59 protein-coding genes and 1 tRNA gene (2 of these 60 running past the window's edge) are annotated in these 55422 nt (G+C 70.4%); 26 read left to right on the top strand and 34 right to left on the bottom strand.

The window, feature by feature from the left end; all coding sequences use genetic code 11:
- A protein-coding gene (locus H036_RS0108190; RefSeq protein WP_017934301.1) for a glutamine amidotransferase-related protein crosses the window boundary here: on the top strand, positions 1-292 show its 3' portion. The gene continues 404 nt to the left of window position 1, outside the view; only the last 292 of its 696 coding nucleotides appear in the window; the start codon falls outside the window, past its left edge; its stop codon occupies positions 290-292.
- Here H036_RS0108190 and H036_RS0108185 read toward each other — a convergent pair.
- The 4 genes from H036_RS0108185 to H036_RS0108170 all read right to left on the bottom strand — a co-directional run bounded on the left by H036_RS0108185 (position 267) and on the right by H036_RS0108170 (position 2182).
- Positions 267-953, bottom strand: coding sequence for an enoyl-CoA hydratase-related protein (locus H036_RS0108185; RefSeq protein WP_017934300.1), 687 nt, complete (start codon positions 951-953; stop codon positions 267-269). The two genes, H036_RS0108190 and H036_RS0108185, sit on opposite strands and share 26 nt — an antisense overlap.
- A gap of 179 nt (positions 954-1132) precedes the next feature.
- Positions 1133-1222, bottom strand: a tRNA-Ser gene (locus H036_RS0108180).
- Positions 1223-1235: 13 nt separating this feature from the next.
- A complete protein-coding gene (locus tag H036_RS0108175; RefSeq protein ID WP_036487884.1) occupies positions 1236-1670 on the bottom strand; it encodes a nucleoside deaminase in 435 nt (144 codons plus the stop codon).
- Between the two features lie 26 nt (positions 1671-1696).
- Entirely contained in the window at positions 1697-2182 is a 486-nt protein-coding gene (locus tag H036_RS0108170) for a tRNA adenosine deaminase-associated protein (protein ID WP_017934298.1), read from the bottom strand.
- Positions 2183-2297: 115 nt separating this feature from the next.
- On the opposite strand from H036_RS0108170, the gene upp reads away from it, so the two are divergent.
- Complete coding sequence (gene upp, locus H036_RS0108165) at positions 2298-2939, top strand: uracil phosphoribosyltransferase (RefSeq protein WP_026145886.1); 642 nt, start codon at positions 2298-2300, stop codon at positions 2937-2939.
- 4 nt (positions 2940-2943) lie between these two features.
- On the opposite strand, the gene thpR is transcribed toward upp, so the two are convergent.
- The 5 genes from thpR to H036_RS0108140 form a co-directional block, all read right to left on the bottom strand.
- A complete protein-coding gene (gene thpR / locus H036_RS0108160) occupies positions 2944-3516 on the bottom strand; it encodes an RNA 2',3'-cyclic phosphodiesterase (protein WP_017934296.1) in 573 nt (190 codons plus the stop codon).
- Between the two features lie 2 nt (positions 3517-3518).
- On the bottom strand, positions 3519-4232 hold the full coding sequence (locus tag H036_RS0108155) for a VIT1/CCC1 transporter family protein (protein ID WP_017934295.1): 714 nt from the start codon (positions 4230-4232) through the stop codon (positions 3519-3521).
- 145 nt (positions 4233-4377) lie between these two features.
- Complete coding sequence (locus H036_RS0108150; protein ID WP_017934294.1) at positions 4378-5517, bottom strand: acyl-CoA dehydrogenase family protein; 1140 nt, start codon at positions 5515-5517, stop codon at positions 4378-4380.
- Between the two features lie 136 nt (positions 5518-5653).
- Positions 5654-8299, bottom strand: coding sequence for an amidase family protein (locus H036_RS22195; RefSeq protein WP_017934293.1), 2646 nt, complete (start codon positions 8297-8299; stop codon positions 5654-5656).
- Between the two features lie 183 nt (positions 8300-8482).
- Complete coding sequence (locus H036_RS0108140; RefSeq protein WP_017934292.1) at positions 8483-9040, bottom strand: TetR/AcrR family transcriptional regulator; 558 nt, start codon at positions 9038-9040, stop codon at positions 8483-8485.
- Between the two features lie 81 nt (positions 9041-9121).
- Here H036_RS0108140 and H036_RS0108135 point away from each other — a divergent pair, with 81 nt between their 5' ends.
- On the top strand, positions 9122-10027 hold the full coding sequence (locus H036_RS0108135; RefSeq protein ID WP_017934291.1) for an SDR family oxidoreductase: 906 nt from the start codon (positions 9122-9124) through the stop codon (positions 10025-10027).
- Positions 10028-10042: 15 nt separating this feature from the next.
- Here H036_RS0108135 and H036_RS0108130 read toward each other — a convergent pair whose 3' ends face one another.
- Positions 10043-11998 (bottom strand): subtype A tannase, encoded by a 1956-nt coding sequence (locus H036_RS0108130; protein ID WP_017934290.1) that lies wholly within the window; start codon positions 11996-11998, stop codon positions 10043-10045.
- Positions 11999-12085: 87 nt separating this feature from the next.
- Between H036_RS0108130 and H036_RS25315 the strand changes: the two genes are divergently transcribed.
- Positions 12086-12226 carry a hypothetical protein gene (locus H036_RS25315; protein ID WP_157417185.1) on the top strand — a complete coding sequence of 47 codons (141 nt, stop codon included), beginning with the start codon at positions 12086-12088 and terminating at the stop codon, positions 12224-12226.
- A complete protein-coding gene (locus H036_RS0108120) occupies positions 12211-12831 on the top strand; it encodes a DedA family protein (protein ID WP_017934288.1) in 621 nt (206 codons plus the stop codon). The genes H036_RS25315 and H036_RS0108120 overlap by 16 nt, the downstream gene beginning before the upstream one ends.
- A gap of 64 nt (positions 12832-12895) precedes the next feature.
- Here the strand turns inward: H036_RS0108120 and H036_RS0108115 are convergent, their stop codons facing one another.
- The gene (locus tag H036_RS0108115; RefSeq protein ID WP_017934287.1) at positions 12896-14047 is read right to left on the bottom strand and encodes an alpha/beta hydrolase family protein; all 1152 of its coding nucleotides are present in this window, start codon (positions 14045-14047) and stop codon (positions 12896-12898) included.
- 84 nt (positions 14048-14131) lie between these two features.
- Entirely contained in the window at positions 14132-14515 is a 384-nt protein-coding gene (locus H036_RS22190; protein ID WP_017934286.1) for a YciI family protein, read from the bottom strand.
- A gap of 293 nt (positions 14516-14808) precedes the next feature.
- Between H036_RS22190 and H036_RS0108105 the strand changes: the two genes are divergently transcribed.
- Positions 14809-16380: a hypothetical protein gene (locus H036_RS0108105; protein ID WP_017934285.1), complete on the top strand. Its 1572-nt coding sequence runs from the start codon at positions 14809-14811 to the stop codon at positions 16378-16380.
- Between the two features lie 76 nt (positions 16381-16456).
- Here H036_RS0108105 and H036_RS0108100 read toward each other — a convergent pair whose 3' ends face one another.
- Complete coding sequence (locus H036_RS0108100) at positions 16457-16867, bottom strand: DUF4186 domain-containing protein (protein ID WP_017934284.1); 411 nt, start codon at positions 16865-16867, stop codon at positions 16457-16459.
- A gap of 376 nt (positions 16868-17243) precedes the next feature.
- Here H036_RS0108100 and H036_RS0108095 point away from each other — a divergent pair, with 376 nt between their 5' ends.
- Positions 17244-17744 (top strand): hypothetical protein, encoded by a 501-nt coding sequence (locus H036_RS0108095; protein WP_017934283.1) that lies wholly within the window; start codon positions 17244-17246, stop codon positions 17742-17744.
- A gap of 307 nt (positions 17745-18051) precedes the next feature.
- The gene (locus H036_RS22185) at positions 18052-18270 is read left to right on the top strand and encodes a ribosomal protein L7/L12 (protein ID WP_017934282.1); all 219 of its coding nucleotides are present in this window, start codon (positions 18052-18054) and stop codon (positions 18268-18270) included.
- A 56-nt stretch (positions 18271-18326) separates the two neighbouring features.
- Here the strand turns inward: H036_RS22185 and H036_RS24305 are convergent, their stop codons facing one another.
- On the bottom strand, positions 18327-18815 hold the full coding sequence (locus H036_RS24305; protein WP_017934281.1) for a WapI family immunity protein: 489 nt from the start codon (positions 18813-18815) through the stop codon (positions 18327-18329).
- 61 nt (positions 18816-18876) lie between these two features.
- On the opposite strand from H036_RS24305, the gene H036_RS0108080 reads away from it, so the two are divergent.
- Complete coding sequence (locus H036_RS0108080; protein WP_017934280.1) at positions 18877-19455, top strand: hypothetical protein; 579 nt, start codon at positions 18877-18879, stop codon at positions 19453-19455.
- A gap of 22 nt (positions 19456-19477) precedes the next feature.
- Here H036_RS0108080 and cls read toward each other — a convergent pair whose 3' ends face one another.
- Positions 19478-20950 carry a cardiolipin synthase gene (gene cls / locus H036_RS0108075; RefSeq protein ID WP_017934279.1) on the bottom strand — a complete coding sequence of 491 codons (1473 nt, stop codon included), beginning with the start codon at positions 20948-20950 and terminating at the stop codon, positions 19478-19480.
- A 142-nt stretch (positions 20951-21092) separates the two neighbouring features.
- On the opposite strand from cls, the gene H036_RS0108070 reads away from it, so the two are divergent.
- The 3 genes from H036_RS0108070 (at position 21093) to H036_RS0108060 (ending at position 23759) form a co-directional block, all read left to right on the top strand.
- Positions 21093-21950 (top strand): TIGR03620 family F420-dependent LLM class oxidoreductase, encoded by an 858-nt coding sequence (locus H036_RS0108070; RefSeq protein WP_017934278.1) that lies wholly within the window; start codon positions 21093-21095, stop codon positions 21948-21950.
- A gap of 237 nt (positions 21951-22187) precedes the next feature.
- The gene (locus tag H036_RS0108065; protein ID WP_017934277.1) at positions 22188-22547 is read left to right on the top strand and encodes a LiaF domain-containing protein; all 360 of its coding nucleotides are present in this window, start codon (positions 22188-22190) and stop codon (positions 22545-22547) included.
- A gap of 150 nt (positions 22548-22697) precedes the next feature.
- Positions 22698-23759 (top strand): hypothetical protein, encoded by a 1062-nt coding sequence (locus H036_RS0108060; protein WP_017934276.1) that lies wholly within the window; start codon positions 22698-22700, stop codon positions 23757-23759.
- A gap of 54 nt (positions 23760-23813) precedes the next feature.
- Here the strand turns inward: H036_RS0108060 and H036_RS24300 are convergent, their stop codons facing one another.
- A complete protein-coding gene (locus H036_RS24300) occupies positions 23814-24449 on the bottom strand; it encodes an ANTAR domain-containing protein (RefSeq protein ID WP_017934275.1) in 636 nt (211 codons plus the stop codon).
- A 237-nt stretch (positions 24450-24686) separates the two neighbouring features.
- Between H036_RS24300 and H036_RS22170 the strand changes: the two genes are divergently transcribed.
- A complete protein-coding gene (locus H036_RS22170; protein WP_017934274.1) occupies positions 24687-25004 on the top strand; it encodes a LysE family translocator in 318 nt (105 codons plus the stop codon).
- A gap of 1388 nt (positions 25005-26392) precedes the next feature.
- Here the strand turns inward: H036_RS22170 and H036_RS25310 are convergent.
- On the bottom strand, positions 26393-26551 hold the full coding sequence (locus H036_RS25310) for a hypothetical protein (protein WP_157417183.1): 159 nt from the start codon (positions 26549-26551) through the stop codon (positions 26393-26395).
- An 18-nt stretch (positions 26552-26569) separates the two neighbouring features.
- Here H036_RS25310 and H036_RS0108035 point away from each other — a divergent pair, with 18 nt between their 5' ends.
- From H036_RS0108035 to H036_RS0108025, 3 genes are all read left to right on the top strand, one after another.
- Complete coding sequence (locus H036_RS0108035) at positions 26570-27289, top strand: GAF and ANTAR domain-containing protein (protein ID WP_026145882.1); 720 nt, start codon at positions 26570-26572, stop codon at positions 27287-27289.
- A gap of 141 nt (positions 27290-27430) precedes the next feature.
- A complete protein-coding gene (locus H036_RS0108030; RefSeq protein WP_017934270.1) occupies positions 27431-27769 on the top strand; it encodes an STAS domain-containing protein in 339 nt (112 codons plus the stop codon).
- Positions 27770-27826: 57 nt separating this feature from the next.
- The gene (locus H036_RS0108025; protein ID WP_017934269.1) at positions 27827-28183 is read left to right on the top strand and encodes a VOC family protein; all 357 of its coding nucleotides are present in this window, start codon (positions 27827-27829) and stop codon (positions 28181-28183) included.
- A 35-nt stretch (positions 28184-28218) separates the two neighbouring features.
- On the opposite strand, the gene H036_RS0108020 is transcribed toward H036_RS0108025, so the two are convergent.
- Positions 28219-28683 (bottom strand): hypothetical protein, encoded by a 465-nt coding sequence (locus H036_RS0108020; RefSeq protein WP_026145881.1) that lies wholly within the window; start codon positions 28681-28683, stop codon positions 28219-28221.
- Positions 28684-28799: 116 nt separating this feature from the next.
- Here H036_RS0108020 and H036_RS0108015 point away from each other — a divergent pair, with 116 nt between their 5' ends.
- Positions 28800-29249, top strand: a complete 450-nt coding sequence (locus H036_RS0108015; RefSeq protein ID WP_017934267.1) for a MarR family winged helix-turn-helix transcriptional regulator — start codon at positions 28800-28802, stop codon at positions 29247-29249.
- Between the two features lie 72 nt (positions 29250-29321).
- Positions 29322-29450 (top strand): hypothetical protein, encoded by a 129-nt coding sequence (locus H036_RS26060; RefSeq protein ID WP_017934266.1) that lies wholly within the window; start codon positions 29322-29324, stop codon positions 29448-29450.
- Between the two features lie 280 nt (positions 29451-29730).
- On the opposite strand, the gene H036_RS0108005 is transcribed toward H036_RS26060, so the two are convergent.
- Positions 29731-31149 (bottom strand): FAD-binding oxidoreductase, encoded by a 1419-nt coding sequence (locus tag H036_RS0108005; protein ID WP_017934265.1) that lies wholly within the window; start codon positions 31147-31149, stop codon positions 29731-29733.
- A 161-nt stretch (positions 31150-31310) separates the two neighbouring features.
- Between H036_RS0108005 and H036_RS0108000 the strand changes: the two genes are divergently transcribed.
- Positions 31311-34673, top strand: a complete 3363-nt coding sequence (locus tag H036_RS0108000) for an AfsR/SARP family transcriptional regulator (protein ID WP_198289928.1) — start codon at positions 31311-31313, stop codon at positions 34671-34673.
- Positions 34674-34724: 51 nt separating this feature from the next.
- On the opposite strand, the gene H036_RS22165 is transcribed toward H036_RS0108000, so the two are convergent.
- A complete protein-coding gene (locus H036_RS22165; RefSeq protein WP_017934263.1) occupies positions 34725-35936 on the bottom strand; it encodes an MFS transporter in 1212 nt (403 codons plus the stop codon).
- A 49-nt stretch (positions 35937-35985) separates the two neighbouring features.
- Complete coding sequence (locus H036_RS0107990; RefSeq protein ID WP_017934262.1) at positions 35986-36183, bottom strand: hypothetical protein; 198 nt, start codon at positions 36181-36183, stop codon at positions 35986-35988.
- A gap of 116 nt (positions 36184-36299) precedes the next feature.
- Between H036_RS0107990 and arr the strand changes: the two genes are divergently transcribed.
- A complete protein-coding gene (gene arr, locus H036_RS0107985; RefSeq protein WP_017934261.1) occupies positions 36300-36734 on the top strand; it encodes an NAD(+)--rifampin ADP-ribosyltransferase in 435 nt (144 codons plus the stop codon).
- Positions 36735-36761: 27 nt separating this feature from the next.
- Here arr and H036_RS26055 read toward each other — a convergent pair whose 3' ends face one another.
- From H036_RS26055 to H036_RS0107925, 12 genes are all read right to left on the bottom strand, one after another.
- Complete coding sequence (locus H036_RS26055; RefSeq protein WP_269745920.1) at positions 36762-37130, bottom strand: zinc-binding dehydrogenase; 369 nt, start codon at positions 37128-37130, stop codon at positions 36762-36764.
- Between the two features lie 128 nt (positions 37131-37258).
- Positions 37259-38164, bottom strand: a complete 906-nt coding sequence (locus tag H036_RS0107975; RefSeq protein WP_017934259.1) for a fumarylacetoacetate hydrolase family protein — start codon at positions 38162-38164, stop codon at positions 37259-37261.
- A gap of 34 nt (positions 38165-38198) precedes the next feature.
- On the bottom strand, positions 38199-38960 hold the full coding sequence (locus tag H036_RS0107970) for an SDR family NAD(P)-dependent oxidoreductase (protein ID WP_017934258.1): 762 nt from the start codon (positions 38958-38960) through the stop codon (positions 38199-38201).
- A gap of 68 nt (positions 38961-39028) precedes the next feature.
- Complete coding sequence (locus H036_RS0107965) at positions 39029-39979, bottom strand: VOC family protein (RefSeq protein WP_017934257.1); 951 nt, start codon at positions 39977-39979, stop codon at positions 39029-39031.
- Between the two features lie 33 nt (positions 39980-40012).
- The gene (locus H036_RS0107960; protein ID WP_051068636.1) at positions 40013-40810 is read right to left on the bottom strand and encodes an SDR family NAD(P)-dependent oxidoreductase; all 798 of its coding nucleotides are present in this window, start codon (positions 40808-40810) and stop codon (positions 40013-40015) included.
- Positions 40807-41241, bottom strand: coding sequence for a VOC family protein (locus H036_RS0107955; protein ID WP_036487801.1), 435 nt, complete (start codon positions 41239-41241; stop codon positions 40807-40809). Before H036_RS0107955 ends, H036_RS0107960 begins: the two co-directional genes overlap by 4 nt.
- A gap of 2 nt (positions 41242-41243) precedes the next feature.
- Positions 41244-42665 (bottom strand): aldehyde dehydrogenase family protein, encoded by a 1422-nt coding sequence (locus H036_RS0107950; RefSeq protein ID WP_017934254.1) that lies wholly within the window; start codon positions 42663-42665, stop codon positions 41244-41246.
- Entirely contained in the window at positions 42662-43669 is a 1008-nt protein-coding gene (locus H036_RS0107945; RefSeq protein ID WP_026145880.1) for a fumarylacetoacetate hydrolase family protein, read from the bottom strand. Before H036_RS0107945 ends, H036_RS0107950 begins: the two co-directional genes overlap by 4 nt.
- 6 nt (positions 43670-43675) lie before the next feature.
- The gene (locus H036_RS0107940; protein ID WP_017934252.1) at positions 43676-43966 is read right to left on the bottom strand and encodes a putative quinol monooxygenase; all 291 of its coding nucleotides are present in this window, start codon (positions 43964-43966) and stop codon (positions 43676-43678) included.
- 138 nt (positions 43967-44104) lie between these two features.
- Positions 44105-45163 carry an ABC transporter permease gene (locus tag H036_RS22160; protein ID WP_017934251.1) on the bottom strand — a complete coding sequence of 353 codons (1059 nt, stop codon included), beginning with the start codon at positions 45161-45163 and terminating at the stop codon, positions 44105-44107.
- Positions 45160-46788 carry a sugar ABC transporter ATP-binding protein gene (locus H036_RS22155; RefSeq protein ID WP_198289927.1) on the bottom strand — a complete coding sequence of 543 codons (1629 nt, stop codon included), beginning with the start codon at positions 46786-46788 and terminating at the stop codon, positions 45160-45162. Before H036_RS22155 ends, H036_RS22160 begins: the two co-directional genes overlap by 4 nt.
- Before the next feature lie 2 nt (positions 46789-46790).
- Positions 46791-48008: a sugar ABC transporter substrate-binding protein gene (locus H036_RS0107925; protein ID WP_017934249.1), complete on the bottom strand. Its 1218-nt coding sequence runs from the start codon at positions 48006-48008 to the stop codon at positions 46791-46793.
- Positions 48009-48243: 235 nt separating this feature from the next.
- Here H036_RS0107925 and H036_RS0107920 point away from each other — a divergent pair, with 235 nt between their 5' ends.
- Positions 48244-49380 carry an FAD-dependent monooxygenase gene (locus H036_RS0107920; RefSeq protein ID WP_017934248.1) on the top strand — a complete coding sequence of 379 codons (1137 nt, stop codon included), beginning with the start codon at positions 48244-48246 and terminating at the stop codon, positions 49378-49380.
- Positions 49377-50774, top strand: a complete 1398-nt coding sequence (locus H036_RS0107915; protein ID WP_017934247.1) for an FAD-binding oxidoreductase — start codon at positions 49377-49379, stop codon at positions 50772-50774. The genes H036_RS0107920 and H036_RS0107915 overlap by 4 nt, the downstream gene beginning before the upstream one ends.
- Before the next feature lie 333 nt (positions 50775-51107).
- Here the strand turns inward: H036_RS0107915 and H036_RS22150 are convergent, their stop codons facing one another.
- Complete coding sequence (locus H036_RS22150; protein ID WP_017934246.1) at positions 51108-52025, bottom strand: LysR family transcriptional regulator; 918 nt, start codon at positions 52023-52025, stop codon at positions 51108-51110.
- 49 nt (positions 52026-52074) lie between these two features.
- On the opposite strand from H036_RS22150, the gene H036_RS22145 reads away from it, so the two are divergent.
- From H036_RS22145 to H036_RS0107890, 4 genes are all read left to right on the top strand, one after another.
- A complete protein-coding gene (locus H036_RS22145) occupies positions 52075-53031 on the top strand; it encodes a LysR family transcriptional regulator (protein WP_157417181.1) in 957 nt (318 codons plus the stop codon).
- A gap of 118 nt (positions 53032-53149) precedes the next feature.
- Complete coding sequence (locus tag H036_RS0107900) at positions 53150-54085, top strand: MBL fold metallo-hydrolase (RefSeq protein WP_017934244.1); 936 nt, start codon at positions 53150-53152, stop codon at positions 54083-54085.
- Positions 54082-54639 (top strand): cupin domain-containing protein, encoded by a 558-nt coding sequence (locus H036_RS0107895; protein WP_017934243.1) that lies wholly within the window; start codon positions 54082-54084, stop codon positions 54637-54639. The genes H036_RS0107900 and H036_RS0107895 overlap by 4 nt, the downstream gene beginning before the upstream one ends.
- Before the next feature lies 1 nt (position 54640).
- Positions 54641-55422, top strand: the 5' portion of a protein-coding gene (locus H036_RS0107890) for an SDR family NAD(P)-dependent oxidoreductase (RefSeq protein WP_017934242.1). 7 nt of this gene lie beyond the right edge of the window; 782 of the gene's 789 nt are visible here — the first part of the coding sequence; the start codon lies at positions 54641-54643; the stop codon falls past the right edge of the window.

Genomic DNA, 55422 nt, shown 5'->3' with positions numbered 1-55422 from the left:
CTCCCGGTTCGCCGGCTGGGTCGGCACCGAGTTCGCCGGGATGCACTACTGCAACTACGCCCCGACGGCAGCGAGCATCGCCGCGTTGGAGACCGCGGGCGTGGTGGTCGGTGCGAGAGGCGAGGAGGGCGAGGCGGAGGTGCTGGAGTTCCCGGACCACCCGTTCTACGTCGTCAGCATGTTCCAGCCGCACATCGGCGCCTCGGCGGGCGCACCGATCCATCCGCTGATCCGCGCCTTCGCCGGCGCGGTCAGCGCCGACGGAATCAGCGCGGGGTCGCCAGCTCGCTGAGCGCGTCCTCGTAGAGCCGGGTCTTGATCGTCGCCAGCGTCGTACCGGCCTTCGAGGTGTTCGCCCGCGCCAGCTCGATCGCCGCGGGCAGGACCTCCAGCTCGGGTACGGCGTGGTCCACGATGCCGGCGCCGTGGGCGTCGGCGCCGCCGTACCGGCGACCGGTGAGCATCGCCTCATGGGCTGTCTGCGGGGTGAGTCGGGCGGTGATCAGTGCGTTCATGCCGTGTGTGAACGGCATGTCGATGTCGATCTCCGGCAGGCACCAGAAACCGCGATCCGCGCGCATCACCCGGAAGTCATGCGACAGCGTCAGCATCGCCCCGGCAGCGAACGCGTGCCCCTGGATCGCCACGACGGTGATGACCGGCAGCGCCAGGAGCCGGGCGAAGAGTCGCTCCGCGTCGGCGATGTAGGCGTCGTGCTGCTCCGCGTGGGCGCCGAGCCAGTCCAGGTCGAGACCGTTGGAGAAGAACTTCCCGGTCGCGGTGGTGACCAGCGCACGCTGCCCCTCGGCCGCCTCGACCTCGGCCAGTGCGGCATCGACGGCACCGACCCAGTCGGGATGGAACCGGTTCTCGCCGTCGCCGAGGTTGAGTACGAACACCTCGCCGTCCCGGTCGAGACGAGGTGCGGATCCGGCCTGCGGTGCTGTGGTCACGGGGCGTCCTTCTGAAGGTCTTCACGGCTTGACGGCACCGTATCTCGACGGCGTACGCCGCGGGCGGGTCAGAGCTGCGCGATCCGTCCGCCGGACACCGAGCCGGGATCGCTCCGAAAGGGGCAAGACCCGGACCCACAACTGCGGATCCGGGTCTTGCGGATGTCTCACGACATCGCTGGCGGTGGCGGTGGGATTTGAACCCACGGTGGGTTTGACCCCACACATCATTTCGAGTGATGCACCTTCGGCCGCTCGGACACGCCACCGGGAGGAACGTTACTAGAGCCGATGCCCGGCGAAGAAATCGGCCAGCATCGCGGCACTCTCGTCCGCGCAGACGCCCGCGACGACCTCCGGACGGTGGTTGAGGCGGCGGTCGCGGACGACGTCCCAGAGCGAGCCGACCGCGCCGGCCTTGTCGTCGTACGCACCGAAGACGAGGGTCCGGATCCGGGCCAGCACGAGCGCGCCGGCGCACATCGTGCAGGGCTCGAGGGTGACCACCAGCGAGCAGCCGTCCAGCCGCCACTCGCCCCGGGTCCGCGCCGCCTCGCGCAGCGCCACCACCTCGGCGTGGCCGGTGGGGTCGGCGTCGGCCTCGCGGACGTTGCGACCGCGGCCGATGACCTCACCCTCGGGTGAGAGCACGACCGCCCCGATCGGTACGTCGCCGGTCGCCAGCGCAGCGCGCGCCTCCTCCAGGGCGGTCGCCATCGGCGCCGCCCAGCGGTCGAGCGGCCTCACGCCGAGGTCAGGCCGACGGCGTCGTCGAAGATCTTGCCGAAACCGACCTTGCGGGCGATCTCGGAGACCATCTCGTCGGGGTAGAGGTCGAAGTCGTCGAGCAGGATGCCCATGTCCATCGCGCTCATCCCCATGTCGGACAGGATCGCGAGGTCGCCGGCGGGCTCCTGGTCGTCGTCCTCCTCCGGCAGCGGCAGGCCGAGATGGTCGACGGCCGAGCCGGCCAGCTCCCACTCGTCGGCGGCGGTGACGTCGGAGAGCAGGACGCGCGTCGTCGCCCCGGCGACGCGGACCATGACGAAGAAGTCCTCATCGATGCCGATCACTCCGAGCGCGCCGCCGTCACCGGGGAAGCGCCGCAACGCGTGGCTCAGGGTGTCGAGGTCGGCGAGGACGTCGTGCGCAAGCTCCTGCGCGGTCCACACACCCTCTTCGCGATAGACCGCGAGGGCGAAGTCGACGCCATCCACCTGATCGGACATGACATCCAGAGTGACAGAGGGAGGACCCGGGGCCAACCCCTTTGGGCACTGTTCACCGGCCTCTCTTCCCGGGCTCTCGTCGCAGGCCCGATTCACGTAGGGTGCGGCCATGGCCATGCAGACCCTCGTGGTGGACCACCCGCTCGTCGCTCACAAGCTCACGCACCTGCGCGACCAGCGCACCGACTCCCCGACGTTCCGGTCGCTGGCCGACGAGCTGGTCACGCTGCTCGCCTACGAGGCCACCCGGGAGGTCCGGGTCTGCCCGGTCAGCATCCAGACGCCCGTCAGCCCGACCGAGGGCGTGGAGCTTGCCAGCCCGCGGCCCCTCGTCGTACCCATCCTGCGGGCGGGTCTCGGCATGCTCGACGGGATGATGCGCCTGCTCCCCACCGCCGAGGTCGGCTTCCTGGGCATGGTGCGCAACGAGGAGACACTGCAGGCCACGACGTACGCCGAAAGGCTGCCGGCGGACCTGTCCGGGCGTCAGTGCTACGTCCTGGACCCGATGCTGGCCACCGGCGGGACGCTCGCGGCGGCCATCGACTTCCTGGTCCAGCGCGGCGCCGACGACATCACCTGCATCTGCCTGCTCGTCGCGCCCGAGGGCGTCGCGAAGCTCGAGGAGGCCACCTCGCACATCGAGGTGCCGATCCACGTCGTGACGGCGGCGATGGACGAGCGGCTCAACGAGAAGGGCTACATCGTCCCCGGCCTGGGTGACGCCGGGGACCGGCTCTACGGCGTGGCCGGCTGAGCCGTCACGCCTTCCCCAGCGGCAGCTCCGCAAGCACCTCGTACCGAGGCCGCCCGCGCGTGCCCTCGCCGAGGTGCGAGGCCACCAGCGAGATCTGTGAGGCCGTCCAGGTCGGCCCCCGATAGGCGTCCAGCAGACGCACCCAGTTGCTGACCTCGCCGGGCACACCCAGTCGCGCCAGCGTCACATGCGGCCGGAAGCGTCCTCCGTCGACCTCGATCCCGCTGCGGGCCGCGGCCGCCCGGGCGCCGGTGGCCAGCCTGCCCAGCTCGGTGGCGCCGTCCTCCGATGCCGTCGACAGGCCCGCCCAGATCACCTTCGCGCGGCCGGCGTTCGGGAAGGCACCTCCGCCGGCGATCGCCGCCTCGAACGGGGTACGCCGAGCGGCGGCCCGGGCCAAGCGCTCGAGCAGGTCATCGAGCCGCCACGGCTCCACATCGGCCAGGAAGGCCAGGGTCAGGTGGAGCTGGTCGCGCTGCACCCAGCGGAAGGGAGCGGCTGCGCGGCGTACGTCCAAGAAGGCGTCCAGGTCCTCGACCGCCTCCTCCGGCGGGATCAGCGCTACGAACAGGCGCATCGTCACACCTGGGTGCCCAGCAGGCTCCCGATGAGATAGGTGACGCCCATCGCGAACGCACCGCCGAGGACGTTGCGGATCATCGCGCGGCGGGTGTTGGCGAAGCCGAGCTTGGCACTGGTGAAGCCGGTGAGAGCGAGCGCGATGAGGACGGCGCCGACGGTGACGTAGAACCGCTCCGGCGAGGGCAGCAGGATGGTGAGCATCGGCAGCAGGGCGCCCGTGGTGAAGGCGACCATCGATGCGAACGCCGCCGACCACGGGTTGGTGACGTCGTCGAGGTCGATGCCGAACTCGAGGTAGGAGTGCACCCGCAGCGCGTTCCACTCGGTCAGCTCCTGGGCCGCCGCCTCCGCCGTCTCCGGGGTCATGCCGCGGTCCTGGAGCATCTGGGTCAGGTCCTGCAGCTCCTCCTCGGGCATGCGCTTGAGGTCGCGCCGCTCCGCCTCGACCAGCGCCAGCTCGGCGTCGCGCTGGGTGGAGACCGAGACGTACTCGCCCGCCGCCATCGACAAGGCCCCCGCCACCAGGGCCGCGATGCCAGCGATCAGGATCGGGCTGCGCTCGTCGCTGGCGGCGGCTACGCCCATCACGATGCCCGCCACCGACACGATGCCGTCGTTGGCCCCCAGGACGCCCGCCCGGAGCCAGTTGAGCCTGTTGCTCAGGCCCTCGGATCCGGAGTGCTCATGCCGCACGTTCGCCAAGTCCACCATGCCCCTATCGTCCCGTGTGGGGACAACGTGTCGCAACGAAGGCCAGGCTGTGCTCAGCAGGCCGACGGTGGGGCCGCGCGCCCCGTACGACGACAGCGCCCCGACCCGCAACCGCGGGCCAGGGCGCTGGCGAAGCTCAGGACGATCAGAGACCGAGATCGCGGCCGATGATCTCCTTCATGATCTCGTTCGAGCCGGCCCAGATCTTCGTGACCCGGGCATCGCGCCAGGCGCGGGCCACGCGGTACTCGTTCATGAAGCCGTAGCCGCCGTGGAGCTGGACGCAGTGGTCGAGGATCTCGGACTGGGCCTGCGAGGACCAGTACTTGGCCTTGGACGCCTCCACCGCACTCAGCTCGCCCTTGGCGTGCGCGGCGACGCACTTGTCGACGTACGCCTCGGCGACCTCGATCTGGGTGAACAGCTCGGCGAGCAGGAACTTGTTGTGCTGGAAGTTGCCGATCGCCTGACCGAACGCGTGCCGCTCCTTGGCGTAGGCCAGCGTCTCGATGAGGATCTGCTTGGCGTGCGCGACGTTCGCGATCGAGCAGGAGAGCCGCTCCTGGGCGAGCTTCTGCATCATGTGGATGAAGCCCATGTTGAGCTCCCCGATGATCTCGGCGTCGGTGACCCGCACGTTCTCGAAGAACAGCTCGGCGGTGTCGGACTCCTCCATGCCGACCTTGTCGAGCTTGCGACCGCGGCTGAAGCCCTCCTTGGTCGCCTCCACGGCGAAGAGCGTGATGCCCTTGGCGCCCTTCTCGGGGTCGGTGCGCGCGGCCACGATCACCAGGTCCGCGGAGTAGCCGTTGGTGATGAACGTCTTGGAGCCGTTGATCACCCACTCCTCGCCATCACGGACGGCGGTGGTCTTCAGCGCGGCCAGGTCCGAGCCGCCGCCGGGCTCGGTCATGCCGATCGCCAGCAGGATCTCGCCGGACGCGACGCCGGGCAGCCAGCGCTGCTTCTGTTCCGGGGTGCCGAGCTCGTTGATGTACGGCGCGGTGATGTCGACGTGGATGCCCACACACGTCGGGTACGCCGCACCGACCTTGGCCAGCTCCTCCTCGAGCACGGCGTTGAAGCGGAAGTCGCCCGCGCCGCCGTACTCCTCGTCCAGCGAGAGGCCGAGGAAGCCGTTCTCGCCGGCCTTGAGCCAGAACTCACGGGGCAGGGCCTTGTCCAGGACGTACTTCTCGCCGTTGGGGATGACATCCCGCTCCAGCCAGGTCCGCACAGCGGCGCGGAAGTCCTCGTGGTCCTCGGTGTAGATCTCGCGCTTCATCCCACCAGAATACGGGGCAAGTTACTGGTGCGTAACACAGGGTTGCCCACATCACTTTCCACGGCAGCGAGATGCCCGCCGCCGCAAAACCTGTGGCCCGCCGGACTCTCGGCGGGCCACAGGTGGCGTCAGATGATCAGTGCTTCGGCCTGACCTTCATCGAGACGGTCGCGGAGGACCCGATGAAGTCACCCTTCGGCAGGTAGAGGACCGTCACCTTCTTGGTCTTGGCCTTCTTCACCCGCTTGGCGAGCTTCGGGGCCTTGATCCTGAGCACCGCGCGCCCGCCGACGAGGGTCGCAGTGTGGGCCTTGCCCCCGACCGTGACCTTGACCGAGCCCGTCGGGACGACGCCCGGCGCAGCTGCGACGGACACACTCAGCCGGACGGTCTTGCCTGCCTTCACCACGTGCTTGGCCAGCATGGCCGAGGTGGTCGTGGAGTAGGCCGAGATGCCGATCGACGTGCGACCCGGCGACACCACGGTCTTCGCGTCGCCAGCAGCGTCCACCGTGACCAGCCGTGTGACCGCAACGGCCGCGGGGCCGGGCTTCAGTGCCTTGAAGGTGAGCGTGACGAGCTTGGTCGTGCCCTCCGCCGCTGGTGAGGACCCGAGCTTGGTGTGAACCACCCGGACCGCGCCAGACCCGGTCGTGACGACGTCGGAGCCGGTCGTCCCTCCTGCCGTGCTGCTGGAGACGAGCTTGGCCGCCCTCGGATCGAACCCGAGCGAAAGGTCGTAGGCGTAGAGGTCGTCAGCCGACTGCTCGACAGTCACCGAGAAGGTCGCTCCGGGCTTGACCGTCTTCGCGGTGCTGCCCACGGTCACCGCGCCGTTGCCAGGTGCGTCCTTGTCCACGCCGGGGCCGGCGTAGGTCTCGCCCGCGAGCGCCGGGTAGAGCGCCGGCGTCGTACGGGCCTTCGTGGCCTGCTCGAATGAGTACCCATAGGAGATCAGGTCGCCCTCGTCGTAGTCACGGCCGAGGAACTCCAGGTTGACGTTCGCGTTGGCGGGAGCACCGGCGGTGACGTCGGCGGGGGTGTCCTGGCCGGCCGGCACGGTGATGGCCGGCATGCCGGTGTTCGGGCTCAGGCGCAGGTTCGAGCCGAAGGTGCCGTACGTCGTGGTCGTCGGGTAGATGACCGCATCGATGTCGTCAGTGTTCATCAGGCTGGTGAGGTACGCCGAGCCGTTGCTGATCAGCGTGCCGTGGGTCGACATCCAGGTGTTGTAGGTGTCGGTCGTGACGGCGTCGCGCGAGGTGTAGGTGTTCTTGTAGGACGGGACGAACTGACCGGAGGCCACGATCTGCGCCAGGGTCCGGTCGGCGACCGTCGGGTCGAGGTGGTTGGCGACGTACGCCGCGATGTTGGACTTGAACTCGTTGGTGCTACCGCTGCCCTCGCCGAGGATCTGGGCGACGGTGACACCGCTGGTCGGGTCGGCCGCCAGCGTCGATGGGTCGATCGCGTCGACCGTCGCACCCTGAGCCTGGAGCTTGGCCACCGCAGCCATGAAGATCGCGTACGCCGCGGCCTGCGATGCCGAGCCGGTGGCCGACGGCACCATCGTGGTGAAGTAGGCGAAGTGCTTGCCCTGCAGGGCTGTCGGGTCGAGGTAGGAGGTGTACGAGTCGGGCAGGTGGCTGTCGGCGTCGGCCGTGGCCGCGTCGGCGTCGTCGCTGCCGACGACCGCGTCGAGGGCGACCGCGACGTCGGAGACCGAGCGGGCGATCGGTCCGCCGGTGTCCTGGGTCAACGCAAGTGGAACGATGCCGTCGCGGCTGGTCAGTCCGACCGTGGGCCGCAGGCCGACCAGCTGGTTGTAGCTGGACGGGACGCGGATCGAGCCGCCGGTGTCGGTGCCGAAGCCGATCGCGCCCAGGTTGGCCGAGATCGAGGCGCCGGTGCCACCGCTGGAGCCGCCTGCGGACTGGGCGGTGTTGTAGGGGCTGGCGACGTACTTGCTGCTGCCCACCGGCGAGCCGGTGCTGTACTGGGAGACGAAGCCGTAGGCGAACTCGTCCATGCTGGCCTTGCCGAGGATGATCGCGCCCTTGTCGCGCAGGCCCGTCACCATGGTGGCGTCGGTTGCCGTCTGGTTGTCCTCCCAGCAGCTGCAGCCCGCCGAGGTCGGCATGTCCTTGGTGTCGTAGTTGTCCTTGAGCAGGATCGGGATGCCGTCGAGCATGCCGCTGCCGTGACCGTTCTTCGCCCGAGCCGCGTCGCTGGCGGCCGCTGCGGCGAGCGCATCCTCGGCATCGGTCGTAATGATCGCGTTCAGCGGACGACCGGTGCCGGCCGGGTCAACGGTGTTGCTGTTGTAGGCGGTGATCCGGTCCAGGTAGTCCTGGGTCAGCTCGACCGAGGTGATGACGCCGGCGTTCATCGCCTTCTGCATGTCCAGGGCGCTGGCCTCGATCAGGTCGAAGGAGCCGTCGTCGTAGATCACCTTCTGGGCCAGCCGGGCCAGGTCGGCGATCGTGATGGTGCCGTCGCCGTCGAGGTCGGCCGCGGCGACCGCCGACCAGCCGGCGTCGCCGGAGGTCTTGCCGAGGGCGGCGCGGGCGCGGTCGAGGTCAGCGGCGGTGATCTGCTTGTCGCCGGTGAGGTCGCCCTTGGTGTAGAACGGCGCCAGGTAGGCCCCGCTGTCGGACGCACCGGCCGGAGCGACAGCATCGGCGGCAGAGGACGGGGAGGCGGTGGCGGCCACGGTCAGGCCAGCCGCGCCGATCGCCAGCGCGAGCGATGCGCTGAGGAGACGACTCTTGGAAGTGGTCATGCTCTGCTTTCTTGACGGCTGTTCCGAGACGGACCGTCAAGTTACGAAGCGAATGTTTCGGGGCCGTCGCCACGTGAGACGCCTCAGCGCTGGCACGTGTTACGGACGTTGAAACGAATCAAGAACAAATGTTTCGCCCGGTCGGCAGGGGGCGGCGGGGGCCACGCGGGGGCCACGCGGGCGTCAGCGCAGGGCGCGCAGCGCCGCGTCGGCCTCGTCGAGGATCTCCCCGAACGGCCGCGCCGCCTCGTCGGCGAGCCAGCGCGCGAAGGCGACGTGGAACGCCGCGACGGCACTCTGGGCGGCCAGGCTCGCGACCAGGTCGTCGACGCCGCGGGCCCGCAGACCGTCCGCGGCGAGGTCGGTCATCGCGGCCAGCTTGAGCAGCTCGCGCTCCTGCAGGGCCGGGTTCGCAGCCACGATCCGCGAGCGGCGTACGGCGTGCTCGCGGCGCTCCTCCAGCACCTCGCCGAAGGCGCGCATCCCGGCCAGCGCGGCGTCGAGCGGGGTCGCCTCGGCAGCGGCGCCGGCGATCGCGTCGGCGACCGCCTGCTGCATCACCTCGGTGCCGGCGAAGAGCACCTCGCGCTTGTCGCTGAAGTGCCGGAAGAAGGTGCGCTCGGTGACGCCGGCGCGCTCGGCGATGTCGCCCGCGGTGGTCTGCTCGTAGCCGCGCTCAGTGAAGAGCTCCATCGCGGCGCCGAGCATCCGCCCGCGCGCGTCCGGCTCCCAGCGTCCCATGCGGAGAAGTGTAGGTGATGACAGCCTCTGACATCGCGTGCTACCGTCGATGTCAGTAACTGACATTGATGGGAGATCACCATGCGCGTGTTCATCACCGGAGCCTCCGGCTGGATCGGCTCGGCCGTCACCGACGAGCTCCTCGCCTACGACCACCAGGTCCTCGGGCTCGCCCGATCGGAGGAGTCGGCAGCGGCTCTGGAGGCCAAGGGCGCCGAGGTCCACCGCGGCAGCCTCGACGACGTCGACTCACTGATCGCGGGCGCCAAGGCCGCCGACGCGGTCATCCACCTGGCCTTCAAGCACGACTTCACCGACTACGCGGCCGCCGGGCGCAGCGAGCGGGCAGCGGTGGAGGGCATGCTCGACGTGCTGGCCGGCAGCGACCGGCCGTTCCTGCTCGCCTCCGGCCTGGCCGGCGCCGACCTCGGCCGCGCGCTGACCGAGGACGACGCCTCCCCCTTCCACGGACCCGAATCGCTGCGCGGCGGCAGCGAGAACCTCGCCCTGGAGTACGCCGAGCGCGGGGTGCGCTCGGTCGCGCTCCGCTTCGCCCCCACCGTGCACGGCACCGGAGACCACGGCTTCACCGCCCGCCTGGTGCAGATCGCCCAGGAGCACGGCGATGCTGGGTACATCGGCGACGGCAGCCACCGCTGGGCGGCCGTCCACCGCGCCGACGCGGCCCGCCTCGTCCGGCTCGCCCTGGAGAAGGCACCGGCAGGCTCACGGGTGCACGCGGTCGGTGAGGAGGGCGTGCCGACCCGTGACATCGCAGCCGCCATCGGCGCCTACCTCGGCGTACCGACGGTGTCGGTGCCGCCCGCGGAAGCCGAGGCCCGCTTCACCTGGCTGGCACGCTTCTTCGGCCACGACGTCCACGCCTCCAGCGCCCGCACCCGTGAGCTGCTCGGCTGGGAGCCGACCGGCCCGACGCTGCTCGAGGACATCGCCGGTGGCGCCTATGCGGCGGCCGCCGGTCGCTGAGGCACGGGCCGCGGATCAGGCGACGCTCTGCTTCACCCAGGCGATGAAGCTGGTCGCCGCGTCGCCGATCCGCTCGGCCATGGTGTGGGCCTGACCCCAGACGGTGGCGAAGTCGACCTTCTCCCCCAGGGCCTGCAGCGCGAGGGCCAGGTTGATCTCGGTCGTGCTCGCGGTGTCGCCCTGCATGATGCCGGTCCGGATCCGCCAGTGCTTGGCCCGCTTCGCGGAGTTGTAGCCCCTGTACTGGCTGGAGAGGTAGTACATCGGGTTGTACATGTTGCCGCGGGTGAGCACGTCCACGCCGACGGAATCGGTGGTGGCGAAGTCGGTCGTGTAGCCGCTCGCCGCATAGGCGGACTTCCAGCCACTCAGCTGCGCGTAGCGGCCCTGGTGGGCGGCGATCAGGTCGCGGGAGACCTCGGCGAAGTGCAGGCCCTCGGTGCCCTGACCCAGGACGACGTTCTCGGTCTCGCCGCGGTCGATCCCGTCGAACGCGCCGACATCCTTGGTGGGTTTCTTCTGGCTGCGGACGAAGCCCTCCAGGGAGAGCACCTCGGCGGTGTTGGACCTCGCGTCGTACCTCACCCAGGTCGTCTCGCGGTTGAGGTGCGCGATGTAGGCCTCGACCGTCTTGTAGGTCGTCGCGGGGCCGGAGGATCCCGTGCTCGCCACGCTGCTGGGCGCAGCGCCGGCCGAGGGCATCGAAGCGCGTGAGGGCATCGAAGCGCGTGAGGGCATGCCACCCGGTCGCGCGCCGCCGGAAGGCATGCCGCTCGGCCGCATGCCGCCGGGCATCCCGCCGGATGGCATGCCACCCGGCATCCCGCCGCCGGCGCCGGCCGGTGCGCCCATGCCCGCCATCGTGGTGTTCGACGACGTGTAGGGGAAGGTCGTGTCGGAGAGGAAGTTGTCGAGCGACTCCTCGATCACCGAGACGACGTGGTCGTAGTAGCTGCCGGCGAGGTAGGCGCCGTGGGCCGACCTCCTCAGCCGCAGCGTCTTGCCGGCCGGGCTGCGCAGCCCGAGCCTGTTGACGTACGCCGCGAACGCCTTCGCGAGGTCGGTCGAGTAGGCGGCCGTCCAGGTGCCGGCCGCGCGCGTCCCGGTCGAGGCGAACTGCCCCATGTTCCACTCGTAGGACGCGTTGCCGACGTCGAGGCTGGTGATCGGACACCAGGCCATCACCCCTGCGACCGCGTCGCTGAGCGTCTTCCCGTCGGGGTCGGTCGTCGCCGCGCCGATCGCGTCGAGGTACGGCGCGTACAGCGCCGCATCACCGGTCGTCCCCATCACCGAGCACTGCGCGCCGCCGCCGCTGTGCCCGAAGACGAAGATGCTGCCCGTGTCACCTGGCAGGAAGGCCGCGTTGTAGCGGACGTAGCGCACCGCCGCCTTGAGGTCGGTCACGCCCCACGGCGCATTGCCGACGTAGTCGTCGCCCGCCGCGTCGCCGTTGCTGTCGCGGCCGCGAAGACCTGCGGCGACGTACACGAAGCCGGCCTGCATGTACGCCGCCACGTCGTTGTAGCTGTAGCTCGACGGCGGTTTCTGCGCGGCGTACCCGGGGGTGTTCACCGGCAGCACGATCGGCGCCGTCGCCGCGGTGAAGTCGCCGACCTTCCCGGTGCTGTGCACGGTCGCGGTGTAGGTGCCGTCGCCGTTGTCCTTCGCATCCAGGTAGGCGCCCGGGACGTAGACGCCGAGGGTCTCGTAGTCCGGCGCGGCCGGCGTGGCGGCGTACGTGCAACCCATCTGCCAGTAGACGTCGTTGTCGGAGTCGTGGTTCCACGCGGTGTTGTCGATGGTCAGCGTGCCCGCCGATGCTGGGGCCGGGCCTGCCGACGAGGTCGCCGTGGAGGAGGTCGATGATGATCTGGTGTCGTCCTCCGATGAGCACGCGGCCAGGGCGAGCACGCTCACCGAGGCCACGGACAGCGTCCTCAGCACCTGCCGCCGGTCGATCTGTGCCACTGCTTCCCTCTTCGTCGTTCGGCCCCGTCGCCGGGACGCGCCGACGGTAGTGGTCGCGCCTGAGGAACCTCTGCGAAGGTCATGGAGGTGAGCACCGCGTGGGCGTCGTACGCGATCATCCGGCCGTCGGGGTACCTGTCGGACGTGGCGTCGACCCACACCCCCATCACCCCGCTGCGTGTCCTGCCGACCTCCACCCGACGTGAGGCGACATGGACGCTGTCGTGAACCACCTGCTGGCGATGCCGTCGTGGTTGGCGCTGCTGCTGATCTTCGCGCTGCCCGCGCTGGAGGCCTCCGCGTTCCTCGGGTTCGTCTTCCCCGGCGAGACGGCGCTGATCATCGGCGGGGTGCTCGCCTCGCAGGGCCGACTCTCCCTGGCCGCGGTGCTCGTGGCCGGCATCGGCGGAGCCTTGGTCGGCGACTCGATCGGCTATGCGGTCGGACGGCGCTGGGGGCGGCGGATCCTGCACACGACGCTGGGCCGGTTCGTGCGCGCGGAGCACCTGCAGCGTGCCGAGGACGCGCTGTCGGTGCGCGGCGGCTGGACGGTCTTCGTCGGCCGGTTCACCGCGGCGCTGCGGGTGCTGGTCCCGGGCCTCGCGGGGATGGGCCGGCTGTCCTACCGGACGTTCCTGTTCTACAACGTCGCCGGCGCGGTCATCTGGGGCACGTTGATGGTCGTGGCGGGCTACGTCGCCGGCAGCAACTGGCACCGGGTCGCGCACCTGTTCTCCGGCGCGGGGCTGGTGCTGACGGTGCTGGTGATCTGCGCCTTCGTCGTCGTGCAGGTGCTGCGTCGGCGGCGACGGGCGGACTCGACCGATGGGTGAGGAGCGGGCGGGCTGAACGACTGCTCACCCACCTCGCCCGCTCCCGCCAGGATTGAACGACCGCTCAGCCGAGCTCGGCCAGCACGTCCTCGACCCAGTCGGCGACGTACGCGTTGATGTGCGGCATGTGGTCGAGCCCGACGTGCTCGGTCGCGCCCTCCTCGGCAGTGAAGATGCGCAGCTCGCGCTTGGGCGAGTTCACCGCCTGGTCGTAGGACTGGTGCGCATAGTCGACCGAGATCTGCCGGTCGCCCGCACCGTGCGCGATCAGGAACGGCACGGTGATCTTCTCGACCACACCATTGAGGTGGACGCCCTCGGCGTACTGGATGAACTTGTCGACGTCGTCGAAACCCCACACCCACAAGACGTGCTCCCAGTAGTGCGGCACCGGGTTCTCACCCTCGCGCTGCAGGCGCTTCTTCTGCACCTCGCCCCAGTTGTGGTTCGCGCCCCAGACCGCGATGAACTTGATCCGCTTCTCGAACGCCGCCGCCCGCGGCACGTAGTAGCCGCCGAGCGACCAGCCGACCAGCCCGATCCGCTCGCTGTCGACGTCGGAGCGGGTCTCGAGGTAGTCGATCTGCGCCGTGGCCCACCCCTCGGACTCGATCTGCGACTTGAGATCCTGGAAGCGGAGCGCCTCCCCTGAGCCCGGGTTGTCGATCATCAGCACCGAGATCCCGCGCTCGCGCATCTCCTGCGCCCAGCCCGAGGTGTACATGTGCTCCTTGGTGGAGTCCAGGCCGTTCCACATGATCACGCACGGGACCGGCTCGCCGGCCTTGCTGGCGTTGGAGAAGTACGCCGGGAGCGTGGTGTCCTCGAACGGCACCTCCACCCGGCTGGTGGCGGGGTCGGCGATCTCGAAGACCTTCTCGAACGCGTCCAGCGCCTGCTGGTAGAACGCCCGCCGGGTCGGGTCGGAGTTGGAGAGCATCCGCTCGGCCTGGCACACGTAGAGACCGGAGCGGTACCACTGCTGTCCCGCCGTACGCAGGTGTCCCGCGGCCTCGGAGGCGCGGGCCTGGTCGGCGACCTGATCGGCCACCGCCTTCCAGGAGGCCATGAACAGCTTGCTGCCGGTGTCGACGTCGGCTGCCTCGCGCGCGGGCCGGCACGCGCGGTCGACCTCGTCGATCAGACCGCCGTTGTTGAGGGTCGCGCAGACGCCGAGGTTCCAGACGTACTTGGGGCCGGTGAAGTACTCGAACATGTCCGCAACTGTGCCGTGCGTCACGCGGCCGGGGAACGTGCGCGTGGTGATGGGAGGTATCCGCGCTCCGCGCCTGCGAGACGCCTACGTCGTGGCGGCCGCCTCGGCCTCCAGACCCCACCGGGGGCCCGGGAAGCGGTGCACCTCCTGCGGCCAGCCGACCGCGACCGCGATCCGGCCCGCCCAGTAGCGGGCGTCGTCGTCGTTGGCCACGTCGACCACCGCGAACCCGCCGAGGTGCTCCTTGGTCTCGACGAACGGCCCGTCGGTGAACACCGGCTCCTCGCCCTCGGGGACCACGCTGCAGATCGCGGTCGAGGCGTCCAGGCCGCCGTCGGTGAAGACGAAGGCCCCCGCCTGCTTGATCTCCTCGATCACCGCCCGCCCCCGCCGCCCCTTCTCCCGGATCTGCTCGTCGGTGTGCTCCGGCACCCACTCGTCGTTGAACGCAATCAGGTAGAACGCCATGCTCAGCTCCTCTGCTCACGGGCAGCCCGACGACCGCCTCCAACCCTTCCACGAACGGGAGGGCGCCGATACGACAGCGGAGCTGGGATTGCTCGCAGGCTTTGCCGTGGCGTGCGGGCGGCTTCGGTCCACGCGGTCTCAGCGCGCATGGGCGGCCGTCGACCTGGACGTACGCCGGTGCTCGGCGTCGTACGTCGGTGGCACACACCGCCCAGAATGACGCGGCCACCGCGCACCTCCCGCGAATCGGCGACAGAGTGTCGCCGCAGCGCTAGCCTCTCACCGTGGCGACTATGACCGCTCTCAACAAGGCGCTGATCGCGATCCCGAAGCGAGCCGAGATGAGGCAGGCGGAGGAGCTACGGGCGACCTTCGTCGATTCCGGCATCGCTGAGGCGATGTCCACGATCGACCACCAGATTTTGTATGGCCGCCGGGGCACCGGCAAGACACACGCACTTCGGTTCATCGAAGGATTGGCTGCCGCCCGCGGCGACATTGCTGTGTATGTCGACCTTCGCACAGTAGGTTCACCCGACGGCCTCTTCGGCGTCAACGACCTGAGACTGACGGAGCGAACGGGCCGTCTACTCCGCGACCTCCTAAATCAGGTCTACGACAACGTGATCTCTATCGTCATCGAAGACGACCGCCTCATCTCCAACAAGGCACTCATCAACGCGCTCGACGCCCTGCTGAGTGCCGCCTCGAAGGTCGAAGTCCGCGGCGTCGTCGAGGTCGAGGAAGCCGAGGCCGAGCGGTCGACGACTCGTCGAGGGGCGGCTGTAAAGGGCTCGATCTCCGGCACCGGTCCGAGGCTCGGCGGCTCGCTCAATCGTGGCAAGAGCACCGAGACCGAGGAACGTGGTCGGACGACACGAACCGGCCAAGAAGAGGTCGCACTGAACTTCACGGATGTGGCCAAGGCATTGCGGGATGTGGCGGAGGCTCTCGGTGCCAATCGCGTATGGCTCATCCTTGACGAGTGGGTCAGCGTGCCGACAGCGATACAGCCCTATCTCGCGGAGTTCCTTCTCCGATGCGTGCTGCCTCTCCAACAGTTCACGGTGAAGATTGCCACCATCGAGCAGCAGAGCGAGTTTGACGTTCTCGACGCCTCGAATGGCGCCCGGATTGGCTTCGAGGTCGGCGCCGACATCATGGCGAGCGTGGATCTGGACGACTTCATGGTCTTTGAACAGGCAAACGAACGCGCTCGCGAGTTCTTCCTCGGCTTGTTCTTCAAACACCTGACCTCTGGCATCGAAGGCGTCGAACCAGTTGACGGGCTCAAGGCGCCCATCGATCTCATCCGCGTCGGCTTCTCAGATACGCGAGCCTTCGACGAACTTGTGCGCGCTGCGGAGGGAGTGCCGCGTGATGCCATCAACATTGCTGGCAAGGCGGCGATGAAGGCAAGCGACGGCAACGTAACAGTGCCCCATGTGCGACAAGCTGCGAGGGCTTGGTACCAGCAGGACAAGGAGGCAGCGCTCCGGAGTCGCCCTCAAGCCGATGCTCTCCTCAGCTGGATCATCGACGTTGTTGTCCGGGGTAAGCGTGCGCGGGCCTTCCTCGTCAACCGTCGCGACTCTCGAAGCGAGCTGATCATGTCGCTCTACGAAGCACGACTTCTACATCTGATTCGTCGGGGCTACTCCGCTCAGGACGAGCCCGGCGAGCGATTCAACGTCTTCAGCATTGACTACGGCGCATATGTCGACCTCATCTCGACGAAGTACGAGCCCCAGGGTGTGCTAGCAGCGGAGGGGGACTCGTTCGTCGATGTGCCAACGCAAGACCTCCGTGCGATTCGTCGATCTATCGTCGACCTGGACGCGTTCGCGGCGACCTTGGAAGAGTGATCCGGACGCTGGAGCGTGCAGGTGTGAGGAGGCGTGAATCATTCCGCCGCTATCGATGCGGATCTGCCGACCACCTTCACGATCGGTGTGACTTGGAGCTCCCGGAGTCCCGACATCCGATGGAGGTCGCCAGCTCGCGGTCGATCCACCGCCCGATCACCTCGGCCACGTAGGCCCGCTCGCCGCGGTCGAGCCGATGCCCCTTCGCGATGCCGTGCCACGTCTCCAGGCAGCTGCGGCAGCAGGTCGCGGTGGCGTGCTGGGCCACGAAGACCGGGTGGTTGCGGTACGGGGTCTGCCGGCCGTCGTTGCGCGGCTCGGCCGGCGCGAGGCGCTCCGCGATGATCTCCGCGGCGTGAGTCCGCATCGTCTGCGGACCGCGCAGCTCAGCCGTGGCGCGCTCGCGCCCGCGCAGGTGGAAGCGCCGCCCGAACGGTCGCGCACTCGCGCGGTCGATCCGGTCATCGATCTCGGCGGGGTCGGGCACGCCCCCAGACTAGGCACGGCACCGTGGCCGACGACGAAGCCAAGACCGGCTGGGTCTCGGCGTGGCCGCGAACCATCAGTGCCCGAGGCGCGGCAGGTAGAAGCGGAATGGCCACACGGCTTCCTTGGCCAGCTCCAGTATCGGCAGTCGCGGACCAGAAGCGTCAGGGCACCGATCATGGCGAGGTACCGGAAGCCCGGAACCGGACCAACGCCGGGCACCGCACGACCGTGCCGCGCTCGGGCACTCGCGGGCATCCGGATCTCCGCGACCTGCTCGAAACTGAGGGCCGTCGATCCGCCGCCTGTCGGCATCGATCCCGAGCGGATCAGTCGAGATCCGATTGTTCCCGACAGTGCGCCGCCATGATGTCTCCATGTGGGTGCGCATCATGGAATGGATGCTCGTGGACGACGAGCCGCCCAGGCCGGCTCCTGGCTCCTTGCTCCGCTCGGTCGGCCTGCGGGTGCACGGGGTGGCGACCGTCGCCGACGCCACGACGCCCGATGGCCTCGCCGAGGTTCAGAACAGCGACGGCGCGGGTCAACCGCGAAGCGTGTACGCGCTGACCGGGACCGCGGACGCCGCGCAGGACATCTGGACGAACATCGGAGAACGCCAAGAGCGAGACCAACACGCAGGTTCGGAGTTCGTTCTCACGATCGGGGCAGACCGCTTTCAGGTGCAGATCGAAGGTCCCGCCTCGAACGTGCCGCCGGACTCACGGGTGACGGTGACCGGCGAACTGCGACTCGTCGGCGAATACGAGTGGGATGCTTTCGAGCTCACCGACACGCGAGCTGACTGGGTTGTCAGGAGCGTCGTTGCCTTGGCCCGCGGCGACATCGCGGTCGATCTCTCACACCCCTCCGCATGACGTGGTTTTGATGATGCGATCTGGCCCGCAGGTCGCGTGAGCCCACGACTACCGGAGCTGGCGGGATCGAAGCCGTCTGCGCACTGCGTCATTCCAGCCGTGCGGGCCGGCGACTGACCGCTCAGTCGTCCGGCGCATGATCGCCATGTCTGGACCAACTCGATCTTCGGACGGATCCAGGCATCGGATTCGGCGTCTACGTCATGGCATTGCTGTTCAACACCGACAACGGCGGAGCCTCATGGCGTGACACCCGAATAGATAGAAAGCCGGGCGCGCGCCCACGACGCACTGCGAACATCTACCTATGAGCGGCGACACGATCCTCGCCGCGGTCGGCCCTCGACGGATCGAGGTCATCAAAGCCGTTCGAGAGATGACTCCTCTTGAGTTCGAGGACGCACGCCATCTGGTCGACTCGACTCCATCGATCGTCGCCACCCAGCTGAGCGCCGAAAGTGCGCACTTCATCAGGGTGCGCCTCCAACGCGTGGGCGCAGCGACGACCATCGGACGACACGTCTGACACAACCGAAGACCTCGTCATAGCCGCGGGGTCGGACAGTCCGGTGCCGGGTTGCCTCACCTCGGCGGGAACTCTTCGAGGTCGTGTTCCCATCCCTCACCCGCTCTTGCGAGGTCAGACTGCGGAATGGTCAGGCGAACCTTGTGCCCGGCTCCCTCGCCGTCGTCGCACGAGGCCATGGGCGGACGCGACTCCGCCTCGAAGTAGATGTCCATGGTGGTGATGCCCTGAGCGGCCTCGATCAGCGCGAACATCAGATTGGGCTCGGTAAGAAGGAAGCGGCCGTGGCCTGGTCCTCCGCCCGCGGCCACTGTGGGCCCCCCACTGCCCAAGCCGCGCAGCCACGATGCAAGCTCCTTCGCCTCCCACGTGGTCAGGCACGGATCGTCGAACGCCCACGACTGCACGCCGTCCCATGCCTCGCCATGGACCATGAGCCAGTTGGCATCCCAGTCCGGACCGGATGACGTCGACACTCCGCTCGCGAACTGGTAACCGATCACGGTGAGGTCGACGAAGGCACCGTCCAGCGACTCGAGTCTCACGCTCGGTGATTCTAGATACGAGTCGATGCGAATGGACGCGAGGCTCCCATAGAATCCGCCGGTGGTCAGCCGACGTGATGCGAGCCTCCTGGGCATCTGCACGGTCGCCTTTCTCCTGGGCGCTTGCGCCGTGGCGTTCGACGTATGGCAGATCGCGGAGCCGAACGAGCCAGCGGTCTTTGGCAGCGGACGAGGCTTGCTCGGCGGCTCGATCCTCATGGGTCTCGCGACCTATGAGTTCGTCCGACGACTTCGTCATGGCCCGCAACCGGCCGGCCGCCACACGGTGGGCCGCCCTCAGCGCCCGGCAGATGACGAGATCCGATCCGTCGCCAGGGCACTGCTGGAGCTGACGGAGTTCGCCGGCCGCGACGCACTGTTGGCCCAGCTCGACGGGCTCGAGTACGTCGACGGCATCGCGACGATGCTCGACCTACGTGTCATCGGAGCCCGTCCGGCGGCCACCGGTGTGCCGAGTCCGATTCCGACCCGACCGACGGTCATCGATGCCGATGGCCGACCTGTCGGCGGTCTCCTGCTTTGGCTCGACGATGCCGGCTACATCGACCGCCTGGAGTTCTCCTGGTACGGCGAGGAGAGGCCGGAGCGGCTCCCGTCACCAGAGGAACTGGTCCTCTAGCCACCTCCTTCGAGCGCCGGCGTCAGAGCAGCGGCGACAGCATCCCGATCACGTTGTCCACCAGCCGGTGCCAGAAGGAGCGTTCGGCGGCGTCCGCGGGGACCGCGCTCGACTGCGAGAGATAGCCGAGCTGACGTTCGCGGATGACGGCGGTGGTGGCCGGGTCGAGGAGGAGCAGGTTGTTCTCGAAATTGAGCTCGAGGCTGCGGCGATCCATGTTGGCCGAGCCGACCAGGGCGACGCTGCCGTCGATCGTGATGGACTTGGTGTGCAGCAGGCCCAGCGGATACTCGTGGATCTGCACCCCGGAGGCCAGCAGGTCCGGGTAGGTGCTGCGCGAGGCGGCGGCGACGAGGGGCGAGTCGTTGCGGGCGGGCAGCACCAGGATGGTCTCGACGCCCCGGCGGGGTGCCGCACACACGGCCCGGAGCATGGCCTCGTCCGGCACGAAGTAGGGCGTGGTGATGATCAGCTCGTTCTCGGCGGCGTACAGGGCGGCGACGAACGCATCCGACATCGCGTTGCCGTGGGTGGTCGGCCCGGTCCCGAACATCTGCGCGACCACGCCGGGCTCGAAGACCTCCGGGTCGGGGTCCGCACCCGGCAGGGCGTAGAGCTCCTCGGACGTCTCGGCGATCCAGCTCGAGAGGAAGAGGTGCTGGGCCTGCCGGACGACCGGGCCCTCGCAGCGCAGCAGGATGTCGATCCACGGCGCGTACTTCGGCTTCACCCGGAACTCGGGGTCCGCGCAGTTCTGGCTCCCGACGAAGGCCACCCGGTTGTCGACGACGACGATCTTGCGGTGGTTGCGCAGATCGACCCGGCCGACCGCGAAGTGCCCCAGCCGTGGGATGTCCTGGAGCGTCGAGACGACGTGTACGCCGGCCTCGCGCAGCTCTCGCCAGCGGGGACCGCCGATGAAGTCGCGCGAGCCCAGCGCGTCGGCCATCACCCGGCAGGCGACCCCGCGCCGGGCGGCCGCGGCGACGGCATCCGCGACCCGGCCGCCGTTGCCGTCGTCGAGCCAGATGTAGAAGGTGAGGTGGACGTGCTCGCGCGCGTCCTCGATGGCTTCGACGAGCGCGTCGATCGCGAGGTTCGAGTTGATCGTCGGCTGTGCGGCCGGCGCCTCCGGGTCGCCGAGCAGGACGATCCTGTTCCCGCCCACCGGCGGGAAGTCGTTGATCGCGGTGCACAGCTCCGAGATGCCGAGCGGGTCTCGGGTGCTGGTGTCGACGGCCGCACCGGCCGGCCGGGCCAGGCGCTTCTCGGCGTCACGCAGTCGCTCGACGCGCTCGCGGCCGATGCTGGTCTCGCCGAGGAACAGGTAGGCGACCACGCCGACCACCGGAAGACACATGATCACCGCGACCCACGCGATCCGCGACGCCGGCTCCCGGTTGGGCCGGGTGATCGCTCGTACGACGACGAGCAGGTGGATCACGAATCCCACGACCAGGACGATCGGGTTGAGCAGATCCTGCAGGCCGGGCATCGCTGTTCCTCGCGGTGAGCTGACGACGTCCGTACGCCGACGATGGTCCGCACCGTACCCCCGGCTTCGCGTCCTCCATGCTCTCGGCCTCGCCCGAGGAATACCGAGGAATACCGGCGCCCGGCGCGGCGGTTGTCGCCATATGAGCGATGTGGCGACACCGGTACCTCTCGGCTCCTACGGCGTGTGGATTCGCGAGCGGCTGGTCACCGAGGCCATCGCCCGCGGCCTGGAGGAGCAGGGCTACGGCGCCCTGTGGCTCGGCGCCGCCGACGGGGAGGTCCTGGAAGGCGCCCGCATCGCCCTCGGCACGACCCGCACGCTCTCGGTCGCGACCGGCATCGTGAACATCTGGACCTCGGAGGCGCGGGCGACCGCGGCCTCCTACCACCGCCTCGAGGAGCTGGCCCCCGGCCGGTTCCTGCTGGGCATCGGCGCGGGTCATCGCGAGGCCAACGGACCGCAGGCGATCAAGCCACTCCAGGCGATGAGCGACTACCTCGACGTACTGGATCACGAAGGGGTCCCCGCCGACCGGCGCGTGCTCGCCGCACTCGGTCCCCGGATGCTGAGGCTCTCCGCGGAGCGCGCTGCGGGCGCCCACCCCTACTTGGTGAACCCGGACTACACCCGGTCCGCCCGTGCGACCCTCGGCGAGCGTCCCCTCCTGGCGCCCGAGCACAAGGTCGCCCTGGCCGCCGACCGCGAGGAGGGTCTGAGCCGGGCGCGGGAGGGCCTCGACATCTACCTCCGCATGGGCATGCAGAACTACCTGGACAACTTCCGCCGGTTGGGATTCGAGGACCGGGACTTCGAGGGCGGCGGGAGTGAGCGGCTCCTGGACGCGATGGTGGCGCAAGGCGCCCCGGCAGCGATCGCCGCAGAGGTACGTCGACACCTCGATGCCGGCGCCGACCACGTCCCGCTCCACCCCGTCCACGACGCTGCCGACGTCGTCGAGGTGATGGCCCGCATCGCCACCGCCCTCGAGCTGCGCTAGCCGCCCGCCCGCGCGCAACGCCTCGGGGGTAGCCAACGACTCGGGGGTAGATTCGCAGTGTGATCGATCGTCGGTATCGCGTCTGCGTGCCGGTGGACGTGGAGATGATCCCGCTCTACCGCGAGCCGGGCTGGTCAGTCCGGCTGCGGCGCGAGCGGCGCCGGGAGAAGCGGCGGGAACGGCGTGAACGGCGGCGCCTCAGGCACCACGACTCCGGAACGCCGTAGCGTTGCCGGCATGACGGAATCCGGCGCTCCTGAGTCGCGGACCACCACGCTGCACCTGGCGCTGCTGGGGGGACTCGACCGGCGAGGCAGCTGGCAGCTGCGGCGCCGTACGATCGCGATCTCGCCGGTCGGCGGCATCGACCTGGACCTCACCGAGGCGACCCTGCCCGACGAGGACGCCACCATCGTCAAGGTCTCGTTCGTCGGCGGCGCCAAGCTCAAGGTCCCGGCAGGCATCAACGTCACGGTCGAGGGATTCAACGTCTTCGGCGGCCGCTCCAACGACACCGGACCGATCGTGCCGGGCGCGCCGACCATCCGTCTCCACGCCTACGGGATCTTCGGCGGCGTGCGGGTGCAGCGCGCCTAGAGAGGAGCGCGGCCTGTGACGATGCGCGACGCAATTGTCGCGTTACAGCGTGCGACCTCGGCCTGCCGTGCGATCCTGCAGCGGCACCAGTAACTCGGCCTCACCGACGCGCTCGCCAGGGTGGCCCACTCCTCGGAAGACGATCCACTCATGCTGCCGTACCGCTCCTCGGCCCTGCTCGCCTCCGCTGCCCTCGTGCTGGGGGCTGCGCTCGTTCCCGCCAGCGCGTACGCGGACGACACCGCCCCGGCGCCGGCCCCGGGGACGACGGTCGACATCTCGATCGACCAGCTGACGCAGGCGCTGACGGCCGCGAAGGCCCCGACGACCGCCGCGGCGCGGGCCGGCTGGGTCACCCGGGGTACGACAGCTCTCACCGGTCAGCCGACTGTCGACACGACGGCGATCTACGCCGTCGACCGCGGCCTGACCGACACGTTGAACGTCGGCCCGCTCGTCGAGGCGGAGCACTCGGGCACCTACCTCACGGTGGCCGGCCTCAACGCGGCCGAGCCCCGTCTGCACATCCATCGCTCGCTCAAGGCGATCAGGAAGCCGCACGCCACCTGGGTCTTCTCACCCGACAGGTCTTTGGACCTGCAGAACTATCAGAGTGGCAGCCTGGTCGCGCTGGAGGCTCCCGACACGCTTCTGGACATCTTCACCGACACCTCGCAGTTCACGCTGACAGATACGCCGACCGAGACCATCGCCGGCGACGGCTCTACCACGACGTACACCTTCGCCGGGACCCATGTGACCGGCGGTAGCCAGACCGATACGGTGACGATCAACGCGCATGACGTCCTCACCAACGCCACGAGCACTACGGCCGCCGGCTCGGGCACGTCCGACTACACCTATGGCAGCCAGCACGTCGACCTGCCCGCCAAGAAGAAGACCGTCACGATGAAGCAGGTCAACCAGGGCTACGTGCTCACCACGCTGCCGAAGCAGGTGAGGGCAGGCGCCAGGGTCGTCGCCTTCGAGGCCAACGATCGCGCTCACGGGCACCCGGTCAAGGTCGCCGCGATCCGCTCCTACGCCCGTCGCATGGCGCGGAGCTTCGACCGCTCGATCGGCCTGAAGGTGCTCACCACCACGGCCATCGGCGGGGGTGTGCGGATCATCGGCACCAACCACGTCACCCACGCCCGTGCCACCTACACGGTGCGGCTGTCGGGGAAGAGGGCAGCCGCCCACAAGGGCTGATCCCTGGCCGACACGACCTCGGCGCCCTTGGCGAAGCGTTCGCGGCGTACGACGCTAGGCGCCGGGGTCGATCGTCAGGTCATGCAGGCTGCGATCCATTCGGACCCGGAGCTCCGGGTCGGAGAAGTCGCTGCCCTGAGCCGCCGCCACCAGGCGCTCGGCCAGGAGCCGGACCCGGACGTTGTGGTTGCGCGACCACCAGCGCAGCAGCTCGAATGCCTGGTCCTCGGTGAGGCTGTAGGCGAGCATGAGCACGCCCTTCGCCTGCTCGATCGCGCCACGACCCTCCATCACCGCCTCCACCGCAGCGCGCCCCGCCGTCTCGCCGGCCTCGCGCAGGTCAGCGCTCAGGTCGACGACGAGACCCTCGGCCTGGAAGCCGGCCTCGTGACGTGACACCTCGGGGGCGACGAGCAGCAACGACCGGGGTGCGACCTCGGAGGTCGGCACGCGATAGCTCAGCCGGAAGCCGCCGACCGGCAGGCCGTCGAGCGCGACGGCGACGCGCTCGCGATCCTCTTCGTGCACGATCCCCATCAGCTCGTCGTTGCTCAGCGACGGGGGGCGAGCCGCCAGCCCGTGTAAGAGCGCTGCGGCGTCATCCCAGCGCCAACGGCCCGAGATCGAGCTGTACTCGAAGCGGCCGACCAGCTCGGCGTCGGCGACATCACTGCTCTCCGCTGCGGTCATGCGCGGCAATCCCACCCAGTTCTGTGAAGATGCCAGCGCGACACGTCCGGTTGAACCGGAAGCATGGGTCGACGCCAGCCTCGGGGTGGCCGCACTCCTTGAGCCGGACGGAATTATGCCATGGCTCGTAGCCCGATGTGCACCTCAGGACGCACAGGCGGGGCCGACGCGCAGGACGTCCCTCGCGGCGGCCACATCTGAGATCCGCTTCCGGGCGAGTGTCGCTACGGTGAGGCCATGGTGTCCCTTGGACAGATCGCCGCTCTCACGTTGACGAGTGTGGTGATCATCGCGATCCCGGGGCCGAGCGTTCTCTTCGTCGTCGGTCGGGCGCTTGCGCACGGTCGTGGCACCGCACTGGCGAGCGTGGCAGGCAACGCCGCGGGCTGTCTGCTGGCGGCGCTCGTCGTCGCGATGGGTCTCGGCCCGCTGTTGCAGCGCTCGGACGTTCTGCTCGCGGCCGTCAAGCTCGCGGGTGCGCTCTACCTGGTGTGGCTGGGCGTGCAGGGCCCGATCGGTTGCGTTCGATCGGCAAGGTGGGCGGCGCCTCGATGATCGGACTGGGGCTTCTGACTGCCAGCAGCGGCAAGCACGCGTAACTGCTCGGTGGCGGGGTTATCGGAGTGTTCTTCGTCCGGCGCTCAGCTGTAGCCATCGTTCGCGTCGGCTGCCCGGGGCGGGCAGCTGCGTAAGACATCGACTGTTCTGCCGTCTCATCAACATGAAGACAGCCCGGGCACGGTTCTACGCGCTCAGCCCCCACGAACAGGGCCTCGTGGAGGCACTGATCGAGCCCAGCATGGCCGCGGGCTGGGAACCGTCCGAGACCGCTGTCCTCGCCGTGATCGAAGAGGTAACCGGGTGGTGGGGCGTCTCCGCCGGCTCGGCCGAGGAGTCCAGCACGGCGGCACGCGACGGGCACGCGTCAGACCGTGCGGCGCCGAGTCGCGTGGCCCCCCGGCCGGTGCAGACCCTTCGACAGCGCGCGCCCCGACAGGGCGGCCCGACAGGGTGAGAAGGAGACCCCCAGTCACAGCACCACCCCGCAGCAAGCCGGCGGTGGCCCGCCGGGGCGCCCCGATCTTTCTCCTGCTCGGCGTCCTTCTAGCAGGGTGCGCAGGCAACAGGTCACCGGTTGCTCCGACTACTTCCCAACCGCCGCCGCACAACACATCGTCCCCGTCCCGGTCCCCTTCGACTCCTGCAAACTGTCCCGTCCTTGCACCGAGCAAGGCCGCGGTCGTCCGTCACAAGCTGCCATGCACGTCGGTGGCCTTGGGCCGCGCCGCTTCCGCCGAGCTCCGCTTCAAGCTACGAGACGACGGCCCAACAGTGACGCCGATCTACATCAACGCCGAGCCACTGGACTCCGGATACGGGACCGCGGCCCTGTGCGGATAGCGTCCAGAGCTACCGCTGCGGATGTTCGGTGTCGGCCTGGTGCCCGATGGCGGGGGTCGTGCTGTTAGCCGGTTCGTGGCGCGGGTGGGCTATCGGGCCCACCTTCGCGGCGCACGTCTGCAATGACCTCGAGGAGCTGGGTGGGAGTGGGCGCGCCGATCGTCGCGGCGAGATCCGCGAGAATCTCCATGACCCTGCGCTGCTGGGCGCGGGTCAACGCCACCCACTCGTCGGGCTGTTGGAGGCTGGACACATCGATGAGACGTGGCTGGAGCGACGTCGTGACGGCACTCAGCAACGGAGCCGCCTATCCCCTATTCCGATGTAGGTGTTCGGCCTGGGGCCATGAGGGGCGCGTCGGCCGGTGAGACAGTCGTCGTGCCTCCGTATCTGCCGCAAGCAACCGCTTACTCGACAAGATTCCAGCCTCCAGGACGGGCAGCCCGCGGACCGTCTGCCGGACCAGCCATGGGCAGCGGCGTCGTGATCGGCCTTTTATCCGAGGACGAACGGGACTAGCGCACGATGACACGCGCACAGCGTCATGCCGTCTCGAAGGTGACGAGGGCGACGTCGCGAGATGCCTCGGGGGCATTGAGGGCTCGATCGAGCCAGACCAGCTTCGGCGTACGACGTCCGTGGATAATTCGGTACGGCTCGAGAACCAGGCCGTGCCGCGGTGGCGCACCGCGAACCACCATGGAGAGGGTCGGCCTTCGATGACAAGCTCAGTACCCGTGGACGAGGCGGCGAGCGCCTTCACGAGCCTGGCGAAGCTCGTCTACCACGGCCAGACGTACGGCGACGTCTACGCGGAGATCTGCCGACTGGCTCCCGTCGTGGTGCCGGGGTGCGACCGGGCGTGCATCACCACGATCAGTGCGGGCGAGCAGCCGGTCCTGGAGGCGACGACCGACCCGATCGCGGCGAAGGTCGACGCGCTGGAGTGGGAGGTCGGTGAAGGTCCCTGCGTCGACGCCATCTTGACCCAGCGCTTCGAGTGGGACCCGGACATCACCACCCGGCCGGCTTGGCCGAAGCTGGCCGACCGGATCCTGACGGAGACCCCGGTCCGGGGCATGGTCGGCTACCGCATCGTGGTCAACGACAAGAAGGTCGGCGCGCTCAACGTCTTCTCCGACACCGCAGGCGCCTTCACCCAGGAGGACGCCGACATGGGCGCCATCCTGGTGAGCTTCGCCTCCGTCGCGCTCACGGCTGCCAGCCAGCGCGAGGAGGCCGCCACGTTGCGCCAGGGCATGCTGAGCAACCGCGAGATCGGCAAGGCGCTCGGGATGCTGATGGTGACCCACGACCTCGATGACGAGGAGGCCTTCAAGCGGCTGCGCCAGGCCTCCAACCGCCTCAACACCCGCCTGGTCGACGTCGCCGGGCGCGTCCTGGCGGAGCACCGCGCCAGCTCGGGCGGTTCCGCCTGACCCACCCACGTGCAATACTCCCATAGGCCCAAACAATCCGGCCTCGGCATGACCGCACGCTCGTGATCTCGCTGCGGAATGACACCGGCGGTTGATGGCGACGACGTACGCCCTCCGCCTGAAGGCTGAGGACGAAGCCGCATGGACCTGCAACTCTTCTATTCGGGCAACGAGGCGACAGGCCCTCGGACGGTCCTTGCTGTGACTGGGTTCATCGACCTCAGCAACAGCGAGAGACTGCTCGACGTCGGCCTGGCGGCCCTCTCGTGCAACCCTTGGCTCGCGCTCGATCTGTCGGCGGTCGACTTCATGGACGCGGCGGGCGTTGCCGCGTTGACGGCCCTGCAGAGCGCGGCCGAGCGGCTGGGGAAGACGGTCGAGATAACGGCGGTCTCGTCCACGGTCTATCGCCTGCTCGAGATCCTGGAGCTGACGAACAGCTGGTCAGTGCCACGACCGAGGTTGAAGGAGGCCCTATGAGCGAGGGCTTCGCGCTGGCAGGCTGACGAGCCGACGACTCCTTCGTAGGGTGCAGGCATGGCTATCGCACGCTTCCCCGTGGTCGTGCTCGACTGCCCCGACCCGGAGGCCCTGGCCGTGTTCTACGGCGCCCTGCTCGACTGGCGGGTGGAGGAGCACGAGGACTGGTGGTCCATCCACGCCGAGTATGGCGACTCGCTCGCCTTCCAGAAGGTCGACGACTTCACGCCGCCGCAGTGGCCCGGGCAGGTCGTGCCGCAGCAGCTGCACCTCGACGTCACGGTCGACGACCTCGATGAGGCCGAGGCGGCGGTGCTCGGGCTCGGTGCGCGCAAGCACGAGCACCAGCCCGGTACGACGTTCAGGGTCTTCCTCGACCCCGCCGGGCACCCGTTCTGCCTATGCTCGGAGTAGGTGGCGCGGGGTGACGGCCGGCCGGCCGATAGCGGCTAGGCCGCACGCGGGCTGAGCCGGATCACCCGGGCCCCGCCCAGCCAGGCCTGGTGCAGGTCGTCGGGATCGGGCTCGCCGCCGTCGCCGAGACGGATGTCGTTGAACTTGGCGAAGGTCGGGTTCGAGCGCGCCATCAGGGCATAACCCGCCACCACTTCCGGCTCGGCCGTCGCCACGTCGACGTCCGCCGTCCGGAGTCGGCCCTTGAGCCGCAGCGTGATCGGCGAGCCGGTGCGCAGGTTCTTCCCCCAGGCGAAGGGCGTGCCGACCAGCAGGTCTCCGCCGTCGGCGAGGTAGGCGACAGGGATCGCGTAGCGACGCTGCGACTTGCGACCCACGACGTAGAGCGTGACGAGCTTGGCGCCGATGATCCGCGCCAGGCCGGGGGTCCGCAGCAGGGCACGTACGACGGTGTTGGCGATGCGCTGGCCCTTCATCGTGTGAGCGCGTTGCTCAGCCATCGGTCCGACTCTTGGTGGGTGCGTGTGACATGGCGACTCCTGTGTTGGTGCGTCCAATGTTGGCATTGCCAATATAGCGAGCGTTGGCAGGCCCAACAACCCGCTAGGCTGCATCCATGCGATCCGCAGCCCGCACGGGCCCGTTCCCGAGCCGCCTCTCGGAGCGTGCGACCTGGCTGGTGAGCCGCCTGCACGCGCGCTCGTTCGGCCTGCTCAACGCCGGATTCGAGTCGCACGAGAGCGGGCTGAGGGGCTACCACTACCGGCTGCTCGCCGCCCTCGACGAGTGGGGCCCCGCCAGCCAGGCCGAGCTGGGTCGCAGCACCGGCATCGACCGCAGCGACGTCACCAACGCGCTCCACGACCTCGAGTCGCGCGGTCTGGTCGAGCGCGCCGTCGACCCCACTCACAAGCGGCGCAACATCGTGACGCTGACCGCCGACGGCGGCGAGATGCTGACCGAGCTCGACCACGTCGTCGAGGGCGTGCAGCGCGACTTCCTCGCGCCCCTCACGCCGGCCCAGCGCAAGCAGCTGCTCGACCTGATGGGGCGCCTGCTCGCCTGAGCGGGGCCGTCGCGACGCGGCCCCCTCGCGAAAGGCACCCGCTGCATCGGGATCTGCCCCTAGGCTGCGGCCGTGGAGATCGCCGCGCTGCGGCCCCTGGGAGTCCCCGATCTGCTCGTCATCGCTGCGTTGGGCCTCACCGTCGGCCCCGTGCACGGTCTCGTCCTCTCCCGTCTCACACGTCGCGAGACCGGCGCCTGACCATTCCGCTGGCGAGGCTCTCGACGGGGTGATGCTGATCCACGCGCGCCGGACGATTGTTCGACGCCATAAGGCAAGCCACGCCCACCGGACGATTGTTCGACGCCGCACGGCAAGCCTCGCCCGCCGAACGATTGTTCGACGCCGCAGAACAAGCCATGCCCACCGGACGACTGTTCGACGCCGCACGACGACGCTTCCCTCGGGAAGCAGGCCGCGCTCGCCAGCGGGCCCCGGCTGCCTAGCAGCCGGGGCCCGCTCCCCCACACAGTCGCCGTCCTCACGCAGTCGGCTGCCCGTTCTCATACAGCCGCGGCACCGGGTGGTTGGCCGCGAAGGCGCCGTGCTGGTCGACGGCCGACCGGATCCCCTTGAGCTGCAGCCACCGCTCCTCGCCGTACGCCGTCCGGCTGTCGACAGCGTTCTCGGTGAAGTTGAGGTAGCGGGTGCCGGTGGCGTGGGGTGCCAGCGCGTCGGTCACCTTGACGGCGTCCGCGTGCGCCTGCGCACCCATCTGCGGCGTCATCGCCATGCCACCCGCGAACACCGCGTACTGACCCTCGAGGTGGCTCAGCACGCCCCCGCCCTTGGCGGGCCTGCCCACGGCGCCGCCGAGCTGGCGGAGCTCGGCGAGGAGCAGCGACGTGGTCGCGTCCGGCCCGACCTCCGCCCAGAAGGCGTCGATCCCCGCGTCCGGCAGCGCCTCGAGCACCGTCGAGCTGGAGGCGAACGGCGCACCGCCCTCGGGGTCCATGTGGATCCGGGTGACGGCGGTCGTCGGCACCCGCCCGAAGGTGTCGATCTCGGGGCGCAGCGACCGGAAACCGGCGAGGATCTCGGCCGCGCGCTCGTCGCTGCCCAGCACGGCCCCGTCGAGGACGGCGATCCGGCGCCCGCGCAGCGGCTCGGGGATGTCCGGGATCGGAGGCAGCCGCATCGCGCGGAAGGAGGCGCTGACCTCGTCCGGCGCGGTCGGCGCCCAGGCGGCGTACTCGCGCAGCACCCGCTCCGCGTCGGCCAGGTCCCAGACCATCATGCCGGCGTACGCCGAGGCGATCGGGAACATCCGGAACTCGAGCGCGACCACGACGCCGAAGCTGCCGCCGCCACCGCGCAGGGCCCAGAACAGCGGCGCGTTCTGCTCGGCGTCGGCCCGCACCAGGCTGCCGTCGCCGATCACGACCTCAGCCGCGACCAGGCTGTTGGCGGCCAGGCCGAGCTTGCGGGCATACCAGCCGATGCCGCCGCCGAGGGTGAAGCCGGCGACACCGACGTCGGGCGAGGAGCCGTGCAGCACCGCGCAGCCGTGCGCCGCCGCAGCCTCGACGACGGGCTCCCACACGGCGCCGCCCTCGACACGGACCACGCCGCGGGCCGCGTCGACCCGCACCTGGTTCAGGCCGCCGGTGCGCAGGACGACGACGTCGTCGAGACCGCGCTCGGCGAGCGGGCCGGCGTTGTGGCCGGTGGACTGTGGGGCGACGCGCAGGCCGGTGACGGCGGCTGCCCGGACGAGGGCCGAGACCTCGTCGACGGTCTGCGGCTGGGCGACGGCGGCCGGGCGCTGGTCCACGGCGAGGTTCCAGGCGATCCGGGCCGCGTCGTAGCCGGGGTCTCCGGCGAGGTGGATGCGGTCACTCCCACGGGTGCCCCAGATGCGGCGAAGGGCGTCGGAGGGGTGGACGTCGAGGACGGTCATGGCTGTTCCTTCTGTTTCGGTGTGTTGTCCTTGTGGTCCCGACGATGTCTGTGGCCGCTTGGGAACGACTTGGGGTTCGCTTGAGGTCGGCCGCACCGAACGATCGCCGTCCCCCGAAAATGGGGGACGCATCCGGCGATCCCGCTTCGTACAGTCGTCTCGTGAGCGCGAGCGTGGCCACCGGGACCCAGGTGCGCGCCTCGGTGCTGGGCCCCGTGGAGGTCCATCGCGAGGGACGCGACCTCGACCTGGGCGCGCCACGGCAACGCGCCGTCGTGGCAGCGCTCGCCCTGTACGGCGGCCGGCCGGTCAGCGTCGACACCGTGGTCGACCTGGTGTGGGGCGAGCGCCCGCCACCCGGCGTCGCGACGACGCTTCAGGGCTACGTGTCGCACCTGCGCCGCGCTGTCGAGCCCGAGCGCGAGCGGCGCGCGCCGGCACGAGTGCTCGTCACAGTGCCCACGGGCTATGCCTGGCACGCGCCCGTGGATGCCGGCGACTTCAAGCGGACGATCGAGCGCACCCACGCCCAGCTGCGGACCTCCGATCCACGGCTCACCCCCGACCTGGACGAGGCGGGACTGCACGAGACACTGCGGGACCTGGAGGGGGTGCTGGCCCGCTGGCGTGGAGCGCCGTACGCCGAGCTGGGCGATGCGGCCGCCGCGGTCGCCGAGCGGGCGCGGCTGGAGGAGCTGCTGCTGGTCGCCCGCGAGGACCGTGCTGTGGCGGGGCTGGCGCTCGGTCGCCATCAGACGGTCGCCGCCGAGCTCGAGACGCTGACCCAGCAGCACCCGCTGCGCGAGCGACTGTGGACGTTGCAGGCGGTGGCCCTCACCCGCGCGGGGCGGCAGGCCGAGGCCCTCGACCAGCTGCGGCGACTGCGCGAGGTCCTCGACGAGGAGTTCGGGCTGGTGCCCTCGCCCGAGGTGCGCGACCTGCAGTCGGCGATCCTGCAGCAGGACCCGGGGCTCGACTGGATTCCGCCACGCGGCGGCGTCGTCGTTCCCGCAGCCCGGCCGGCGCAGGAGCCGACGCCACCCACGCCACCGGCACCACCGCCACCCCCGGTGGCACCCTGGCCGATGGCCGGGCGGGACGCCGAGCTGCAGGCTCTGCTCGGCCAGCTGCACCACGCCCGAGCCGGCACGGCGTCGTACGCCGTCGTCACCGGCGACCCCGGCATCGGCAAGTCCCGGCTGGCCGGCGAGCTGACCCGTGCGGCACGCGAGGCGGGCGCTCACGTGCTGATCGGTCGCTGCTCCCAGGACGACGGTGCTCCGCCGCTGTGGCCCTGGAAGCACGTGCTCGCCGGCATCGGGCTCTCGCTGGAGGAGGTGATCGGCTCCGAGAGCGGCGGCCAGTTCGGGGCGTGGGAACGGGTCAGCGCGGCGGTCCTGAGCGCTGCGGCCGAGCACCTCACCGTCGTCGTCCTCGACGACCTGCACTGGGCCGACCCTTCGAGCCTGCGGGTGCTGCGGCTGCTGCTGGAGCGGGCAGGCGAGGAGCGCCTGCTGCTGATCGCGACCTGGCGCCACCAGCCGACGCCCGGCACCGAGCTCGCGGTCGCCGCCGACGCCCTGGCTCGCGTGCATCCGCTGCGCCTGGAGCTCGCCGGCCTTCCCCAGGGCGCTGTGGCCGACCTCTTCGAGGCGGTGAGCAGCACCGCGCCCTCGCCCGAGCAGGCGGTGCAGCTGCGCGAGCGCACCGATGGCAACCCGTTCTTCCTCGTCGAGTACGCCCGGCTGGCCGGTGAGCGCGACCTGGTGAAGCTGCTGCTCGAAGAGCACCCGCCGGCGGCGGTGTCCGAGGTGGTCGCGCGGCGCGTCGGGCAGCTCCCCGAGCAGACGGTCACCGCACTGCGTGCGGGCGCCCTGGTCGGCCGGTTCTTCGAGACCGGCGTCGTCGCTGCGGCGGTCGAGGCGTCGGAGGACGACGTGCTCGACCGGCTCGATCCCGCCCTCGCGGCCGGGCTGCTGCGCGAGGACGGCGTGGACAGGTTCGTCTTCGCGCACGCCCTCGTGCGCGACACGCTCGTGGTCGGCATGCCCGCCAGCCGGCGGGCGCGGGTGCACGTGCGGCTCGCGACCGCACTGGAGCAGCGCGCCGGGCGGGAGACCGAGGTTGCCGGTCACTGGCTCGCCAGCGGTTCGGCGTACGCCCCGCGAGCCTGGCGCGCAGCCGTGGCCGCGGCGGCCGTCGCCCGCCGGCTCTACGCGTACGACGAGGAGGCCCGGCTGTGGCGGGCCGCGTTGGATGCGCTCGCCGAGGACCAGGAGGCGACGCCGCGGCAGCGCTACGACCTGTTGACCGGCCTGATCGAGGCGTGCCGCTGGGCCGCCGACCTGCCCGCGCTCATCGCAGGAGTGGAGGAGGCGATCGCCGTCGGCAAGGAGCTGCGCGACCCGGTCGCCGTGGCGCGCGCGGCGATCGCCACCACCCAGTCCGTGCTGTGGCGCTCGGCGTCACCCGGTCAGGTCAACGAGCTCGTGGTCGACGCGCTGCGCGGCACCCTCGACCGGCTCCCACCGGGCTCGGACGAGCTGCGCAGCAGGACGCTGCTGGCGCTCGCGATCGAGCTCGGCCAGGACGCCCCCTATGCCGAGCGGGAGGCCCTGGTCGCCGAGGGCCTGGAGGTCGCCGAAGGCCTGGGCCACGACCGGCTCCTGATCGACGCGCTGCTCGGCGCGGCTACCGCGCTGATCGTGGCCCGCTCCGATCCCGACCGGCTCGCCTGGGTCACCCGGGCGCTCGAGCTGGCACGGGCCACCGGCGAGGAGCGCGCCGTGGTCGTCGCCGGCACGATGCGTGCCGTGGTGCTCTCCGAGCTGGGCCGGCCGCGGGAGATGTTCGAGGCGGCAGCCCAGGCACGGGCCGACGGCGAGCGGCAGCGCATCCTGTTCGGCACGCTCGTCCTCGACGAGCTCGAGCTGCCGTGGCGCGCGCTCGCCGGTGAGACGGAGCAGACCGAGGAGATCTTCACGCGGATGCAGGCGACCGCTCGACAGATCTCCCACGCCGAGGCGGACGAGGCCATCGTGGCCTCCCTCATCACCGTGCGGCTCATGCAGGGCCGCGCCGCCGAGATCACCCCGCTCCTGGAGGAGTTCGTGGAGGCGTCGTTCCCGTTCTCCGCCACCATCGCCACCTATCTGTGCCGCACCGGCGACCTCCGCGGCGGCCGCACCTACTACCGCGCACACGGCGCACCCCTCGACCACGACAACGAGATCTCCCTCCTCGCCTGGTGCCACGCCGCCGAGCTGGCGCTGCACCTGGGCGAGCGAGCGCTCGCGCGCGCAGCGCTCCCGCTGATCGAGCCGTACGCCGGACGGACGTGCTCGGCCGGGCAGGCACTGACCGACGGGCCTGTCGACGCCTACCTCGCCTACGCGGCCGCCGCAGCGGGACAGCACGAGCTCGCCCGCGCGCACGCGCAGGCGACCGAGCGGTTGAGCGAGGAGTGGCAGATCCCCGCGTTCGCGGCGCACTTCGCCGAGATGCGCCGGCGGCACCGCTTCTGAAGCGGGTGCGGGGTCGTGGGCGGGGTGGCGTGGTGCGCGACGGTGCCCGGGTCAGCGCTGCGCCGGCTGCGCCTCCGACACCGGGGTCACACCACGTGCCGGGAAGGCGGAGCGGGCCAGCAGCGCCAGCATGGCCGAGCACGCCACGATCGCAGCCGACGCCCACGCCACCCAGCCCAGCCCGCCGTGCGCGATGATCACCGCCCCCAGCGCCGCGCCGCCGCCGATGCCGGCGTTGCTGCTCGCGTTGATCCAGGCACCGGCCGTCTCGGGCGCGCTTGCCGACGTACGGATCGAGGCCGACTGGTAGAGCGAGGCGGCCGGGCCGAAGGCGGCAAGCCAGACCATCGCGCCCGCGATGACCAGCGCCAGCCGCGGGTAGGCGACCGCGATCACGGCGAGGCTCGCGGCCATCACCGTCGGCACCACGATGGCGCTGAGCCGCGGCCGGTGGTCGAGCTGCGCGGCGGCTGCACGCAGCCCGATCAGCCCGCACACGCCGAAGAGCAGCAGCGCCGGTCCGACCCAGTGGTCGCTCGCCCCGGAGTCGAGCAGCAGGACGCTGATGTAGGTGTAGAGGACGTAGGTGCCGAGATAGGTCAGGCCGTTGGCGAGGACGACCGACGCGAGGTCACGACGCCGACCCGGATGGGGTGCGGCATCGTCCTGGGGCCCCTCGACCGGCGGCAGCACCGCCGCGGCCAGCACGAGGACCAGGGCGACCAGGACGGCCAGGAACCAGCACGCCGCCCGCCAGCCGAGGGCCGTGCCCAGCGCGGTCGAGAACGGTACGCCGAGGACGAGTCCGCCGGAGACGCCCACCGACGCCAGCGCCATCGCGCGGCCGGTCAGGGCCGGTGGCACCAGCCGGGCCGCGTAGCCGATGCAGACCGAGAAGAACAGGGCATGGGTGATGCCGCCGACCACCCGGCCGGCAGCCAGGACGGCGAACGTCGGGGCGGTGGCGGAGATCAGGTTGCTGACGACGTACCCGCCGATGGTGGCGAGCAGGAGCGGCTTGCGCGGCAGCCGCCTGGTCGCGAGTGCGAGTGGGACCGACAGGACGGCGACCATCGCGGCGTACGCGCTCACCAGCAGGCCCGCGGTGCCGCTGCCGACGTCGAACGCAGAGCTGATCTGCGGCAGCAGCCCGACCGGGAGCAGCTCGGTGGTCACCGCACCGAAGACGGCGACCGCCAGGACGAGCAGGCCGGTCCGCGCCGGCCCGAGCCCGCCGTCCGGCGGAGGCAGCGATGACGTCACCGCGCCAGCCTCTCACTCCCCCTGCGTGTCGCGGCGTGCGGCCTGCGGCTCAGTCCGGCGGCTCGGGTGAGCCCGGCACCTTCGGTGCCACGTCGCCCTGCTCGCCGCCGTCACCCTCGGCCAGGTCGGGGCTGTCCTTCTTCTCCGCGGTGTCCGGATCGTCCGGGGTCGCCTCCTGGCGGGTCCGGGTCTCCAGCTCCTCGACGATCTCGCGAGGGTCGTCGGTGCCGTGCGGTGATTCACTCAACGGGCGCTCCTTCGGTAGGTCTTCGGTGGGTGTTCGGTGCTGGGGAGCAGGTACCCCAGATGCCGGCGGCACACCGATCAGGCGCGCGCCCCGCCGTGCTCGCTAGGGTCGATCCCATGACCGCAGCGCGCGAGCCCGTGCCGTTCGAGGTGTTCGAGGACGGCATCTACCTGCACGGCACCAAGGCCGACATCGCCGTCGGGGAGCTGCTCACGCCCGGCCGCGAGTCCAACTTCGAGGCCGGGCGGGTGATGAACCACATCTACTTCACCGCCACCCTGGACGCCGCGACGTGGGGCGCGGAGTTCGCGCAGGGCGAGGGTCGCGGGCGGATCTACGTCGTCGAGCCCACCGGCGCGTTCGAGGACGACCCCAACGTCACCGACAAGAAGCACCCCGGCAACCCCACGCAGTCCTTCCGCAGCCGTGAGCCGCTGCGGGTCGTGGGCGAGATCGTCGACTGGGTCGGGCATCCGCCGGAGAGGCTGCAGGCGATGCAGGACGGGCTCGCCGCACTGCGGGAGCGCGGCGAGGCCGTGATCTACGACTGAGCGCCGCGCTCGCGTGCGCGAGGCACATCACCGAGCGGCGAGCGCCGGCACGATGACGACCTTGCCCGAGACCTCGCCCGCAGCGGCGCGCGCGTGCAGCCGCGGCAGGTCCGCGAGCGCCACCCGCTCGGCGACGTCGACGCGGAGCTCACCTCGGTCGACCGCCGCGACGAGGTCGGCGAGCTGCGCGGTGTCGCCGCGGAGGAAGACGTTGACTCCATGTACGTCGCGCTCCTCGTCGCTGGGCGCCGGGATCGTCACGACCGTGTTCGCGACGATCCCGCCGGGTCGGACGAGAGCCGCCAGCGCGGTCAGTGACGCCGGCTCGACGCGGGCCAGGCCGGCCCCGGGGCGCGGTGACCGTGGAGTGTTGTGCGCACCTGGTGCGCATAACACTCCACGGTCGCGCGTATGCCGACGCTCGATGACGCGCGAAGGCGGTGACAGTTCGCGCCGAGAGTGACACCGCGGAACTGTCACATTCCGCCGCCGATGTCACCGTGACACTTTGGCGCGCCGCCGGCTCAGCCGGTGACGGTCCCCGTCAGCGTGCCGATGCCCTCGACGTCGATGCGGACCTCGTCGCCCGGCTTCAGCGCCGGCGGCACCTCTTCCCCGGCCCGACCCCACAGCTCGGCCAGGCAGCCGCCGCCACCGGTGGTGCCGGAGGCGAGCAGGTCACCCGCACGCACGAGCGAGTCGCGCGAGGCGTAGGAGATCATCTGCGCGAAGGTCCAGTGCATGTTCGCCAGGCGGTCGCCGCCGATCTGGGTGCCGTTGACCGACACCCGGCAGTCGAGGTCGAGGAAGCCGGCGTCGTCGACGTACGGCGCGAGCTCGTCGGCCGTCACGATCCACGGACCGATCGAGGTGGCGAAGTCCTTGCCCTTGGCCGGGCCCAGACCGACCTGCATCTCCCGGCTCTGCAGGTCGCGCGCGGACCAGTCGTTGACGATCGTGTATCCGAAGATCGCACCGGCCGCCTCAGCCTCGGACAGGTCGCTGCCGTCGCGGCCGACCACCACCCCGACCTCGAGCTCGAAGTCGAGCTTGCGGCACGTCGCCGGCCGCCGGATCGGCTGGCCCGGGCCGAAGAGGGCGTGCGGGTTGGTGAAGTAGAACGTCGGCGCGTCGTACCAGGCCTCGGGGACACCGACGGCACCGTCCACGCTGCGGCGTACGCCCTCGACGTGGGCTTCGAAGGTGACGAAGTCGCGCACGCTGGCCGGCCGGTAGGGCAGCTCCAGCCGCACCGCGTCGAGCGGCACGCCACCCTCGGCGAGAGCCTCCCGGCCCGCTTCCAGCGCGGCCGGGAGGCCGCCCGCGACCAGGTCCTCGAGCGTGCGCCCGCGGATCTCGTGCACCGATCCCGATGCGGCCACGACGGCGGCGAAGCGCCGGCCCTCATGGCTGACGGTCGCGAGCCTCACGCCGACCCCCTCCTGCCGGGCGTCCTGCCGGGCATCATGCCGGCCTCGTCGCGTCAGCGATGCGCTTGTGCGAGACGTGGGCGGTCAGGCCGCCGTCGATGACGATCTCGGCACCGTTGTAGTAGGAAGAGTCGTCCGAGCACAGGAAGACGATGGTCGGCGCGATGTCGGCCGGCACCCCGATCCGGCCCAGCGGCACCTCGGTCAGCGCCGCCTCCTTGAACGCCGGCGAGGCGTTCGCCATCAGCGGGGTGTCGATCAGGCCCGGCATCACCGCGTTGACCCGGATGCCCTGCGAGCCCAGCTCCAGCGAGGCCGAACGGGTCAGCCCGCGCAGCGCCCACTTGCTCGCCGTGTACGCCGCAGCCGCGTGCCCGCTGATCGCCGCCACCGAGCAGATGTTCACGATGCTGGACCCCTGCGGCATCAGCGGCACCAGTGCCTGGATGCCCAGCATCGGGCCGGTGACGTTGATGTCGAACGCGCGCTGCCACCCCTCCAGCGACACGTGCGGCAGCCGCTCGCGGGCCGCCACGCCGGCATTGTTGACCAGCGCGTCCACATGACCGCGCTCGGTGCGCAGCCAGTCGGCCAGCGCGGTCCAGCCGTCGGCATCGGTGACGTCGAGGTGGCACTCCACGACGTTGCCGCCGGCCCAGGCCTCGTCGTGCGGGTCGAAGGGCAGCACATCGGTGGCGACGACGTACGCGCCCTCGGCGGCGAGTGCGCGGACCTCCTCCGCCCCCTGGCCGCGGGCGGCGCCGGTGACGACGACGACCTTGTCCTGCAATCTCATGGCAACCTCATGACAGCCTCATGGGCAGTCTCATGGCCAGTCTCATGGCTTCCTGTCCGTGGGACGGCTCAGACCGGCGGGGCGACGAAGACGCCCTTGTCGGGGTCGTTGAAGGAGTCGCGCGCGATGAACTCGCTCATCGGCTCGGCGATGCCCCACAGGTCCTGCGTGTCCGGCTCGGCGATGTCGTAGACGCTCGGGTGCCACTCGTCGGTGGTGAGCCGCTCGAGCTCGGTGGTGTACTCCATCGTGTTGCCGCTGGGGTCGAGGAAGTAGGTGAAGGTGTTGTTGCCCGCGTGGTGGCGACCCGGGCCCCAGATCTTCTTGATGCCCGCGCGCATCACCCGGCCGGTGCCGTAGAGGTATTCGTCCAGGCCGCGCATCTCGAAGGAGACGTGGTGTACGGCGGTGTGCGGGCCGCGGGCGATCGCCAGCGAGTGGTGCCAGTCGTTGCACCGCATGAAGTGCATCATCTCGCCCATGTGCTCACCCCAGAGCGTGTCGGAGAGCTTGAAGCCGAGCACGTTCGCGTAGAAGTCGCGGGTGCGGTTGGGGTCCTGGGAGTTCATCACCGCGTGCGAGAGCCGGACCGGGATGGCCTCCTTCTCCTCGATCTCGCGGTAGGCGCGGGTCTCGACGTCGGAGCTGATCTCGATGGTGCGGCCGTCGATGTCGAAGAACCGGAAGCCGTAGCCGCCGCCGGCGGTCTGCAGCTTGTCCGGCTCGCTGACGAGCTGGATGCCCTGGCCGGCGAGCTTCTGCGCGAGCGCGTCGACGGTCTCGGGGCTCTCGGAGCCGAACGAGATCAGGTCGAGCCGCTTCTCGGTGTCCTTGCGGAGCCGGACGATGTACTGCTCCGGCGAGCCCTCAGCGGCGAAGTAGGACAGATCGCCGTCGGTGCCGACCTCGCTCAGGCCCCAAGTGTCCTTGTAGAACGTCCGCTGCTTCTCGAAGTCGGGGACGGCGAGGTCGACGTGGCGCAGGTGGGTGATGCCGTGCTCGTTGAGGTGGTTGTTCATCTTCGTTCTTCCTTCTCTAGGTCTGTGTGGCGCTCAGCCGAGCACCGAGCCGCCGCCGTCGATGACGAGGTTGATGCCGGTGATCCACGACGCCTCGTCCGAGGCCAGGAACACCGCGGCGTTGACGATGTCCTCGGGTATGCCCACCCGGCCGAGCGGGATCCGGTCCCAGGTCGCCTTCATGGCCGGCGGCGGGTCGTCCACCAGGAACTTCGTCGCCGGCGTCTGCACGAATCCCGGCGAGATGCAGACCGCGCGGATCCGGTGCGGGCCGCCCTCGACGGCCAGCTGCTGGGTCAGGTTGATCACGCCGGCCTTGGCGGCGCCGTGCGCGTTCTGCGGCATGAACTCCACACCGCGCGTGCCGGCGATCGAGCCGATGTTCACGATCACCCCGCCGCGCACCTTCAGGTGCTTCCACGCCGCCCGCACCGCGTAGAACACGATGTTGAGCTCCATGTCGATGGCGAAGTCCCAGTCCTCGACCGAGATCTCGTCGATCGCGCCGAAGCGTTGGATCGAGGCGTTGTTGTAGAGGACGTCGATCCCGCCGTGGAGCTGCGCCGCGGCGTTGATCCACTCCTCCACCACGGTGGCGTCACCGGCGTCGACCGGGGCGCTGCCAGTGATGTCGCCGCCCTCCGCCCGCACTAGCGCCAGCGTCTCCTCCAGGCCCGCCGCGTCGATGTCGCAGCCCACGACCTTCGCACCCTCGGCCGCGAACCGACGCGCGGCCTCCCGGCCCATCCCGCCCCCGATGCCGGTGATGAGGGCGACCTTCCCCTCCAGTCGGCCGGACACTCGACCCTCCGAAAGTGACCTCTCGGTCATGCGTATCCTCCTGCGGTCGTCCGGTCGAGCAGCTCGATGAGGTTGCCCTCGGGGTCGGCCACGTAGGCCATCCGGACGCCGGGCTCCGGTGAGGGTCGCGGAGACATCCGGTCGGTGGCGTCGGCACCGATGAGCGCGGCGTAGGCCGCATCCACATCAGGTACGTCGAGGGCGACGTGGCCGAAGCCGTGCGTCAACGCCGCCTCCACCGGGTTCGCCGCCTGCAGCCCGGGCGCGCCCTCGGGCCGGTGCAGCAGCTCGAGCCGCCAGCACCCCCCGGTCTCGGACGCCGTGGAACGCAGCATCGCGCCGGTGAAGTCGACGTGGTCCAGCTCGAACTCGAACTCCACGGTCAGGCCGAGGGCCGCGGCGTACCAGGCCTTCATCGCGGGGAGGTCCGCGACGGTCAGGCCGACGTGGTCGAGGCGCATCACTAGGCCACCACCATCGTCCGGACGTTGGTGAACTCGCGCACGCCCTCGGCGGAGAGCTCGCGGCCGTAGCCGCTGCGGCCGATCCCGCCGAACGGCAACCGAGGGTCGGAGGCGACCATCGTGTTGACGAACAGCGCGCCCGAGCGGATCCGCCGACCCACCGCCAGCGCGTGCGCTGACTCGCCCCAGACCGAGGCGCCCAGCCCGAAGGTGGTGGCGTTGGCCAGCTCGACCGCGTGCTCGTCGTCGCGGGCGCGGGCGATCGCCGCGACCGGGCCGAAGGTCTCCTCGACGAAGGCGGTCATGCCCGGCCGCACCTCGTCGAGCACGGTCGGCTCGACGAAGCAGCCGCCGTCGTTGTCCAGACCGTCGTCGTCCAAGGCGTCGATGGCGTGGCCGCCGGCGACCAGCCGAGCGCCCTGCGCCACCGAGGCCTCGATCTGGCGGAGGATGCTCATCCGGAGGTCCGCGCGTGCCATCGGGCCGATCGTGGTGGCGGCGTCGGTCGGGTCGCCGACGCGGAGCTGCGCTACACCCTCGACGAACCGACGTACGAACTCCTCGGCGATGTCCTGGTGCACGATGAAGCGCTTGGCGCACACGCAGCTCTGGCCGGCGTTGTTGAACCGCGCCCGCACGGCCGTCGCCGCGGCAGCCGGCACGTCCGCGTCGGCGAGGACCACGAACGGGTCCGAGCCGCCGAGCTCGAGGACGCTCTTCTTGATGGCCGCACCGGCGATCGCGGCCAAGGAGGACCCGGCCCGCTCGCTGCCGGTCAGGGTGATGGCCGCGATGCGCGGATCCTCCACGACCCGTCGCGAGACCGCCGCGACGTCCTCGGCGGCGACCACCAGGGACCGGAACAGCCCCTTCGGCGCACCTGCGTCGGCGAAGAGCTGCTCCATCGCCAGCGCGGCACCCGTCACGTCGGGGCTGTGCTTGAGCAACGCGGCGTTGCCGGCCGAGAGCGCCGCGCAGGCGAAGCGCAGCACCTGCCAGAACGGGAAGTTCCACGGCATCACCGCGAAGACCACCCCGAGCGGCTCGTAGGAGAGCCAGGACCGGGAGGCGGCCGAGACGACCTCGTGATCGGCGAGCCACTCGGGCGCCAGGTCGGCCACGATCTCGCAGTTCCAGGCGCACTTGTCGATCTCGCCGAGCGCCTCGGTGATCGGCTTGCCCATCTCGGCGGTGATCAGCGCGGCATAGGTCTCGCGGCGCTCGGTGAGCAGCTTGCCGACGCCGCGCAGCAGCGCGAGCCGGTCCTCGAGCGGGACCTCGCGCCAGACCTGCGCGGCGGCGTACGTCTCCTCGAGGGCCTGCTCGACCCCGGCCGAGTCGTGTGCGGCGTAGGTGGCCAGCACCTCGCCGGTCGCCGGGTTGCGGGTCACCACGTGGCTGACGGTGGGGGTACCGGTCATGCCGACTCCTCCAGCCGCGCCTGATCCGTACGCCGACGGGCAGGCGACACCGCGGCCACGCTCTCGGCACGCGGTGCGACGACGTTGCGGATCGTGCCGAGCCGCTCGATCGACATCTCCACCACGTCACCCACCTGCAGCGGCGGCGGGGTGAGCGAGCCGTTGCGGCCCCAGGACTCGGCGAGCGAGCCGGACGCGCACGTGCCCGAGGCGAGCACCTCGCCCGCCTTGACCCACGAGGCCCGGGACGCGTGCGCGACCAGCTGCTCGAAGGACCAGCCCATGTGGCCCGACCGGTCCGCGCCGACCTGCTCGTCGTTGACCTTCACGGTCATCTCCAGGTCGAGGAAGCCGTCGGCGTCGCGGCACTCGTCCAGCTCGTCGGCGGTGACGACCCAGGGACCGATGGTGGTGGCGAAGTCCTTGCCCTTGGACGGGCCGAGCTTGAGCGTCATCTCCTTGCCCTGGACGTCGCGGGCCGACCAGTCGTTCATGATGCAGTAGCCGCCGATGGCCTCGCGGGCCTGCTCCGGGGTGACGTCGCGGACGTCGCGGCAGATCACCGCGGCGATCTCCAGCTCGAAGTCGAAGCGCTCGGTGTCCGGCGGCATCGGTACCGCCTCGTGCGCACCGGTCACCGCGTGCGGCGCCATGAACAGGAAGACCGGCGCGTCGTACCACTCGGCCGGCGGCCCGGGGTTGCCGTGACCGCGCTCCATCCCGTCCACGTGCGCCTCGAAGGTGAGGAAGTCGCGCATCGCGACCGGGTAGACCGGCGGCAGCAGCACCACGTCGTCCGGCTGCAGCCCATCGCCCTGGGCCGCCGCGTCGGCCGCCGCCTCGCGCTCGGCCGCGGGTGCCGCCAGCAGGGCGACCAGGTCGGTGCCGTCGGCGAACGGGTGCAGCCACCAGGTCGACCGGTCGCCGGTCCCGTCTCCCACCACGAGGCCGACGCGGCGGGTGCCCACCGCCTCGTCCGTACGGCGGAAAGCTGCCAGTCTCATGCCAGCTCAGCCGATCGTCTCGTAGAAGGCGCGCTCGCGGTTGGCCAGCACCGGGATGGCCTGGCCCAGGCCGTACTCGGCGAAGTGCTCCGAGGCGCCGTGGGCGGAGTACGCGTCCTCGTCCTGGTAGATCTCGAAGAGCCGGAAGACGGTCGGCTCGGCCGGGTCCTGGTAGGCCTGGTAGAAGACGTTGCCCGGCTCCTGCCGCGAGGGCGGGGTGAGCTTCTCGATCGCGTCGCGGACGACGTCCTCCTTGCCGGGCTGGACGGTCCAGGTGGCGCTGACGACATAGGCCATGGGAGTTCTCCTCAGAGGTCTTGATGAAGGGGACGGGCGCCGGCGGCGGCCCGGGGATACAGGGGGAAACGAGCGGGATCGACTTCACGCTAGGCGTGCCGAACCTCGTGCGGAACGCGCTTCAAGCGATGGCTGGCATCAGCCCTTGCCACGCAATTTCCGTCGGCCCAGGTAGGTGGAGAGGCCGACCGCGACGAGCAGGGCGGCGCCGTTGAACACGTTGGTCGCCCAGCCGCTGGCACCCATCAGGGTCAGGCCGCTGACAGCGATCGAGACGAAGATCGCGCTGACCACCGTGCCGACGACGTTGAAGAAGCCGGGGACGATCGCCGTCGCACCGAGGAACACCGCGGCCAGCGCCGGGAAGAGCAGCGAACCGCCGTCGACGGCCGTCGCGCTGCCCTGCCGACCCAGCTGCAGGATGCCGGCGAAGCCGGCGATCAGCGCGGAGACGACGAACGCCGTCCACACGTTGCGGTCCACCGGTACGCCGACCAGCCGCGCGCTGGTGGCGTTCGACCCGATCGCGTAGAGCGAGCGACCGTAGGGCGTGTGCCGGAAGAAGTACCAGACCACGACGGCCACCAGCAGCACCACGAAGAAGACCGCCGGCAGGTTGAACCAGCGCGAGGAGCCGAACGAGATCAGCGCCGAGGAGCCGTCGAGCACGAAGGTGCGGCCGTTGCAGTACCAGATCGTGATGCCGGAGAGCAGCGTCGCCATGCCCAGCGTGGTCACGAACGGACTCATCTTGAACGCTGTCACGAACAGGCCGTTGAGCAGGCCGATCACGGCCGAGACCAGCAGCGGGATGATGATCGCGACGATGAGCGGCAGCCCCGACTTGGCCTGTAGGCCGGCACACAGGACCGACGAGAGGACCGCCGTGGAGCCGAGCGAGAAGTCGAAGAAGCCGCTGACCAGCGGGAACAGCGCCGCCAGCGCGATCAGCAGCACGACGGCGTTGTTGCCCAGCACGACGTTGAAGTTGTTGATCGTCGGGAAGGCGACGCTCGCCGGGTGCGCCACGGAGAAGAAGATCGCCACCGCGATGGTGATCAGCACCAGCGCGTAGGCCTCGAGGAAGCGGACCACGCTCGCGCCGTTGAAGGCCGACGACGCGGCCCGCCGCGTCGGTGTGGGCGGGGTCGGTTCCGCCGGGGCGGACGGCGAGTGCGCCTGCGAGGTGTCGGTCATGCCGGACTGCCTTCCGTGTACTGCTCCGTGTACTTCTGGGACTGGGGTGCTTTGAGGACGAGCGCGGTCAGGTCGTCGACGCTGACCTCGCCGGCCGCCACCTCCTGGCTGACCCGGCCGCCGCCGAGGACGACGATCCGGTCGCACAGGGCGTGCAGCTCGGTGAGGTCGCTGGAGGCGATCAGCACGCAGGCGCCGGTCTCGGCGGCCGCGTCGCGGACCACGCCGTAGATGTCGGCGCGCGACATCACGTCCACGCCCTGGGTGGGCTCGTCGAGCAGGATCACCTTCGGGTCGCGCTGCAGCCAGCGCGCGATCACGATCTTCTGCTGGTTGCCGCCCGACATCGAGCTGAAGGGCGCCTCGGGACCAGCGACCTTGACGCCGAACTTCCGGATCAGCCGCTCGGCGTTGGCACGGGACTCCCGTCGCCGGATCAGGCCACCGTGCCACAGCTGGCGCAGCACGCTCATGGACAGGTTCTGGTCGGTGGTCAGGTCGGGGAACGCCGCCTCGTGGGCGCGGTCCTCGGGCACCAGCGCGACCCCTGCCTTCATCGCCGCCTCGATGGTGCGGGGCGCGAACGGCGCCCCCGACAGCCGCATCTCGCCCGACGTCGGCCGGACGGCGCCGAACGCCATCGACAGCAGCGTGGACCGGCCGGAGCCGGCCAGACCGGCGACGCCGACGATCTCGCCGCGGTGCACGGTCAGGTCCACACCGGCCAGCGCGCCGCCGGCGACGTCGCGGAACTCCAGCACCGGCTCGGCGGTGGCATGGCTGATGGAGCCGGTCGGCCGCAACGCGGCGACGGCGCGACCGGCCATGATCGCCACGATCTCGTCCTCGGTCGGCTCCGCGTCGACGAGCTCGCCGACCACGACGCCGTCGCGGAAGATGGTGAAGTCCTGGGCCACCGACAGCACCTCCTGCATGCGGTGGCTGACGATGACGAACGTCTGCCCCGCGTCGGCGCGACGGCGTACGTGCCCCAAGAGCTCCTCGGACTCCTTCTTGCCCAGCGACGCGGTGGGCTCGTCGAGCACGACCACGCAGTTGCCGGACTCGTCGTCCTGCAGGGCGCGGGCGATCGCGACCAGGGTGCGGTCGGCCGGACGCAGCCGGTTGACCGGCGTGCGCGGGCCACCCTGGATCTCGTACGCCGAGATCAGCTCCGCGACGCGCCTGCGGAGGCGCTTCCAGTCGATGCCCCCCGCGGCGTTGCGCGGGTAGCCGGCGTCGAGGGCGAAGTTCTCCTCGATGCTGAGGTCGTCGAAGAGGCCGAGGTCCTGGTGGACGAACCGCAGGCCCGCCTTCTCCGCGGTCGCGGGGGTGTAGCCGTCGAGGTCGTAGGACTCGCCGCGGACGTCGAGGTCGCCGGAGTCGGCCTGGTAGACCCCCGCGAGGATCTTGATGGTGGTGCTCTTGCCCGAGCCGTTCCCGCCGAGAAGTGCGTGCACGGTGCCGCTCCGGACGGTGAGCGAGGCGTCCTTGAGGACCTGGACCGAGCCGAAGCTCTTGTTCAACCCCGCCACTCGCAGCGCGACATCCTCAGGCGGGCCGGGCCGGCCGGCGGCCGAGGAGTCGCCCCCGGCCGCCGACTGCTGCGCTGTCGTCGAGACCACGATCAGGCCTTGCCCCACGACTTGAGGAATGCCGACTTCCAGTCGATCGAGCCCTGGTAGGCGCCGGACTTCGGCAGGTTGTGATCGGCGTCCACGGCCTGGATCTCCTCGCCGATGTACTCCGGCTTCTGGCCGGCGAGCACGCGGATCGCGGTGTCGATCGAGCCCCACGCGCCCCACTCCTGGGCCTGCGGGGTCGCGCCCAGCTTGATGCCGTTCTGGGTGCCACTGCGGATCAGGTCCATGGTGGAGGCGTCGGACTGGCCGCCGACGACGATCGTCAGGTTCTTGCGGCCCGAGGAGACGATGGCCTGGTAGAGGCCCGCGTTCAGCCAGCCGCCGATCGGCACCTGGAGGACGTTGACGTCGGGGTGGGCCAGCAGTGCGGTGGTGACCTTCTGCACGAAGGAGCCGTCGGCCGTCTCCGGGTCGGAGATGTCGATGTTCTGCTCGACCGTGCTGCCGCCCAGCTTCTTCAGCTCGGCGTTGAAGCCGTCGGTGATCCACTGACCCCAGGTGTTGGTCGAGGCGGTCAGGGTGATCGCCTTGACGTCGCCACCGTTCTGGCCGTAGGCCCAGTCGGCGCCGTACTGCCCGAAGGTGTTCCACTCCTGGACGCCGGTGTAGCCGGAGACCCAGAGCCGCTCCGAGGCCCACAGCTGCGGCTTGCAGTCATCAGGGCCGCCGCCACCGACCACGGTGATGCCGGCCTTCTTGGCCTCCTCGAAGGCGGCCTGGGCGGCCTGGCAGTCGAAACCGACCGGGACGATCACGTTCGCGCCACCAGCGATCGCCTGCCGGATCGCAGCTGAGAAGCCGTCGGGGCTGAGCTTGCCGTCGGCCATGTGCGCCGACCAGCCGGCGGCCTTGGCCGCGTCCATCATCGCCTGGGTCGGCGCCGAGCAGCTGGAGACCGACTGGCCGCACGAGACGACGTAGAAGTTGACGCCGGACTTGGGCGTGACGGCCGGCAGGTTCGCCAGGTCCGAGCCCAGTCCCTTGTACGCCGTGTCGAGCGCCGTCTGGGCACTCGCGCTGATGGTCTTGGACTTCGAGTCGGACGCGCTGGTGTTGTTCGAGTCCGAGCTGCCGCAGGCGACCAGCGTCGTACCGGCGAGGGCGACGACGGCGGCGACCGCGGCGAGCTTGCCCGCCCGGCGACCGCTCCGCAGCCAGGTCGGCCGCGCAGAACGCTTGTCCGCGCTGAGGTCTTGGCTCATTTCTGCTCCTTCATGAACGGACGGCATCGGCCGCCGTCTCCCATCCGAGACTGTGTGACTGAGGTCACTCCATGGAGCGTGACGCACGTCGCAGCCAAGGGGAAAACGTCCCTGTGAATGCCAGCCATTCGTCCGGCGTTGGGGCTCCGAGAGCGATGGCTGGCATCAGCGAGGACGGGGTTCCGGACCCCGGGCATCGACGGTTTCCTGTGACCGAAGACACAAAGGAGGCCCTATGTCCGAGTCCCGCACCAGCCGGGTCCTGATCGTCGGCGGTGGCATCACCGGCGGCGTGCTCTCACTCGCGCTGGCACAGCGCGGCGTCGACGTCGTGCTCGTCGACGTGCGCGACACCCTGCGCGGTGTCGGCCACGGCATCACCCTGCAGGGCAATGCCCTGAAGGCGTTCCACAGCGTCGGCATCTACGACCGCCTCGCGCAGCGGGCCTACCCGTTCAACAAGCTCCGCCTGCGCGGCGCCGACGGCAGCCTGATCGCCGAGATCCCCACGCCGCCGATGGGCGGACCGGAGCTGCCCGGCACGATGGGCGCGGTCCGTGGCGACATCGCCGACATCCTCGCCGAGGAGGTCGTCGCGGCTGGCGTCGACGTACGGCTGGGGACGACGGTCGCAGCGATCGAGGACGACGGGGACTCGGTCACCGTCACCCTCTCCGACGGCACCGCCGAGACCGTCGACCTGCTCGTCGGCGCCGACGGCATCCGGTCCAAGGTGCGCGGCATGATCGGCATCGAGACCGAGCCGAAGCCGGTCGGGATGGGCATCTGGCGCACCGTGGCCAAGCGGCCGGCACAGATGGACTGCTCGGAGATGTACTACGGCGGTCCGAAGTTCAAGGCCGGCTACACGCCGATCTCCGAGGACCTCTGCTACGCCTTCCTGCTCGAGGAGAACCTCGACCGCTCCTACGTGGGTGAGGGCCAGCGCGGCAAGGAGCTCAAGGAACGAGGCCAGGGGTACGGCGGGACGTGGGGCGAGGTGCGCGACAGCCTGGCCGACGACGCCGTCGTCAACTACCAGTGGATCGAGGCGATCTGCGTCGAGGAGCCCTGGTACCGCGGCCGCACCATCATCATCGGCGACGCCGCCCACGCCTGCCCGCCACTGATCGCGCAGGGTGCGGCGATGTGCGCCGAGGACGCGGTGATCCTGGCCGAGATGCTCACCGACGGGCGGGGCGTCGACGAGGTGCTGCCGGCGTACTGGGGGCGCCGCTTCCCCCGCGTGAAGATGGTGCTGGACAACTCGCTCAAGCTCGCCGAGTGGGAGATCCACCCCGGCGTCGACCCCGACGAGAACCCGGGTCGACTGATGGGCGAGACGCTGGGTGCGCTGGTGGTGCCGGCGTGAGCGCAGCCGTCGACGGGCACTCCATCGACGGGCACTCCTTCGACGGCGAGCTGCTGCTGCGCGGCGAGCCCGGATTCGAGGCGGCCCGCATCGACCGGATCTTCAACCGCCGGCTCAGCGCTCGCACGCCCGCGGCGGTGCTGCGGGCGGCCAGCGAGCAGGACGTCGTGAACGGCGTACGGCTCGCCCGCGAGCACGGCTGGAAGGTGGCGGTCCGCTCCGGCGGCCACAGCTGGGCGCAATGGTCGGTGCGCGACGACGCGCTCGTGATCGACCTGGGCGGCCTCAAGGAGATCGCGTACGACGAGGCGACCGGCATCGTGACCGCCTCGCCGGCGGTCAAGGGTGGCAGCGAGCTCGGCCCCTACCTGGCCGAGCGCGGCCGGTTCTTCGTCGGCGGGCACTGCCCGACGGTCGGCATCGGCGGCTTCCTGCTGCAGGGCGGCCAGGGTTGGAACGCCCGGGGCTGGGGCTGGGCCGCCGAGTACGTCGAGGCCATCGACGTGGTCACCGCCTCCGGTGAGCTGGTGCGGGCCGACGCCACCCAGAACACCGACCTCTACTGGGCCGCACGCGGATCCGGGCCGGGCTTCTTCGGCGTGGTCACCCGCTTCCACCTCCGCACCCGGCCGCACCCGGGCCACCTCGCGCACACCGTCCAGGCCTTCGCCCTCGAGGACTTCGACGAGGTGATGACCTGGCTGCACGAGACCCACGCCACCATCGCCGACACGGTGGAGATCGTGGCGCTGACCATGACCGATCCGCTGATCTCGGCAACCCCGGTGCTGCTGGTGACGGGCGTCGCGATGGTCGACGCCGAGGCCCAGGCCGACGCGGCGCTCGCCCCCTTCCGGGACAACCCGGCGCTCGACCGGGCGCTTCTGAGCGTGGATGCCCAGCCGACCACGTTCGAGGCCGAGCGCGCCCAGCAGGTCCGCGCCAACCCGGAAGGTCACCGCTGGGTCGTGGACAACGCCTGGCTCTCCGGTACCGCCGAGGAGGTGGTGCCGGCCATGCGGCGCGCCTACACCACCCTGCCGAACGAGAAGGCCTTCACCATCTGGTTCAGCATGGCCCCGCTGCGCGAGCTGCCGGACATGGCCTTCTCGGTCCAGTCGGAGATCTACCTCGCGTCGTACGTGCTGTGGGAGGACCCGGCCGAGGACGACCAGCACCGCGCCTGGCTCGACCGCGCGATGGCCGACCTCGAGCCGGTCACCGTCGGGCAGTACCTCGGCGACAGCGACCTCTCCCACCGCCAGCTGCGCTTCCTCTCCGACGAGTCGTGGGAACGGCTGGGCCGGATCCGCGCCGAGCGGGACCCGGACGGGCTGTTCGTCGGCTACCTCGCCGGGCCTGAGGGGGCGGCGAACGCCAACCACTGGGCGTGACGGAGCGCCGTCCGGCACGGGCGGGACGGCCACGAGATGCCCTTTTCGCCCACGGGGCTCGTCGCACTCGATGGCCTCTCCAGGTTTCTAAGGCCGGCGGGGTCCGGCACCCGCCAGCCCAACCAGGCCCGCCAGCGCCGCGGCCAACGTGTTGAACGACCCCTCAGCGGAGGACGAGGCCTCCCGCGGGACTGAACGACTGTTCGATCGGCACGGACAGTCTCCAGCGCTCGAACAGTCGTTCAGCAGGCTGCGGTCCGTTCGGCGGTGGGCCTGCTCCGAGGGCGTCACACGCCCCCACCGGACAGCCGGCCCAGCCACGCCGCAGCCGGCCTAGCCGAGCGCCAGCTCCGCGCCAGCGGCCTCCAACCGCCCGAACAGCCAGCGGTACGCCGGATCTGAGAGCCGGTGCTCGGCGAACCAGTAGCCCTCGGCCAGCAGCACCTCGCCGAACGGCGGGTCGACCATCACCAGCGGACCGTCGGGGCGGTCGTGCAGCCGCGCCAGCATCTCCGGCACGACGGCGTACATGTCGGTGCCCTCGATGACGAACGGCAGCGGCAGGAAGCCGAAGACCTGCAGCACCGGCCGGTGCTCGATGTGCAGCTCGCCGAAGACGCGGTCGACAGGTGTGAGCACGCCGGCGCCGAAGGATCCCGCGGCGTACGGGAGTGCGCGGAGGTCGTCGATGCTCAGCCGCCCGTCCCGCAACCGCGGGTTGCGCCGGTCGGCGAGCACCACCATCCGGTCGGTCCACAGCGGCTGCGAGGCCCCCTGGAAGCCGAAGCCCATCGGCGCCACGACGGCGTCGTTGTCCACCAGCAGCCGCTCGGAGAGATGCGAGCCGGACCCGAGGTTCCCGATCGTGAGCCGTACGCCGGGGGCCTCGGCCTCGACCAGTCGCACCAGCGGCTCGTGGATGGCGGCGATGGCGTAGTCGCTCATCACCAGGCGGAAGGTGCGCCTGCTGGTGCTCGGGTCGAAGGCGTCCTCGAGGTCGAGCGCCACCCCCACCAGCCGGACCGCCTGCTGCACCTCGGGGAGCAGGTCTCGGGCGAACGGCGTCAGCTCGTACTCCCGCCCCGCCCTGACCAGCAGCTCGTCGTCGAAGCGCCGGCGCAGCCTCGCCAGCGCCGCGCTCATCGCGGGTTGGCTGAGGTTGAGCCGCTGCCCGGCACGGGTGACGTTGCCCTCCTCCAGCAGCACCTTCAGCGGGAGCAGCAGGTTGAGGTCGGTCCCGCCCAACGCCATGTCGTCTCTTCTCTCGTTCCTTCTCGGCATCGCCTAGAGTTCCATGGCCATGGTCACACAGGAGCCCGGGACCCGGGAGCGGCTGCGCGAGGTCGACGCCAACCTGCTCTTCGCCCTCCACGCACTGCTGGAGGAGCGCAACCTCACCCGTGCCGGCGAGCGGCTGATGATGAGCCAGCCGGCGATGAGTGGCGCCCTGGCACGGCTGCGCAAGCACTTCGACGACGAGCTGCTGGTCCGCTCTGGACGAGGCTTCGAGCTGACCCCGACCGCGGAGCGGCTGCGTCCGGCCGTCACCGACGCCGTCGAAGCGGCCGAGGCGCTGCTCGGCAACGAGCGCGCCTTCGCCCCCGCCACCAGTGCCAAGCGCTTCGCGGTCAGCATGTCCGAGTACGCCATGACGGTCCTGGCCGAGCCGCTCGCGCGGATCCTGACCGAGCAGGCGCCCGGCTGCTCGATCACCCTCGACCCATTGGACCTGGACCGCGAGCAGATCGACGCCCAGCTGATGCGCCGCGACCTGATCATCGCGCCGCTGGGGTTCGACTTCCCGGGTCGCTCCCAGCCGGTCTCCACCGACGAGCTGGTCTGCCTGGTCGACCGGCAGCACCCGCGGCTGCGCGACGGCGCACTGAGCCTGCAGGACCTGCACGAGATGCCGCACGCGGTCGCGGAGTTCACCGCCGCCGGCCCGGTCCGCCGCCCTCTCGAGATCGAGCTGGAGCGCAACGGCATCGCCGATCGCAACGTGCTGGTCCGGGTACGCAGCCTGCTCACCCTGCCGTTCGCGGTCGCCGGCACGGACATGTGCTGCTTCGTGCCGTCACGGCTGGCGCGGCGCTGCCTCGACGTACTGAACCTGACGGCGGCGCGCACCCCGCTGGGGCCGGTGAACATCACCGAGGCGGCGCACTGGCACCCGCGCCGGGAGACCGACCCGTCCGTCGTCTGGCTGCGCCAGCTCCTCTACGACGTCGCCGTCACGGTGGAGGACGAGCACTCCTGAGCGGTGCGTCCGATTCATCGATGCCAGTGATCGGTCCTGGCGATGGCCCCGACCCTTGCCCCGACCACCACTTCTCGGGCTGACTGTGACGGCAACCACAGCGCAAGGGAGACACAAGGTGACCTGGGACGACGGCTCGCCGTACCTGCAGGAGCTGGCCACGGGCGTCTACGCCTACGTCCAGCCCGCGGGCGGCTGGATGGTGAACAACTGCGGCGTCATCACCGACGCCGCCCGCGACGCCGTCCTGGTGGACACCACCTCGACCGAGAAGCGCAACCGCGCCCTGCTCGCCGAGGTGGCCGGCATCGGCGCACGGGATCCGAAGGTGGCGGTGAACACCCACCACCACCCCGACCACACCTACGGCAACGGCTTCCTGCCGACCACCACCACGATCGTGGGCCACCACCTGGCCCGCGAGGGCGTGCTGCGCGCCGGCCTGGCCGCCACCAAGGAGCTGCCCGCCGACTACGGCCGCCTCGTCGTGCGGCCCCCGGACGTGACGTTCTCCGAGAGGCTAACGCTGCACATGGAGGGCTTCCCGGTCGAGCTGATCACGATGGGGCCGGCTCACTCCACCAACGACGTCGCGGTCTGGCTGCCGGAGCAGAAGGTGCTCTTCGCCGGCGACCTGGCCTTCTCCGGCGGTCATCCGATCTTCATGGAGGGCTCGATGCTCGGCTTCAAGGCCGCGCTCGGCACGATGCGCGACCTCGCACCCGAGGCGCTCGTGCCCGGTCACGGGCCGGCCTGCCGCAGCGGTGAGGAGGTCGCGCGCGTGCTCGGTGAGCTGGAGGGATACGTCGACTACATCTCGGCCCTCGCCGTCGAGTCGTACGCCGCGGGCCTCACCCCGCTCGAGGCCGCGCAGAAGGCCGCCCAGGGGGACGACCCCTACCGTGACTGGCCCGAGGGCGAGCGGGTCGTGTGCAACCTGCACCGCGCCTACGTCGAGCTGACCGACTACGAGCCGAGCGTTCCGCTCAACATCCCCAGCCTCTGGCCCGAGATGGTCGCCCTGCACGGCGGCCCGATCGGCACCCACGCGTGAGCACCGTGGACACGGCCGGCAGCCACGCGCCCCGTCGTGTCGTGACCGGCCACACCCCCGAGGGCGTCTCGGTGGTGGTCTTCGACGGCCCGGTGCCGGTCAGCCGGCACCTGCCCGAGGACGGCGTCCACTTCCACGAGATCTGGAACACCGAGGGCGCGCCGGCGCGGATCACCGCCGTGGAGGCCGACGAGCCGACCGAGCGCACCCTCGCCGTACCGCCGCCGACGCGGGGCACGAAGATCCGGATCAACGAGTTCGCACCCGGCTTCCTCGACGAGCGTGGCCTGCAATCACCGGTGCACCGCACCGCTTCGGTCGACTACGGCATCGTCGTCGAAGGAGAGATCACGCTGGTCCTCGACGACTCCGAGGTGACCCTGAAGGCCGGCGACGTGGTCGTGCAGCGCGGCACCGACCACGCCTGGGCCAACCGCGGCGACGTGGTGGCCAAGGTGGTCTTCGTGCTGGTCGACGGCGAGTTCGACGAGGCGCTGGCCGCGACCCTGCCCGGCGGCCTCGACGGGCTGATGCACGGCGGCCCGCGGGACTGACGTGACCGGCACCCACCCGCTCTTCGACCGGCTCTTCCGCCTCGACGGCACCGTCGCCATCGTCACCGGGGCCACCAGCGGGCTCGGGCTGGCCACCGTCGAGGTGCTCGGCTCGGCCGGGGCCACGGTGCTGCTGACCGGCCTGGCGCAGGCCGACCCGGAAGGCGTCGCCGAGCGGTTGCGTGGGGACGGGCTGGACGTCGTCGCCCTGGCCTGCGACGTACTCGACGAAGAGGATCTCGCGGCCGCGGTGACGCTGGCACGCCAACGCTACGGACGGCTCGACACCGTCGTCTGCAACGCCGGCGCGGCCCTCGACACCGGGCCGCACACCACCAGCACCGACGCGCAGCTCGACACCATGGTCGACCTGCACGTGCGCAGCCCCCTCCGGCTGGCCAACCTGGCGCTGCCGTTGATGGCGGCGGCCGGCGGTGGCTCGTTCGTGATCATGTCGAGCCTGTCCGGGCTGCGCGGCAACCGGATGATCGGGCTCTACGGCATGACCAAGGCGGCCAACGCGCAGCTCGCCCGCAACCTGGCGGTGCAGTGGGGACCGCAGGGTGTCCGGGTCAACGCGGTCTCACCCGGCGTCATCGACACGGCCTTCGCGGCGCCGATCACCGGCGATCCGGAACGAAGCGGGCCGCGGCTCGAGCGCACACCCCTGGGCCGCTTCGGCAGGCCCGAGGAGGTCGGCGCGACGATCGCCTGGCTGGCCTCGGCGGGCGGGGCGTTCGTGACCGGGCAGAACATCGTCATCGACGGCGGCACCCTCGTCCT

It is taken from the genome of Nocardioides sp. Iso805N (genome assembly GCF_000364605.1).
Classification (GTDB): domain Bacteria; phylum Actinomycetota; class Actinomycetes; order Propionibacteriales; family Nocardioidaceae; genus Nocardioides.
The sequence above is the reverse complement of the archived record's forward strand: the minus strand, read 5'-3'. Positions and strand labels throughout refer to the sequence as shown.

Bases quoted from the DNA above. Each gene is read 5' to 3' on its own strand.
- H036_RS24300 (WP_017934275.1), bottom strand. From the start codon at position 24,449: ATGACCGCAGCGGAGAGCAGTGATGTCGCCGACGCCGAGCTGGTCGGC.
- H036_RS0107940 (WP_017934252.1), bottom strand. From the start codon at position 43,966: ATGGCCTATGTCGTCAGCGCCACCTGGACCGTCCAGCCCGGCAAGGAG.
- H036_RS0108175 (WP_036487884.1), bottom strand. From the start codon at position 1,670: ATGGCGACCGCCCTGGAGGAGGCGCGCGCTGCGCTGGCGACCGGCGAC.
- H036_RS25310 (WP_157417183.1), bottom strand. From the start codon at position 26,551: ATGGTGGTTCGCGGTGCGCCACCGCGGCACGGCCTGGTTCTCGAGCCG.
- H036_RS22190 (WP_017934286.1), bottom strand. From the start codon at position 14,515: ATGGCGTTCTACCTGATTGCGTTCAACGACGAGTGGGTGCCGGAGCAC.
- H036_RS0108150 (WP_017934294.1), bottom strand. From the start codon at position 5,517: ATGAAGCGCGAGATCTACACCGAGGACCACGAGGACTTCCGCGCCGCT.
- H036_RS0108005 (WP_017934265.1), bottom strand. From the start codon at position 31,149: ATGACCGTCCTCGACGTCCACCCCTCCGACGCCCTTCGCCGCATCTGG.
- H036_RS0108060 (WP_017934276.1), top strand. From the start codon at position 22,698: ATGCTGCCGTACCGCTCCTCGGCCCTGCTCGCCTCCGCTGCCCTCGTG.
- H036_RS0108025 (WP_017934269.1), top strand. From the start codon at position 27,827: ATGGCTATCGCACGCTTCCCCGTGGTCGTGCTCGACTGCCCCGACCCG.
- H036_RS22150 (WP_017934246.1), bottom strand. From the start codon at position 52,025: ATGGCGTTGGGCGGGACCGACCTCAACCTGCTGCTCCCGCTGAAGGTG.
- H036_RS0107970 (WP_017934258.1), bottom strand. From the start codon at position 38,960: ATGAGATTGCAGGACAAGGTCGTCGTCGTCACCGGCGCCGCCCGCGGC.
- H036_RS0108135 (WP_017934291.1), top strand. From the start codon at position 9,122: ATGCGCGTGTTCATCACCGGAGCCTCCGGCTGGATCGGCTCGGCCGTC.
- H036_RS0108065 (WP_017934277.1), top strand. From the start codon at position 22,188: ATGACGGAATCCGGCGCTCCTGAGTCGCGGACCACCACGCTGCACCTG.
- H036_RS0107965 (WP_017934257.1), bottom strand. From the start codon at position 39,979: ATGAACAACCACCTCAACGAGCACGGCATCACCCACCTGCGCCACGTC.
- H036_RS0108140 (WP_017934292.1), bottom strand. From the start codon at position 9,040: ATGGGACGCTGGGAGCCGGACGCGCGCGGGCGGATGCTCGGCGCCGCG.
- H036_RS0108015 (WP_017934267.1), top strand. From the start codon at position 28,800: ATGCGATCCGCAGCCCGCACGGGCCCGTTCCCGAGCCGCCTCTCGGAG.
- H036_RS0108105 (WP_017934285.1), top strand. From the start codon at position 14,809: ATGACCGCTCTCAACAAGGCGCTGATCGCGATCCCGAAGCGAGCCGAG.
- H036_RS22185 (WP_017934282.1), top strand. From the start codon at position 18,052: ATGAGCGGCGACACGATCCTCGCCGCGGTCGGCCCTCGACGGATCGAG.
- H036_RS0107960 (WP_051068636.1), bottom strand. From the start codon at position 40,810: ATGACCGAGAGGTCACTTTCGGAGGGTCGAGTGTCCGGCCGACTGGAG.
- H036_RS0108030 (WP_017934270.1), top strand. From the start codon at position 27,431: ATGGACCTGCAACTCTTCTATTCGGGCAACGAGGCGACAGGCCCTCGG.
- thpR (WP_017934296.1), bottom strand. From the start codon at position 3,516: ATGCGCCTGTTCGTAGCGCTGATCCCGCCGGAGGAGGCGGTCGAGGAC.
- H036_RS22170 (WP_017934274.1), top strand. From the start codon at position 24,687: ATGGTGTCCCTTGGACAGATCGCCGCTCTCACGTTGACGAGTGTGGTG.
- arr (WP_017934261.1), top strand. From the start codon at position 36,300: ATGACCGCAGCGCGCGAGCCCGTGCCGTTCGAGGTGTTCGAGGACGGC.
- H036_RS0107945 (WP_026145880.1), bottom strand. From the start codon at position 43,669: ATGAGACTGGCAGCTTTCCGCCGTACGGACGAGGCGGTGGGCACCCGC.
- H036_RS22145 (WP_157417181.1), top strand. From the start codon at position 52,075: ATGGTCACACAGGAGCCCGGGACCCGGGAGCGGCTGCGCGAGGTCGAC.
- H036_RS0107950 (WP_017934254.1), bottom strand. From the start codon at position 42,665: ATGACCGGTACCCCCACCGTCAGCCACGTGGTGACCCGCAACCCGGCG.
- H036_RS22160 (WP_017934251.1), bottom strand. From the start codon at position 45,163: ATGACCGACACCTCGCAGGCGCACTCGCCGTCCGCCCCGGCGGAACCG.
- H036_RS0108070 (WP_017934278.1), top strand. From the start codon at position 21,093: ATGAGCGATGTGGCGACACCGGTACCTCTCGGCTCCTACGGCGTGTGG.
- H036_RS0108020 (WP_026145881.1), bottom strand. From the start codon at position 28,683: ATGGCTGAGCAACGCGCTCACACGATGAAGGGCCAGCGCATCGCCAAC.
- H036_RS0108115 (WP_017934287.1), bottom strand. From the start codon at position 14,047: ATGTTCGAGTACTTCACCGGCCCCAAGTACGTCTGGAACCTCGGCGTC.
- H036_RS0108095 (WP_017934283.1), top strand. From the start codon at position 17,244: ATGTGGGTGCGCATCATGGAATGGATGCTCGTGGACGACGAGCCGCCC.
- H036_RS22195 (WP_017934293.1), bottom strand. From the start codon at position 8,299: ATGACCACTTCCAAGAGTCGTCTCCTCAGCGCATCGCTCGCGCTGGCG.
- H036_RS0107955 (WP_036487801.1), bottom strand. From the start codon at position 41,241: ATGCGCCTCGACCACGTCGGCCTGACCGTCGCGGACCTCCCCGCGATG.
- upp (WP_026145886.1), top strand. From the start codon at position 2,298: ATGCAGACCCTCGTGGTGGACCACCCGCTCGTCGCTCACAAGCTCACG.
- cls (WP_017934279.1), bottom strand. From the start codon at position 20,950: ATGCCCGGCCTGCAGGATCTGCTCAACCCGATCGTCCTGGTCGTGGGA.
- H036_RS0108120 (WP_017934288.1), top strand. From the start codon at position 12,211: ATGGACGCTGTCGTGAACCACCTGCTGGCGATGCCGTCGTGGTTGGCG.
- H036_RS0108170 (WP_017934298.1), bottom strand. From the start codon at position 2,182: ATGTCCGATCAGGTGGATGGCGTCGACTTCGCCCTCGCGGTCTATCGC.
- H036_RS0107925 (WP_017934249.1), bottom strand. From the start codon at position 48,008: ATGAGCCAAGACCTCAGCGCGGACAAGCGTTCTGCGCGGCCGACCTGG.
- H036_RS0108035 (WP_026145882.1), top strand. From the start codon at position 26,570: ATGACAAGCTCAGTACCCGTGGACGAGGCGGCGAGCGCCTTCACGAGC.
- H036_RS0107920 (WP_017934248.1), top strand. From the start codon at position 48,244: ATGTCCGAGTCCCGCACCAGCCGGGTCCTGATCGTCGGCGGTGGCATC.
- H036_RS0108155 (WP_017934295.1), bottom strand. From the start codon at position 4,232: ATGGTGGACTTGGCGAACGTGCGGCATGAGCACTCCGGATCCGAGGGC.